This is a genomic window from Pseudomonas sp. D(2018) (assembly GCF_005502555.1).
GTDB classification, from domain to species: Bacteria; Pseudomonadota; Gammaproteobacteria; order Pseudomonadales; family Pseudomonadaceae; genus Metapseudomonas; species Metapseudomonas resinovorans.
In genome coordinates, this window is the sequence record NZ_SCOK01000015.1 from 1 (window position 1) to 57671 (window position 57671).

The window sequence follows — 57671 nt, forward strand, 5'->3', positions numbered from 1 at the left end:
CCCCCGTCCCGCCCGAATCACGTCCGGAGAACTGCCATGCTGACTCTGCTCGGCTTCGCCATGGTCATCTGCTTCATGTACCTGATCATGACCAAACGCCTGTCCGCCCTGATCGCCCTGATCATCGTCCCAATCGCCTTCGCCCTGCTCGGCGGCTTCGCCGCAGGTATCGGCCCGATGATGCTGGAAGGCATCAGCAAGCTCGCGCCCACCGGCGTGATGCTGATGTTCGCCATCCTCTACTTCGCCCTGATGATCGACTCCGGCCTGTTCGACCCGGCCGTGCGCAAGATCCTCAAGCTGGTGAAGGGTGACCCGCTGAAGGTGTCCATGGGCACCGCCGCCCTGGCCCTGATCGTCTCCCTGGACGGTGACGGCGCCACCACTTACATGATCTGCGTCGCCGCCTTGCTGCCGCTGTACAGCCGCCTGGGCATGAGCCCGCTGATCATGGCCGGCCTGATCATCCTCGCTGGCGGCATCATGAACATGACCCCCTGGGGCGGCCCCACCGCCCGCGCGGCCAGCGCCCTGCACGTCGACCCCTCGGACATCTTCGTGCCGATGATCCCGGCCATGGCCGCCGGCGCCATCGCCCTGTTCGGCCTGGCCTGGGCCTACGGCAAGCGCGAACGTGCGCGTCTCGGCGTGCTGCACCTGCCGGACGACCAGCTCAACCATGACGAGATCAGCGTTTCGCAGTACCCGGAAGCCCGCCGGCCCAAGCTGCTCTGGGTGAACGGCGCGCTGACCGCCACCTTGATGGTGACCCTGATCGCCGGCCTGCTGCCGCTGCCCGTGCTGTTCATGATCGCCTTCAGCATCGCCATGATCATCAACTACCCCTGCCTGCAGCAGCAGAAGGAACGGGTCGCGGCCCATGCCGGCAATGTGCTGGCGGTGGTCGGCCTGATCTTCGCGGCGGGCATCTTCACCGGCATCCTGTCCGGCACCGGCATGGTAGAAGCCATGTCCAAGAGCCTGCTGGCGGTCATCCCGCCGTCCATGGGGCCGTACATGGCGGTGATCACCGCGGTGGTGAGCATGCCGTTCACCTTCTTCATGTCCAACGACGCTTTTTATTACGGCGTATTACCGGTTCTGGCCGAGGCGGCGAGCCATTACGGCATCAGCCCGGTAGAGATGGCGCGAGCGTCTATCGTAGGCCAGCCGGTGCATCTGCTGAGTCCGCTGGTACCCTCCACCTACCTGCTGGTGGGCCTGGCCAAGGTCGAGTTCGGCGACCACCAGCGCTTCACATTGAAGTGGGCGGTGATGATTTGTCTGTGTATCCTCCTCGCCGCCTTGTTGCTGGGTGTGTTCCCGCTTTTTGGATCGCACTGACCAGCCGCTGAATGACACCCCCGAGGAAGCCGGAAACTGCCTAAGCTCTTTCCGGCTTCTTCGTGTCCCATCCCTAGCCACACGACACTCATGAGGATCAACGCATCATGGAATGGCTGACCAGCCCGGAAATCTGGGTCGCCTTCTTCACCCTGACCGCCCTGGAGATTGTCCTGGGTATCGACAACATCATCATGATCGCCATCCTCGTGGCCCGCATGCCGCCGCACATGCAGGCACGCACCCGCCTCTTCGGCCTGGCGCTGGCGATGATCACCCGCATCCTGCTGCTGCTCTCCATCACCTGGATCATGCGGCTCACCACCGACCTGTTCCACCTGTTCGGCCAGGGCATCTCCGGCCGTGACCTGATCCTGTTCTTCGGCGGCCTGTTCCTGCTGTGGAAAAGCACCACCGAGATGTACCACAGCCTGGAAGGCGAAGATGAGACCAACGCGGCGCCCTCAGGCGCGGCGCGTAACTTCATCGGCACCATCATCCAGATCGCCATCATCGACATCGTGTTCTCCCTGGACTCGGTCATCACCGCCGTCGGCATGGTGTCCCACGTGCCGGTCATGGTCGCCGCGATCATCGTTGCCGTCCTGGTGATGATGCTGGCCGCCGGTACCATCAGCGACTTCATCGACAAGCACCCGAGCCTGAAGATGCTGGCCCTGGCCTTCCTGGTGGTGGTCGGTACCGTGCTGATCGCCGAATCCTTCGAAGTTCACGTGCCGAAAGGCTACGTCTACTTCGCCATGGCCTTCTCCCTGGCCGTGGAGGCGCTGAACATCCGCATGCGTATCGCACGCGGGCGCAAGGAAGACCCGGTGAAACTGCGCAAGGACATTCCTGGGCAGTAAGCCGAAGCAATGAAGAACGGGGCCATTCGGCCCCGTTTTTCATGGTGAACGGCTTACTTGTAGGGGCGAACTCATTTGCCAAGGGCTGCGCCGCTGCCCCCGCGGTCCAAGGGCAGACCTTCGGCCTGCCTAGCGAATGAATTCAATACCCCTTCAACTCATCCACCTTGAAACCACGGAAGCCGCCGCTGTCCAGCACCACCCGGAGCAGGTGGTCCATGGTCTGCAGGTCGTTGTCGAATCCACCATGGCTGGTGCTGCGGCTGGCCGGGCCGCTGGTGGAAGCGACCACCAGGGTGCTGCCGGGCGGCTGCTGGGCTGGCTGGAACTTCTGCATGCCCAGTAGCGGCATCCGCCGTTGCCGGTCGTCCAGCGCATTGGAGACGAGGTAGAGCAGCGACTTGCGGTAGACCTTGGCAACGTTGTCTTCCTGTTCGGCCTGGTCCGACAGCACGAACAGCGTCTGCTGGCGGATGCCGTGCCCCAGCGCCTTGAGAAAGGTCGTCTGGTAAAGCTCGAGGGTGCAGGCCGGGGCGAACAACACCAGGTTGTCGATGGCCGGACCGTTGAGCGCCTGCCAGGCCTGCCACAGGCGTGCATGCCAGATGGAACCCGCGCTGTGGCCGACCAGATGGACCTTGGGTGCCTGGGTTCCCTGGGCGGCCAGCCAGCCCACCAGGCGCTGCAGCGCCTGCGTTCCCGCCGCACCTTTCTGGAAGGCGCGATCGGCATCCCGTTTCATTTCCTGCCAGAGAGCGAAGCCGGCGGGCTGGACCAGGCTTTCCACCTGGTTGTCCCACCAGGAGCTCACCGAGCCCACGCGCTCGCCTACCAGGGGCAACTTGCCGAGCAGGATGTCGCCCAGTTCGGCCAGCAGGCCGGTCTCCCAGATGAAATGCAGTTCGTGCACGCCGTTGTCGCGGAATGCCGGCCGCCACTTGAACGCGCGCATGGCCGAGCCGTTCACGCTGTTCAGCCCGCCGTGGGCGTAGAGCAGCAGGTGCTGCGGCTTGCTGTGTTGCAGCTCTTCGATGATGGCCTCCACCTGGACCAGGTCGGAGGCGTACTGGCCCAGGCCGTCGAAACGGCCATCGTCGATGTGCAGGTAATGCAGGTAGATCGCTTCCTGGGGCGGTCCCTGCAGCGCCAGGCGTGCAGTGCCGCCGTCGGACACATAGCGGGTGGCGGTGTCGGTGACGCCATGGTTGACCGCAACCCCCAGCTGCGCGACCCAGACGTCCCAGACATTGGCCTCGAAATCGGCGTAGCTCCACAGCGCCACCCCCGCGTATGAGGCCTTGCCCTGGCGGTAACCGCCCCAGTCAGGCCCCCAGGAGTTCTGCACCAGGAAACCGTCACGGTTGTAGCCGATCAGGGCAAAGGCGTGCCCACCACCGATGTCCGGTGAATCCGGCTTCCAGTCGATAACGCCACGCCGGGGCGCGCGCCAACCCTCATGGTTACGCGCCGAGGCGAACAGCACGCCGACGTCACGCAGGGCTGCCTGGACGTCGTTGATCCGCGAGAAGACCCGGAAATAGGCACCCAGGGGGATATCCAGCGCCTCCTGCTGGATCGCGGGGGTCAAGCCGCTGCCACCCCGCCAACTGCCCTCCAGGCAGACACCATGCTTGTGCCAGCCCTTCATGGCGCCTCGGGCGCTGCTGAAGTCGTAGTTCTCCCCCGGCCACTGGTCATAACGCCGGGCCATGGCGAAGAGCATCTGCGGACTGGCGCGGCCGGGCAGCGCACGTCGGCCACGCAAGTAGTTGATCGCTGCGGCCAGGCCGAAACCGGTACAGGCGCCTTCCTCGCCCTGGTCGAGGATGTGCAGTAACGGCCAGTCCGGATAGAGCTCGTCGGGCAGCGGCGCCAGGGACGCGGAGTAGGTGAGGTCGCGGAAATCCATGGAGTCGCGGCGGACGTCCAGTCGCTTGCCTGCAGCCTTTCTGCGGGGTTTCGTCGATTCGGTGCGCTTGGCCATGCTGACCTCCCTGTCCAGGTCGGGGCTGTACAGGCAAGGATTGACCGCATTCGCTGGCCAGGCGGGATTGCAGACGAATGGTGGCCCCGCTGCCGGGGGGAAAATGCACTTCGGCGAGCCGATCTCTCCTGGGTCGAACGGCCAGGGCGGCCGCGTGAATCAACTAACCCATTGATCTGAAAGGGCGCACTGCACCATCAACAACGTTGATGTTCTCTATCTGGAGTGATCACTTCTTAATCAACACCCCATCCGTAAGATTGGCTCCGTACCCAGTTTCCAGCCCCCTTGAGGAGCCCACGATCATGAAAACCCAAGCCTTCGCCGCCCTGTTCATCGCCACTCTGAGCACCTCCGTCTTCGCCCTGCCGTCTGACTCCCAGCCGGTGCTGGGTGAGTCCAGGGAAGCCACCACTATCCAGGTCATCGAGCCGGTGGCTGCTGAAGGCAGCTTTATGGTGCTGGACCGCGTCGCCGAAGGTGGTGCCGACCGCACCGGTGCCAACCGCATTGCCGAAGGTGGCTCGGATCGCACCAATAGCTTCCGCGTAGCTGAAGGCGGCTCCGATCGCACCAACGCCCTGCGCGTCGCCGAAGGTGGCGCCGACCGCCTGCTGCAAGCCCAGCGCGTCAGCTGATCCAACTCGCTGCAAACCCTCAAAGCCCGGCGGATGCCGGGCTTGTTGTTTGTGGGAATCCGTAGTCTGTAGATCCTATGCAAAGGCCGCCCGTACCAACCGACAAGAGCGGTTCCATCCGCGTCGTGATCAGAACAGGCTCAACTGATCCTGCCCGTTGACCGCTGCGGGCGTCGGCGCTTGCGGGTTGTCGACAGGCGCCGCGACGCCAAGGCGCTCCGCCAATCCCGCTGCCCGCTCGGCACGGGTCGATACCGCTTCACTCAGCCGTGCCGGCAGCCCCCAGATTTCCACCTTCTTCTTCGCCCGGGTGATGCCGGTGTAGAAGAGCGCGCGGCTGAGCAGGGGGCTGGGCTGCTCCGGCAAGGCCAGCAGCACCTCGGTGAACTCCGAACCCTGGCTCTTGTGCACGGTCATGGCGAAGGCACTGTCATGGCTCGGAAGCCGGGCTGGAGCAAAGGGCCGGTAGCCCTCATCGCCCTCGAAGAACACCCGCAGGCCGTGGGGCGTAGCGAGGCAGAGGCCGATATCGCCGTTGAACAGACCCAGGGCGTAGTCATTCTGCCGCACCATCACCGCGCGGCCGGGGTACCAGCGCTCGCGCGAAGGCACGCCCAGGCGGCGCTTGATACGCGCCTCCAGTGTTTCGTTGATGCCACTCACGCCCCAGGAGCCTTCGCGCTGTGCGGTGAGCGCACGGAAGCCGTTGAAGGCGGCAAAGGCGGAAGCCGGGTCAGCGGTGCGCACGGCGACGAAGTAGGGCGCATAACCCGTCTCCAGCCGCTCCAACAGGGCCGCCGGAGTAGGGCCGGCATTCCACGCCAGGTCCGGGTGACCGCCGCGCAGCAGCTCGAGCGTGCCACGGGCATCGCCACCGTTGATGCGTCGCGCCAGCTCGCCAATGCCACTGTCGCCGGCGAAACGGTGGCTGTGGGTCAGCAGTACCACGGCGTCCCCGAGGCGCGAGCGGGGGTGTTCCACCGGCACCGGTTGCCCGGTGATCCGCGTCAGGTCGGCGGCCGCAGCCACATCCAAGCCACGCCCTTCGCACAGTTCGGCGAACACCGCACCCGCCTCCACCGCCGCCAACTGGTCCTTGTCACCCAGCAGGATCAACCGCGCATTGGGCGGCAAGGCGTCCAGCAGCTTGGCCATCAGCGCCAGGTCCACCATCGAGGCCTCGTCCACCACCAGCACATCCAGCGGCAGCGGGTTATCCGCGTGATGGCGAACCTTCGGCGTGTCACCACGGCTGCCCAGCAGCCGGTGCAGGGTGCGCGCTTCTTCCGGCAGCGCGGCCTTGATGGCGTCAGCTACCGGCAATTCGGCTTTGGCGTTGCGGATGGCTTCGGCCATGCGCGCGGCGGCCTTGCCGGTAGGCGCGGCCAGGCCGATGGCAAGCCGTTCACCGCCCGGCTGTTCCAGCAGCGCCGCCAGCAGACGGACCACGGTGGTGGTCTTGCCGGTACCGGGGCCACCGGAGATCACGGCCAGGTTGCGCCGTACCGCCTGCGCGGCTGCCAGCCGCTGCCAGTCGGGCTGTTGAGTGTTGCGGGCGAACAGGCGGGCCAGGGACTCGCCCAGTTGCGCCTCGTCCACGCTCGGCCGTGCCGTCGCCCGCTGCAACAGGTTCTGCGCCAATCTCGCCTCGTAGGCGTGGTAACGGCTGAGATAGAGACGTGCACCGTCCAGGGTCAGCGGTGCATAGCCACCGGGGGGCGCCACCAGGGGCGAGGCTTGAAGGGCCGTGAGCCAGGCGGGCAGGGCAGGCGCCTGCAGGCCGGGGCCGCCCTCGACGAACAACGGCTGTCCGGCCCAGCGCGCCAGGGGCAGGCAGACATCGCCGTCACCCAGCGCCTGGCAGCACAGCGCGGCAGCGGCCAGCACGGCGTCCGACGCCTGTGGGTCGAGGCGTTGCAAGCTCTCGGTGAAATGGCGCTCCAGCGGTCCCAGGGACCAATCGGCCAGGCTCATCAGCGGCCCTCCTCGAACAGCAGATCCAGCGCATCCAGCAGGCTGTCGGCAGGACGATGGAAGAACACCCCGGCGTCTGGCATGCCGCGCAGGAAGAGGTACCAGGCGCCGCCCAGCTGCTCGCTGGCGAAGCCGGCCAGGCGCTGGCGCAGGAAGCGTCGCAGCGCCACCAGGTAGATCAGGTATTGCAGGTGATAGTGCTCGGCAGCGATAGCCTGCTCCAGGCGCTCACCACCGTAGTAGCTGGCATCCGGGCCGAGCCAGTTGGATTTGTAGTCGGCGATGTACCAGCGCCCGTCGTGCTCGAAGGTGAGGTCGATGAAGCCCTTCATGAAGCCCTTGAGGGTGTCGAACTCCAGGCGCTCGGCGGCCAGGCGCATCACCTCCGGCAGTCCGTGGACGGGGTCGGCAAGGATCGCCCGCAGGCGGCCGACATCCAGCCCGGCCACCGGGAAGGTGAAGCCCAGCTCTGGCAACCGGCGGTTGGGGGCCAATGCGGACAGGCGCAGGCCCTGGCCGTCCAGGTCGGTATCCAGCACCCGCTGCAGGTGGGCGCTGGCGATCTCCGTCCAGCTGTCCGGCAAGCCGTGGCCCTGCAAGTGTTTCTGCACCAGCGCCGGCAGTTCGCCTTCACCGCGCATCCAATCCTCCAGCATGGCGTGCAGGCAAGTACCGGCGCGGGCGCCCCGGGGGAAGGCGAAGAAGCCGCTTCCCGGTTCGCTGGCCGGCGGCACGACCAGGCCGTCGCGGTCGGGCGCTTCCATGTGCAGGCCAGCGGCCAGGCCGGAGAAGCTGCCCACCCGCCAGGCGCTGGCCAGGGTGCGGTCAAGGGTGGCCAGGCCAGCCGGGGGCAGGGCGCGGGACTCGCCCTGGGCGCTGGCGTCCTCGGCCTGCGGCGCCACCACGGCGATCTGGCCGCCACTGGCCTCGGCCAGGGCCTCCAGCTCAACACGCAGGGCGGCGCCATCGCGAGTAGCCAGGTGCTGGGCGAGGGCACCGAGCACATCGGCCTCATCCAGCTCGCGGCCATGCAGCAGCCAGGCGAGGGCGCAGCTGTGCAAGCCATCTTCCGGCAGCTCGCCGTCCTTCTTCGCCTTGGGCAGGGCCACCGGCCCCCAGTGCAGCCAGAGGCGGTCACGGGCGCGGGTCAGCGCCACGTAGGCCAGGCGCAGGCGCTCGGCGAAGCGCTCACGGCGGGCACCGGCACGGTGTTCGTCGAAATGTTCACCACCCAGATCGAGCAGCGGGGTGCCGTCCTCGGTATGGCAGGTGATGTCCTCGTCGCGGCGCAGCAGCGCACCGTCCCAAAGGTAGGGGCAGAACACCAGCGGATACTCCAGGCCCTTGCTGGTGTGCACGGTGACGATCTGTACCCGCTCGGCATCGCTCTCCAGGCGCAACAGGGCGTCGTCGCCGTGGCTTTCGGCGGCGCGCTGGGCATTGAACCAGGCCAGCAGCGGCTCCAGGCCGGGCCGCTGGAGGCTTTCGGTTTGCAGCAGTTCGGCCAGGTGGAGGAGGTTGGTCAGGCGTCGCTCGCCATCGGGCAGGGCGATCAGGCGCTCAGCCACGCTCTGCTCATCGAGCCAGGCGCGGAAAGCACGCATGAAACCCTGCTGCTGCCAGAGCTGGTGGTAGCGCTCGGCGTTCTCGCGCTCTTCGTCCCAGGCATGCTCGTCGTCCTGGCAGCGCGCCAGTTGCTGGGCATCGCGCCCCAGCAGGCGGGTAGACAGGGCGTAGCGCAGCACCCCTTCGCGGCCGGGCTCGGCATAGGCGGCCAGCACCGCCGCCAGCTCCTCGGCCTCTTCGCTATGCCAGACGCTGTCGCGGCCGCGACGCACGCTGGGTACGCCACGGGCGGCCAGCTCGGCGGCAACGTCCCCAGCCTGGCGATGGCTGGCGACCAGCACGGCGATATCACCGCCCTTGAGCGGCGAACGCAGGCCATCCTCGTCGAAATAAGCCTCGCCACGGGCACTGGCGGCCAGCAGGCCGGCAATGCGCCGGGCGGTGTCAGTGGCCACCGCGCTGCCGGCCTCACCCTTGCCCAGGGGCTCATCGCCCAGCCAGACCAGCTCCAGCGGCGCACCGGTTTCGGGCAGCACCAGCTGCGCACGGGCTTTGCTGCTGGCGCCGACCGGCGGGTAATCCAGGCCGGGCTCGGCGAAGGGCAGGGGACGGTCGAATACCCGGTTGAGGGCCGCGATCAGCTGCGGCGTGGAACGGTGGTTGGTGTCCAGGCTGTATTGCCGCGCGGCTTCCTCGCGGGCCTTGAGATAGGTGGCGAGGTCCGCGCCACGAAAGGCGTAGATGGCCTGCTTGGGATCACCGACGAAGCAGAGGTCGCCCTGCTGCTCGTAGACACGGTGGAAGATCGCGTACTGCACAGGGTCCGTGTCCTGGAACTCGTCGATCAGGGCCACCGGATAGCGCTCGCGCAGGGCCTGGCCCAATGCGTCGCCGGCCGGTCCTCGCAGGGCGTCGTCGAGACGATTGAGCAGGTCGTCGAAGGCCAGCAGACGCTGGGCTGCCTTGCGTGCCGGCAACTCGCGATTGAGGGTGTCCAGCAAGCGCACCTGCAGGTCGATCAGGCGGGCCTCACCGGCGGGAGCGGCTTCCGCCAGTGCGTCGCAGAGCCGTTGCAACGCGGCGCAGACGGCATGCTCCGGCGCATCGAAACCTTTTTTGGTGGCCTTTGCCAGTGCCTCGGTGCCGAGCTTCTCCAGGCCCGTTGGCGCGGCGAACAGAGCGGCCGGATCGGCGAAGTAGGCATCCAGTTCGGTCTGCCAAAGCGCGAACTTGGCGGCGTCGTAGCTGCGCTTGTTGAGGCCGTCGAGTTGGGCGAGCTGGGCAACGCATTCGGCACCCTGGCCCTGCCAGAAGCCCTGTGCATGACTCCAGGCCTCGCTCGCGGCGGACAGATCGCCAACCTCGTGCTCCCGCGGCTCGACACGCAAGTAGGGCTTGCCCAAGTGCGAACGCAGACGCTGGCGCAGCCAGGTCGGGGTAATGCGTTTCTGTGCCAGGAAGCGCGCCCAGGCCGGCTCGGCGTCGGCCAGCTCGCGCCGCCAGAGGTCGGCGAGCAGCGCATCGAGCACTTCGCGGTCGTCGGTGGCCAGCTCGCTGTCGAAATCGCCACCAGCCTCGAACGCGGCGTCCTGCAGGGCGCGCTGGCAGAATCCGTGGATGGTGAAGATGGCCGCCTCGTCGAAACCATGCACCGCCAGCAACAGGCGGCGATGGGCATCTTCGCCGGGATACTGCGCGTACAGCCCGGCCAGCACCGGGTCGGGTGCCGGCGCGCCTTCGTACATGGCCAGCAACGCCGCCAGTCGCGCACGGATGCGCTCGCGCAACTCGGCGGTGGCCGCCGTGGTGTAGGTCACCACCAGGATCTGCCCGACGCCGAGCTTGCGCTCCAGCAACAGGCGCGCGTACAGGGCGGTGAGCGTCCAGGTCTTGCCGGTGCCGGCGCTGGCCTCGATCAGGCTGCAGCCGGTGAAGGGGTCCTTGAGCAGGTCGAGGCTCATACAGCGTCCTCCGGCACGAACGGCTCCCTCTCCCTCTGGGAGAGGGTTGGGGTGAGGGAGATCAACGCCACTGCCGGGTTTCGAGGGGCAGACCTGCAGTCTGCTTGGCGAATGAATTCGCCCCCACAGTTCGATACGTCCCTACAAGAGTGCACGGCGTCATTCCTCATCATCATCTCCCGCCAGCGCATCCAGCGCCGGGCCCAGCAGGGTTTCGGCCAGTTGTTCGAAGCGCTCGCCCAGTGGCTCGCGGTCGCGGAAGGCGAGGGCATACCAGGGGTCGCGGGATTCGCCGGCCGGGCCGAAGTCGATGCCCTCCCAGGCCACGCGGGCCTTGGAGCGGGCGGCCTCGATCGGCTCCTTGCGGCCCGGTTTGCGTAGGCCGTGGGCGAAGCCGTAGCTGGACTTGGTCAGCAGGGGCAGGGGCGTGAGCAGGGCTTCGCGGTAGGCGCGCAGCCAGGGCTCCAACAGTTCGCGGGCGTTGGCCAGGGGGCCGGCCTGCCAGTCGCCAGCGGGAGAAAGCAGCCGGCTGTCGCGGGCGATGCCGGGGGTGGCGGCCAGGTTGAGCAGCAGGTGACGCAGCCAGAAGGGCGCCAGTTCCCACTCACCGAGACGGTTCAGGCGCCAGCCGAACAGACCTTCCGGGGTAACCCCGTCCAGCCAGCCGTGGATGCGCACGCCGGCCAGTTCGATATCCACCAGCAGCGGTTGGGGCACCGCGTCGGGCCGGGCTTCGAACAGGCGCGGCGCGAAGGCGCGTACCGGGCCGCGCAGTTGCCCCCAGAGGGCATGGCCCAGCTCGCCGACGGGTAACCAGCCGGCGGCGCGGGCGATGCGCTTTTCGTCCTGCTCGGACCAACCACGCTCCACAGCGTCCAGGGCAAGCTGGCGCAGCCCACGCCACGCCGGGCCTTCGAGGCTGAAGGGCTCATCGCTGGCCAGGGCCTCTTCGGCCTCGGCAAGACGCAGGCCGAGGCGCTGTTCCAGGAGGAAGCGTGCGGGATGGCGGAAGCACTGGATCAGTTGGGACGGTTCCAGGGTCAACCAGTCGGCGTCCGGCTCCGGCAAGGGCAGGGCGAAGGGCGCGGCAGCTGGCTGGGGGGCTTCCGCCAGGCGCTGGGCCGCACGGAACCAGGGCGCGGCGAAGCCGGCCTGCTGCCCCCCACCGAAGTTGGTCGAGGCGAAGGGCTGCAACGGGTGGGGCACCAGCACCCGCTCGCTGGCCTTGCACTCGCCCGCAATGGCGGTGAGGTCGATGGTTTCCAGGAGTTCGCTGACCAGCACCGACGGCGGCAGATGGGCGTTATCCCGCGGGTCGCGGCCGACGAAGCTGAGGTAGAGGCCGTCGCGCGCCGATTGCAGGGTTTCCAGCAGCAGGTAGCGGTCGTCCAGGCGCCGGGCGCGGTCACCACGTCGGGGTTTGCGCGCAATCAGGTCGAAACCGGCGGCCGGGGTTCGGCGCGGGAAGGCGCCGTCGTCCAGGCCGAGCAGGCAGACCTGACGGAACGGCAGGCTGCGCATGGGCACCATGGTGCAGAAGGTCACGGCGCCGGTGAGGAAGCCCGAGGCGCCGCTGCCCTGGTCCAGGGCCGCCACCAGATGCTGACGCACCAGAGTCAGTTCCAGCGGGCGCTCGATGCCGGCGGCCTCGGCCTGTTCACGCAGGGCGCCACAGGCCTGGGACAGCAGCAGCAAAGTATCGCCCGCCTCGCGCTCGTCGAAGAGTTGGTCGATCAGGCCCTGCAGGGTCTCGGCCCATTCCGCCAGCGGGCGTGGCCGTGCCATATCGTCGGCCAGTGCGCCCAGGCGCTGGACGAAGCCGGCGAGGCGGCCGAGCAGTTGGGCGCGGGCGCCTTCCAGGGCATCCAGCGGCCAGCTGTCGCCGAGCAGGGGGGGCGCGTCGCCGGCCAGTTGCGGTGGCGCGGCGAATCCCAGCAGCAGGCGGTCCAGCCCCTGCCGCCAGCTGAAGGCACCTTCTTCCGGCAGGCCGAGACGCGCCCGGTGCGCACCATCGCGCCCCCAGCGCACACCGGCGTCGCGCAGCCAGTCGCGCAGTAGCGGCAGGTCTTCGTTCTCGATTCCAGCACGGGCGGCCAGGGCCGGTTGTTCCAGCCAGGCCAGCAATTCTTCGGCGGCGAAGCGGCTCTGCGGCAGCTCCAGCAGGGCGAGGAAGGCTTCCACCAGTGGCAACTCGGCGCGCAGGCTGCGGTCGGCCAGGCTGAAGGGGATGCGCGGCACGCCTTCACGCGGGGCGAACACCGCTTCGATGTAGGGGGCGTAGCGCTCGATATCCGGGGTCAGCACCACCACCTGGTCCGGGGTAAGGCTGGGGTCGGCCTTGAAGCGCGCCAGCAACTGGTCATGGAGCACTTCCACCTCGCGCAGGGGCGAATGGCAGAGGTGCACTTCCAGCGACCGATCATCCTCGCGCATGACCATGCGCTCTTCGGGATGACGGGTACGCAGGCGCAGGATGTCGTTCTGCACGGCGCGCAGCAGGCTGCTGTCGCGCAGGTCGTCGTCCTCGGCATAGACGCCGATGTCCTGGCCGCCGAGGGTGAAAAGGGCGTCGAAGAAATCACGTCCCTGCTTGCCGAGGCTGGCCAGCAGCGGATGGCCGACGTCCAGGTACCAGTCGTCGATGCCGGGCTCCGGCAGCCTCGCCAGCTCGCGGATATCGCGGATATCACCCCAGGCCTCGCGGCAGGGGTTGAGGGCGAAGAGGATCACCTCGCAATGCCGCGCCAGGCCTTCCAGTACCCGCATGTGATGCGGTGGCAGGCTGCTGATGCCAAACACCACCAGTCGCTCCGGCAACCCTTCGACCGGCTCAGCGTGCAGCCGGGCCAGCAGATCGCCCAGCAGTCGCGCACGGTGGGGGTGGCCATCGGCAGTGAGTTCACGCCAGAGCAGGGCCTGCCATTCTTCGTCCGCGCCCAACCCCAGCAACTCTCCGCGCTCCCAGGTATCCAGCCAGTCGTCGCGATAAAGCAGGTACTGGTCGAAGACGTCGGCGATGCGCGAGGCCAGGGTCAGCCGGCGGCGTTCGTCGCCGCCGTCCAGGTACTGCGCCAGGCGTGGCGCACGGGTGAGGTTGTGCGGTTCGCACAGCCAATCGTAGAGACGCCAGCCAAGGGTGACCGGATTGAACGCGGACTGCGGCGGCAGCTCGCCAAGCACCAGACGGGTGACATCCCAGACGAAGCGTGCCGGCAACTGGATGTCCAGGTGCATGGCGATGCCCTGCTTGCGCGCCAGTTGCAGGGTCAGCCAGCGCCCCATGCCCTGGCTCGGCACGACTACCCGGGCGGGTGCAAGCGGGTCGTTCTGGGGTTGTGCGAGCAAGGCGCAAGCCAGCTCGCCGAGGCTTTCCAGGTCGTTGGCGTGGTAGAGGTTGAGCATGGGGGCGCCGCTTGCTGAAGGTCGGCACAGGTTAGCAGCCGATCCGGCCGGCGGTCGCCCCCGTCCGCAGGGTTTTCAGAGCTCCGAGGCGGGGCCGCGGAGCTTGGCGCGGATGCGCTGGGGCAACGACCAGACATAGGCGAAGCCGATGCCCGCCGGGTGGTCGAAGCGGTCCGCGCTGTCCTGGGCGGTAAGGCTGTAATCGAACAGTGCGTGGTCGGTTTCCCGCCCCTCCACCGTGATGCTGCCCTTGTACAGGCGCAGGGCAATGGTGCCGGTGACATTCGCCTGGCTGGCGTCGACGAAGGCATCCAGCGCCTGACGCAAGGGCGACCACCACTGGCCGCGATAGGCCAGTTCGGCATATTTCAGCGCCAGCTCGGCCTTGCAGTGCAGGGTGTCGCAGTCGATCGTCAGGTCCTCCAGCTCGCGAAGGGCGACGTGCAGGATGGCCCCGGCCGGACTCTCGTAGAGGGCGCGGTTCTTGATGCCCATCAGGCTGTTTTCCACCATGTCGACGCGCCCCACGCCGTGGCGCCCGCCCAGTTCCGTGAGGCGGCGCACCAGCTCGACGGCGTCCAGGCGCTGACCGTCGAGGCGCACCGGCGTCCCCTGCTCGAAACCGATGGTCAGGCGCGCCGGGAGATCCGGCGCGCACTCGGGGTCAGCGGTCAACTGGTAGGCATTGGCTGGAATCCTGGTACGAAAGTCGTCGATGCTGCCGCACTCTGTGCTGGTGCCCCATAGGCTGCCATCCATGCTGAAGGGGCTGTCTGGCGTGGCGCTGACGGGAATGCCATGTCGCCGGGCATAGGCCAGTTCCTCGTCGCGGGACTTCAGCTCCCATTCGGCGCAGGGCGCCAGCACCTGCAGCGCCGGGTCGTGGGCCACCACGCCGGCATAGAAGCGCACCTGGTCATTGCCCTTGCCAGTGGAGCCATGGGCCACGGCCTCGGCACCTTCGGCATGGGCGATGCGCACCAGCTGACGCGCGATCAGCGGGCGGCCCAGGGGAGCGGCCATGGTGTATCGACGCTCATAGAGGGCGCCGGCCCGCAGCGCCGGAAAGACGAAATCGCGCAGGTACTCCTCCCGCAGGTCTTCGATGAACACCTTGCTGGCGCCACTGGCCAGGGCCTTTTCGCGAATTGCCTGGAAGTCCTCCGGCTGACCGAGATCGGCGCAGAAGGCGATCACCTCCGCCTGGTAGCGCTCCTTCAGCCAACGCAGGGCGACGGAGGTATCCAGACCACCGGAATACGCAAGAACTATCTTCATGGGGTGCTCCTTCCCTGGATGCGGGCCGTGTCGTACCAAGAACCGTTGAAACTCATGGAAGAAACTCATGCTAGACCATGCCATGGACGCCGCCCTGGTCAGGGCCGCCGAGCGTTTCGCAACCCCGCTCTTCACCTATGACCTGGCGCGCATCCGCCGCCAGGCGATGAACCTGCTGGCGGCCCTGCCACCGGGAGCGGCATTGCACTATGCCTTCAAGGCCAACCCGTCCCTGGGGATCTGCCGCACGCTGCAGGAAGCCGGGCTGGGCGCGGACATCAGCTCGGAAGGCGAGCTGGTTACGGCCCTGGCGGCAGGTTTCCCACCGGAGCGACTGCTCTTCACCGGTCCGGCGAAATCCGCGCCGGTGCTCGAACGCCTGGGCGCAGCACGCCCGGCGCTGGTGGTGATCGAATCCCTGGAAGAAGCGCGCCGACTCAACGACCTGGCCCGGCGCCTGGGCTATCGCCAGGACGTCTTGCTGCGCGTGCACCCGCCAGCCGAGGTGCTGGAGGAGGCGGCCCGCGACGGTATCCCGGTGGCGGAGGCGAGCAGCAAGTTCGGCATGGACGACGCCCGGCTGTTCGAGGGGGTGGCCGGCCTGGGCGGGCTGGACGACCTGCACCTGCGCGGCCTGCAATGCTATGTGGCGAGCAATGTGCTGCAGCCCGGGCGCCTACTGCGCCCCGCCAACTGGTTGCTGGGCCGCCTGGAGGCGCTGCGCCGGCAGGGTCACGACCACCTCGACTGCCTGGATATCGGCGGCGGCCTGGGCGTGCCCTACGCCGGGGATGAGCCCGCCTTCGACCTGCCGGGCTTCAGCCGGGGCCTGCGGGAGCTTCTGGCTGACGCGTCGATGCCGGTGCGCCTGCTGCTGGAGGTCGGCCGCTACCTGGTGGCCGAAAGTGGCTGCTACCTGACCCGCGTGCTGGACGTGCGCGAGTCGCGCGGGCGTACCTGGGTGATCGTCGACGGCGGCATCCACAACCTGCTGCGCGGTTACAACGGCAAGGCCAACCGGCTGCTGCGCCTGATGGGCGGGCAAGGGCGCCCGCTGCAGCGCGTCAGCATCGCCGGCTGCCTGCCCACGCCCCAGGACGTGCTGGTGGAGGACCTCGAACTGCCGAGCCCCGTACCGGGGGACCTGCTGGTCCTGCCCAACTGCGGCGCGTACGCCTATCACCACAGCCTGCTGCAGTTCGGCCTGCATCCCGCTCCGGCGGAGGTGGCGCTGGATGAACAGGGCGGCTGGCTGCTGCGACGGCGGGGGCGGGCAGAGGCAGTGTTGGAGGACCAGTACCACGCCCGATGAACAGCATTTGACTTATAGGTCAGCGGTACTAGTTTTCCTTTCCACCACGGAAGAACCAGGGACGGGCGACAGGATGCGCATCGTTTTCTTCGGCTTTCAGCGCTGGGGGACCGAAACCCTCGAGGCGCTCCTCGACAGCGGTCACGATATTCCCCTGGTGGTGACCCACCCACCGAGCCGCAACCCCGCCGACAACCTCTGGGCGGCCTCCGTGGCAGACCTCGCGGAGCGCTGGCGCATTCCGCTTGTCGAATGCCGCTACGCCAACGCCCCGGAGCTGTGCGCGCGCATCGCCGCGCTGCAGCCGGACTTGCTGGTGCTGTCCAACTGGCGCACCTGGTTGTCGCCCAAGGTCTGCGACCTCGCCCGCCACGGCGGGATCAACCTGCATGACGCGCTACTGCCACGCTATGGCGGCTTCGCCCCGATCAACTGGGCCGTCGCCAACGGCGAAACCCAGACCGGGGTCACCGTGCATCGCGTGGAAGACGAACTGGACCTGGGCGCCATCCTGCTGCAGGAAATCGTCCCCATCCACCCACGGGAAACCGCCACCGACATTTTCCAGCGCACCCTGCCGCTGTTCGCCAGCCTGGCCATCGCCGCAGTGGATGCCCTGGCAAAGGGATCCGCCCGCTTCACCGCGCAGGACGCCAGCCAGGCGACCTTCTTCCACAAGCGCGGCGAACGCGAAATGCGCATCAACTGGTCGCTTCCCGTACGGGATATCCACAACCTGATTCGCGCCCAGTCGCCCCCCTATCCCGCCGCTTTCAGCACCTTCGCCGGCGAACGCCTCGAACTGCTCGGAGCCTCGCCAGCGCCGCGGGACTACCGTGGCACGCCCGGCCGCGTGCTGTGCACCGCCGATGGCGTCGTGGTCCTGTGCGGTCCGCCCGGCCCCCAGGGTCTGCTGATCGAAACCGTGGCAACCGAGCAGCACCCGGCCATGCCGGCCAAACAATTCTTCGCCGGTTGCTCCGGCTACTTCGACTAGTCGCAAGAGGCCCACGGCGGAACTCGCCGTCGTGGAAATGGAAGATCGCGCTACACAGGAGGAACCTAAATGGACCAGTACGTCATCGCGCCGAGCATCGGCATTGCCAGGGTCGGCAACAGCCCCGACGCCTTCTATCTCGCCCCCGAATCCATCGGCGGCCGTCCCCTGGCCTGCGACGCCCAGGGCCAGCAACTGTTCGACCAGGGCCAGCCGGTGTATGTCGAGCAGTACAAGGACGCCGAAGGGCGCATCAAGCGCCAGGCCGCGCGTTTTGCCGTGTACGCCGTGGCGGCGGACGGCTCCACCCGCGAAGTCACCCTGGACGACTCGCAAGTGGCCAGCGTGCAATGGACCGTGCACGTCGCGAACAAAAAGGCCGTCTGGTACAACTTCCAGGAACTCCAGGGCAACCTGCTGCTGGGGCCGGACAACAGCTACGAGAAAGTCGGCGTGCCGCTGCGCAATGCCAGCGTTACCGGCGAGCAGGCACGCCAGCAGCTGATCATCGATCCCGGTCCGCGCACCCTGCAGGGCGCCGGCGGCGTGGCCGATTTCTCCAGCGACAGCATCCCGCCGGACTACCGCTTCGGCTCCTTCCCGCCACCGCCGTCCCAGGGACTGCCGATCAAGACACTCGGGGAAATGCGCACCGACCAGCAGGGCCGCCTGCTGGTTCTGGGCGGCTACGGCCACGCCGGCGGCAACCAGTCGATCACCAGCTTCGCCGGCGCCGACGGCTGGCATGACGACATCTCCGACGGGCCGGTGACCTGCACCCTGACGCTGACCAGTGGCCAGGTGCTGAACCTGACGGCCTGGTGCATCGTCGGCTCGCCCAAGTTCGCCCCGGAACTGGAAAACATCGTCACCCTCGACGACCTGGCCTTCGACGTCGCCGTGCGCGACCTCGGCTTGCTACCGGAACTGTTCAGCAACGGCTGCTACAACCCCGACTACGTGGCCAACTACAGCCGCGACATCGAGCCCATCCTGCGACGCCCCGGCACCTACCGCTGGGTCGCGTCGGTACCGTCGCTCAACAGCTTCTCGCCGCCCCCCTTCGATGCCACCGACGCCAGCGAGCGCACGGCCGAACTGCGCCAGGCCTACTTCCGCCTGTTCCGTGATCCGGGCGCGAACGGTTTCACCGACGGCCAGCAGGGCCAACTGTTCGACGCGGACTCGGGCATCCCGATGATGCCGCTCAATTCAGGTTCCAACTCGGTAAGCAACGCAGTGCTGGCCAAGTTCCTCACCCTGACCCGCACCCAGCACTTCCTGCTCGGCCAATGGGCCGCCGGCAAGTTCAGCCTCGATGCACCGGCGCCGTTGCCCGGTGTCACCGCGCTGGACCGCGCCAGTGTCGGCAACTGCGTGGGCGGCCCGCTCTGCCCCGGCATCGAAGTGACCTGGAGCCTGTACAGCCCGGAGCTCTATGAAGCGCCGTTCCGCATCCGCCACCGCCACGACGAGGCCTACTACTACCAGTACGGCCTGGACCCGCAGGAGAACGAGACCGTCCCCGGCCTGGCCTTCCAGGGCTGCGAACCGGGCGACCTGACCAAGCGCATGGCCATTCCGTGGCAGGCCGACTTCTTCCAGTGCACGGTGCAGTACGTCAACTTCACCGACCCGGAAGTGAACAAGGAAAACGGCGTGCCCAAGGCGCCCAGCTACTACGCCTACTGGTGGCCGCCGCAAAGCCCATGGAACGTGCTGCCCGGCGACAGTACGGCGCTCAGCCAGGACCAGTCCGGCATCCCTGCGGCGCTGCAGTCGATCTACAGCCGCGGGATCAACAGCTTCTCGGAGATGATCCAGGCCTGGCATTACCTGGGCTTCATCACCAACCAGGCGACCGGGCCCTACCGCAGCCTGTTCCCCTACTTCGTGGAGACCGAACGCAACAACGAGCGGTTCGTTGCCGCCAGCGTGGCGGTGGCGGGCGCCGGCAACGTCCTGACCGGCGCCGACGCCAACTTCTTCAACACCTGGTACCTGGCGCCCGATCCCGAGCGGCCGAAGGTGGATACACGCCGGGCCATCGCCACGCGGGGGCACCTTGCACGCTGAGGCGCCGAGGACCCTCGACGTGGTGATCGCCGGGGGAGGGCCGGCCGCTTGTGCGGCCGCCCTCACCCTGCGGCGCTACACCGGTCTCTCGGTGATGTTGCTGGAACAATCGGACTACGACAGCGACAAGGTGGGCGAAACCCTGTCCCCCGGCGCACTGCCCTTGCTGGAGTACCTCGGCGTGGCCGAGGCCTTCCGCGCGGCCGGTTTCCGCCCGTCCTATGCCTTCACCGCTGCCTGGGGTGACGACCAGGTACAGGCGCGGGACTTCCTCTTCACCGGCCGTGGCTACGGCTGGCACCTGGATCGACGTCGCTTCGACAAAGGACTGGCCAGCGCGGCCGGGGCCTTCGGCGCCGAACCCGTGCTCAATGCGCGGCTGCGGCAGGTCACGCGTGAGGACGACGGTTGGCGGCTGAAAGCGACAGTGGAGGAACACGAGCTGGCCCTGCGTTGCCGCGTCCTGATCGACGCCACCGGCCGCAGCGCGTGGCTGGCAAGGGCCGTGGGAGCGAAGAAGCAGCGCCATGACCGGCTGGTGGGCATCGCCACCTACCACGACGCGTCAGCGACATCGGTAGAGGCCTGCTCCCTGGTGGAGTCCGTGCCCCAAGGCTGGTGGTACAGCGCACCGGTGCCCGATGGTCGTGTTGTATCGGTGCTGATGACCGACTCCGACCTGCTGCAGGACAACCACGCCAGCCGCACCGCGTTCTGGCAGGCCGCGCTGGAGTTGGCACCGCGGACGCGGGCGCGCATCGGCGGGCTCGACGTACTGGAGCCGCTGCGCGTCTGGCCCGCCCATTCGCAATGGCTGGAACCCTGCTGCGGCGACGGCTGGGTAGCGGCAGGCGATGCGGCGGCGGCCTTCGATCCGCTCTCGTCCATGGGCATTGGCTACGCCCTCAGCACCGGTATCCAGGCCGCACGACTGGCCGCCGCGCACTTCACCAACCCGGCCGGAGCCCCGCTCCAGCGCCAAGCCTACAGCGACGACATACGCCACCACGTGGACGAGTACCTCACCCTCAAGCGCGGCTATTACGGCGCCGAAGGGCGCTTCGCCGGAGAGCCATTCTGGGCGCGGAGGCAGAACGGCTGAAGCCATTGACGCCTGCCGCGCCACCGGCGCTGCGTGGGGGAGCGATTTCAGTTGCGGATGATTTCGCTCCCACAGGGCGCCCTCTTGCGGAAACAACCTCAACTTTTTTCTTCAAGCCATTGATCGGTAACGAGCAGAACGGCTGCGAACAGGCTTTACTTGTCAGCAGATGCCAGAAAAGCCAGGCGAGCCCCGGATAACCGGCAGGACCATGAAGGTCTAAAGATGACAATCGCGTTACACCTCGCCTGACAGCGCCGCTGTTTCCCCGCGCATGGACACAGCGGCCTTCGAGATCGCCAGGAGGGCCACCATGCTGACGCTGCTCAATCTGCTCTCGGCCGTCGCCTTGCTCATCTGGGGCACGCACATCGTGCGTACGGGCATTCTCCGCGTGTATGGCGCCAACCTGCGTCGCCTGCTCAGCCGCAGCGTGCGCCGCCCGCCCCTGGCCTTTGCCGCCGGGATCGGTGTCACCGCCCTGGTACAGAGCAGCAATGCCACCGCGCTGCTGGTCAGCTCCTTCGTCGCCCAGGGGCTGATGCTGCTGGCCCCGGCCCTGGCGATCATGCTCGGTGCGGACGTCGGCACAGCACTGATGGCGCGGGTGCTGACCCTGGACCTGTCGTGGCTGTCGCCGCTGCTGATCTTCTTCGGGGTGATCTTCTTCCTCTCGCGCAAGCAAACGCGCCTGGGCCAACTCGGACGCGTGGCCATCGGCCTCGGGCTGATCATCCTCGCCCTGCAACTGATCATCGCCGCCGCCGAGCCCATCACCACCGCCAAGGGCGTGAAGGTGCTGTTCTCGTCCCTCACCGGTGATGTCCTGCTGGACGCACTGACCGGCGCGCTGTTCGCGATGATCTCCTACTCCAGCCTGGCCGCCGTGCTGCTCACCGCCACACTGGCCGCGTCCAAGGTGATTTCCCTGAAAGTGGCGCTCTGCCTGGTGATCGGTGCGAACCTCGGCAGCGGAGTGCTCGCCCTTCTCAGCAGCAGCCTGCAGAACCCGGCCGGGCGCCGCGTGGCCCTGGGCAGCCTGCTGTTCAAGCTGGCCGGCTGCGTCCTGGTGCTGCCGCTGGTGGGGCCGCTGGCCAACTGGATCGACAGTTGGCCCATCTCCAACGCCGAACTGGTGATCGCCTTCCACCTGCTCTACAACAGTGTGCGATGCGCCCTCTGCCTGCCGCTGGCGGTGCCCATGGCGCGCTTCTGCGACTGGCTGCTGCCGGACCGCCCGCAACCCGACGATGTGGCCAAGCCGCGCCACCTCGACCCCGCAGCCCTGGACACCCCCAGCCTGGCGCTGGCCAACGCCGTGCGCGAAACCCTGCGCATGGGCGATATCGTCGAACAGATGCTGAACAACCTGCTGCACTTGCTGCGCGGCGGCGACCCTCTGCTGGGCAAGGATATCCACAGGCTGGACGACGACATCGACGCGCTTTACACGGCCATCAAACTCTACCTGGCGCGCATGCCCCATGAGGATCTCGGCGAGCGCGACAGCCGACGTTGGGCGGAAATCATCGAGCTGGCCATCAACCTGGAGCAGGCCGGCGACGTCATCGAGCGCATGCTCGACGACGTGCAGAGCAAGAAGAACGCCCAGGGCCACGCGTTCTCCGATGAGGGGCTGGCGGAGATCGTCAATCTCCACGACCAGTTGGTGGAGAACCTGCGCCTGTCTCTCTCGGTTTTTCTCAATGGCGACCAGGAGAACGCCAAGCGCCTGCGTCGGGCCAAGCAGCGCTTCCGCATCCTCGAGCGGCGCTACGCCCATGCGCACGTCTCGCGCCTGCACCAGCAGGTGGTGCAGAGCATCGAGACCAGCGCCCTGCACCTGGGCCTGATCAGCGACATGAAGCGACTCAACTCGCTGTTCTGCGCGATTGCCTACGCGGTGCTGGACAACCCCGACGCGCCAGAGGCAGTGGAAGAGGAGCGCGTAGCGGTCGAGCCCCAGCGCTACTTCGAGCCGGAGATCGGCTCACATCGTTGAGCGGCGCTCTTCCCAGCGCGCCGGCCGCTGGGCAGAATCCGGGGATGACCCCACATGACCCATCCAGTGCCTCGGTCAGCGCCAGTCTGACCCAGGCGATCCTGCATGCTGCGACCCAGCTCGGCCTCAATCGCCAGGAGCTGCTGCGCGCCAGCCAGCTCGATGAGCACCGCCTGGGAGACCCGGACGCGCGGGTCCCCTTCAGTGCCCAGGAGGCACTCTGGGGTGCCATTCACACGCGCCTTCCTCATCCGGAACCGGGTCTGGCCATTGGCCGCGCCCTGGCACCCGGCCAGTTCAGCGTGCTCGGCTACCTGCTGCAGAGCAGCCCGACCCTGGGCGAGGCCCTGGAAGCCGAGCTGCGTTATCAGCGGCTGGTGGGCGAGGGCGGCAGCCTGGCACTGGAGGTGCGGGGCGACGAACTCTGGACCCTGTATCGCCCGCTGCACCCGAAACTACCGGCGACCCGTGCGCGAGTACTGGCACTGATGGCCTTCTGGCTGGAACTGATGCGCCCGCTGCTGGCAGATCTGCGTCTGGTGCGGGCCTGCTTCGTGCATTCGGCGCCGACGGACATCACGCTCTACCAGCAATGCTTCGCCTGCCCGCTGCAGTTCGACGCGGAGGATTACGCCCTGGTGTTGCCCCTGGCCCTGCGCGCGGCACCACTGAAACAGGCCAACCCGCCCCTCCAGGCGGTGTTGCGTCAGCACGCCGAAGCCTTACTCGCGCGCCTGCCCAGCGAAGGGTTGCGGGCGCGGGTGGTGGCCCTGCTGGGGGCGCAACTGGCCCGTGGCGAACCCGATCGCGGCGCGCTGGCCGCCGCACTCGGCGTCAGCGAACGCACCCTGCAACGGCGCCTGGCGGACGAGGGCAGCAGCTACCAGCAACTGCTCAATGACACCCGCTGCCACCTGGCCGAGCGCCATCTTGAGGAAGGCCGCCTGCCCATCGCCGATATCGCCGTGCTGCTGGGCTACTCCGAGCCCAGCGTGTTCTTCCGCGCCTTCCGCCAATGGACCGGGCTGACGCCGGGGGAATACCGGCAGAAGCACAAAGACTGATCACCGGGGCGCTTGGCAACTTCATCTGTAGGAGTCAACCCACCTTGGGCGCAATTCCCCGCGCCTTGAGGAACGCCAGGAACGCCTCGCGGCTGGAATACGTCGGGCGGTAGCCGAACTCTTCCTTCAGGCGGCGGTTGTCCAGTACCGGGCGGTAGCGCAGGAAATCCAGTTGCTCCGGGCCGTACTGGGTCAGGCCGAGCGGCTTGAGCAGGGCCAGGGCGGTGCTCAGCAGGCCGGCAGGGAGGGGGCGGTAGGGCTTGCCGAGGATGCCGGCGATCTCGGCCATGCTCAGCGCACCATCGCCGGCCAGGTTGTAGATACCTTCGGCGCCGCGCTCCAGGCCCTCGCGGATGATCGCCACCACGTCCTGGTCCCAGATGAACACGAAGCGGCTCTCATGGCCCTTGATGCCCAGCACCGAGCGCTTCTGGAACAGTTCGGTGATCTGGTTGTTCACCTGCTCGCCGAGGATGGTGCCGGGGCGCAGCACCAGTTGGCGCAGCTGCGGATGCTGCCTGCGCGCGTCGGCCAGCAGCAGTTCCACCTCACGCTTGTGACGGGCATAGGCGAAAAGGTCATGGCCACGCAGCGGGTGCTGTTCGTCGATCCACTCGGCGTTCTCCGGGTAATAGCCGTAGGCGGCGCCGGAGCTGGTGACGATCAACTGGCCCACGCCATGAGCCACAGCCGCGTCCAGCACGGCGCGGGTGCCGCCGACGTCGATGGCGTGCAGGCGCGCTTCACTCATGCCGCGCGGCGGCGTCACCACCGAAGCCAGGTGCACGATGGCATCGGGCTTCCAGCGCTGAACGCAGGCGCTCACTTCGCGGGGCAGACTGATGTCCAATGACACCGGTTCGATATTGGGCTTGAGCCCCTGCCGAGTCAGCGGGCGGATGTCCGCCGCCACCAGGGTCCAGTCCGGGTGACGCGCGGCCAGGTCGTTCAAGACCTGCTGGCCGATGAAACCGGCGGCGCCGGTGATCAGGACGCGCACGGCATTTCCTCCTGGACACGGGGCGCACGGCGCCGCCAGACAGCCACCAGCGACAGGCCGGACACGATGTGCCAGAGCCCCCAGAAGCCCGCCACCAGGGCCATGTCCAACTGGCCGCCGAACTGGGTCAGGATCAGCCCCAGCGCCAGCCCGGAGTTCTGCATGCCAACCTCGATGGTCAGGGCGCGGCGGTCTGCCTCGGACAGTCCAACCAGGCGCGAGGCGCTCCAGCCCAGCAGCAAGGCGGTGGCGTTGTGGCCGACCACCACCAGCAGCACCAGGCCGGCATTGGCCACCAGCAACTGCCAATTGCCTGCTGCCGCCACGACCAGGAAGCCGCCGAAGGCCAGCAGCGAAAAGCGTTTGAACCAGGGCAGCACGCGAGCGCTCAGGGCCGGGGCGAGGTTGCCCGCGGCCATACCGGCCAACAGCGGCAGCACCAGCAGTACGACCAGGCCGCCGATGATGCCGCCGGCATCGACATCCAGGCTGCTCATCTGGCCCTGGAGGAAGGCGGCGGTGTCCGGGTTGAGGCTGGCGGTGGCGGCGAAGTTCAGCGGCAGGCTGATGATCGCCAGCAGGCTCGAAAGGCTGGTGACGCTCACCGAGAGCGCGGTATTGCCACGCGCCAGATGGGTGATGACGTTGGACAGGTTGCCGCCGGGGCACGCGGCCACCAACAACATGCCCAGCTCCAGGCCGGGGCGCAGATCGAGGAAGAGGGTGACGACGAGGGTCAGCCAGGGCAGCAGCAGGCACTGGCAGAGCAGCCCCACCAGGGCCGGCAGCGGCCGTTTCAGTACCAGGAGGAAATGGGCCAGGCGCAGCTCCAGGGCCACGCCGAACATCAGCGCGGCGAGCACCAGCCCGAGTATCAGTTGCTGACTGCTGTCGTAGTTCATCGAGGAGAATCTCTTGTTGTTCTTCTGTCGCCCACGCAGGCGCAAGGCCAGGGCAGCTTAGCCCTCAACCCTCGCGCCGGCAGTGGCCGACATCGCCAGGCCGAGTGGCCAATCGCGACAGGCACCGGCCGGTTGCCAGGCCACGCACACTGGGCCAGAGTGCCAGCATTCGCCCCGGAGCAGGACGTCCATGTCGATCAGGAAACTGCGCATCAGCGATATCGAAGCCTTGCACCGGCTGTTCGCCGACGTCAGCGCCGAAGGCGAGTTTCTCCTGCGCGCCGAAGCGCCGCCGATCGAGCCTATGCGCGCCATGCTACTGCGCGCGCTGCCGTTGAACCTGCCGCAGTTCGTCGCCGATTCGGAAGGCGAGCTGGTGGGCTCCATCGAGATTTTCCCGGCCAGTTTCTGCCAGCAAGGGGACGACTCGGGCGAGGACTTCGGCTTGCTCGGCATGCAGGTACTCAAGGCCCATCGCGGCCAAGGCCTGGGAGGCTTGCTGATGGAAGCGGCGCTGGAGCAGTGCCGGCAACTGGGCATGCCGCGGGTCGACCTGACAGTGCTGAAGTCCAACCTCCCGGCCATCCGCCTCTACGAGCGCTTCGATTTCCTCTGGGTGGAAGACCTGCCGCCCGTGACCCTACCCAACGGCCGCCCCGACCAACCGCAGAAGATGCGCCTGCGCCTGGTCTGAGCCGCAGGCCGTCAGGCCGGTCGCCGCGCGCCTTCTCAGGGCTGGCGGCGGGCAGTATCCTGCGCGCCTCCGCCCCCAGCCCTGTCGCGACCGATGCTGCTGCCCGCCTTCAAACCCCATGTGCTCAAGCTGATCGAGCTGTTGCAGCGTCACCCACGGCTGATCGCCCTCTATGGCTTCTGCTCGGGCATGGCGAGCTTCTTCCTGGTCGATCGGGGCGCGCGGGTGGCCAAGGTGATCGCCATCCTGCTGCTGGTCAGCTGGATCTGGCTGATGCTGGAGAACCTCTTCCGACGCGGCGTCGAACGGCTCTTCGGCATCGAGTTGCCGCCGCCGCTGATGCGTTTCCTGACCCAATTGATCCACCAGGAAAGCCTGTTCTTCGTACTGCCGTTCTTTGCCATCACCACCAGTTGGAACAGCGGCCAGGCCCTGTTCACCGGCCTGCTGGGGGCGGCAGCGCTTTGCTCGATCACCGACCCGATCTACAACCGCCACCTGGCGCCGCGCCGCTGGCTGTTCCTCGCCTATCACACGCTCACGCTGTTCGCCGTGCTGCTGGCGGCGCTGCCGCTGATCCTCCAGCAGACCACCGCCCAGAGCTACCGCTGGGCGCTGGGCATTGCCGTGGCGCTGTCCTTCGTCAGTCTGTTCGGTGTCATCCGCGTGCAGAGCTGGTGGCGCGGCCTGGGGCTGGTAGGCCTGACGCTGGCCCTGGGTGGGCTGGGCTGGGTGACGCGGAGCTGGGTACCGCCGGCGACCCTCTGGCTCACCGAAGTGGCGGTCACCCCGGATCTGGACAACCACAAGCGCACTCCGGGTGATGGCATCAACGAAGTCAGCGCCGCCGAGCTGCGTAGCAAAGGGCTCTACGCCTATACCGCAATCAATGCGCCGCGCGGGCTGAACGAGCGCATCTATCACGTGTGGCGCTTCAACGGCCGCGAAGTGGACCGCATCGCCCTGGATATCCATGGCGGCCGCGAAGCGGGCTACCGCGCCTGGACCCACAAGCAGAACTTCCCCGGAAATCCCGTGGGCCGCTGGCAGGTGCAGGTGCTGACCGAGGCGGGTCAGATGATCGGCACCTTGCGCTTCCGGGTGACCCCGTCCGAGCTGCCGCCCAAGCCCCACTGATTACTCGGCCGAACGTCTCACACCCCCCGAAGGATCAGCCGAAGAACCAGTAGCAGACGCCGATGGCCGCCAGCACGCCGGCCAGTTCCGCGGCCAGGGCGCAGCCCACGGCGTGGCGCACACGCTGGATACCCACCGAACCGAAGTAGACCGCCAGCACGTAGAAGGTGGTTTCCGTGCTGCCTTGCACTGTGGCCGCCACCAGTGCCGGGAAGCTGTCGACGCCCTGGCTCTGCATGGTCTCGATCAGCATGGCGCGGGCCGCGCTGCCGGAGAACGGTTTGACCAGGGCGGTGGGCAGGGCCTCGACGAAGCGGGTGTCCCAGCCGAACCACTCGACCATCGCGCGAATGCCGTCCAGGCCGAAGTCCAGCGCGCCAGAGGCACGCATCACGCCAATCGCGCAGAGCATGGCCACGAGATAGGGCAGGAGGTTCTTCGCTACATCGAAGCCTTCCTTGGCACCCTCCACGAAGGACTCGTAGACCGGCACGCGCTTCAGCGCGCCCACCAGGAGGAAGATCAGGATGATGCCGAACAAGGTGAGGTTGCCGAGCAAGGAAGACAACGCCGCCAGGGCCGTGGCAGAGAGGCCGGCGAGCAACGCCATGAAACCGCCCAGCAACAGCGCTCCGGGCACCAGGTAAGCCAGCACCACCGGGTCCCACAGCCGCAGGCGTTGCACCAGGGCCACCGAAAGCAGCCCCACCAGGGTGGACGCGCTGGTGGCGAGGAGGATGGGCAGGAACACCAGGGTCGGGTCCTCGGCGCCTTGCTGTGCGCGGTACATGAAGATCGACACCGGCAGCAGGGTCAGGGACGAGGCGTTGAGCACCAGAAAGAGAATCTGCGCGTTGCTCGCCGTGGTCGGACTGGGGTTGAGATCCTGCAAGGCACGCATCGCCTTGAGACCGATGGGCGTGGCGGCGTTGTCCAGCCCCAGGCCATTGGCGGCGAAGTTCAGGGTGATCAGGCCGAGGGCGGGGTGTCCCTTGGGTACTTCAGGCATCAGGCGGTGGAACAGCGGCGCGAGAATGCGCCCGAGCCACTCCACCAGGCCGGCCTTCTCGGCGATGCGCAGGAAGCCCATCCACAGGGTCAGGGTGCCGAACAGCAGGATCATCACTTCGACCGAGAGCTTGGCCATGGCGAACAGGCTTTCCACCATCGCCGCCCAGACACCCGGGTCACCCCCGATCCAGCGCCCCAGCGCGGCCACTGCCGCCACCAGGAAAAACCCCAGCCACAGGCCGTTGAGCATTTGCAGTCCCCCCGAAATCAATGAGGCGGATTCTAGCGGGGCAGCCTGTACCGCGGCGAATTCATTGGCGATGTCTGCGTAACGTGTTGGAGGGTCCGGAGTCCCCTTGTAGGAGCTGGCTTGCCAGCGAATGCGGACAGGTTCGCCAGCCAGGCCGAAAGGCTGCCCCATCACAGCAGCGAACGCCGGCTAACAAAAAGCCCCGACCAGGTCGGGGCTTTCCGTCGATCAGATGAAGGCTCAGTCGATCACCGCACTGCCTTGGCGCTGCGCGTTGCCGTTGCGAACGCTCGGCAGGGAAGCCAGGTAGCGCTCGCCCTTCTCGGCGTCGTACATGCCCTCCCACTTGGCGATCACCAGCACCGCCAGGGCATTGCCGATCACATTCAGGGCGGTGCGGGCCATGTCCATGATGCGGTCGACGCCAGCGATGAAGGCCAGGCCTTCCAGCGGAATACCGACGCTGCCCAGGGTAGCCAGCAGCACCACGAAGGAGACGCCCGGCACGCCGGCGATGCCCTTGGAGGTGACCATCAGGGTCAGCACCAGCAGCAGTTGCTGGCTGATGGACAGGTCAATGCCGTAGAGCTGGGCGATGAAGATGGCGGCGATGCTCTGGTAGAGGGTCGAGCCATCGAGGTTGAAGGAGTAGCCGGTGGGCACCACGAAGCTGCTGATGGCGCGCGGCGCGCCGTAGGCTTCCATCTTCTCGATGATGCGCGGCAGTACGGTTTCCGAGCTGGCGGTGGAGTAGGCCAGCACCAGCTCGTCCTTGAAGATGCGCATCAGCTTGATGATGGAGAAACCGAACAGGCGCGCCACCAGGCCGAGGACCATGAAGGCGAAGAAGGCGATGGCGAAGTAGACCAGCACCACCAGCTTGGCCAGCGGCAGCAGGGAGGCGAAGCCGAAGTTGGCCACGGTCACGGCGATCAGCGCGAACACGCCAATGGGGGCGTAGGCCATGATCATGTGGGTGACCTTGAACATGGTCTCGGACACGCCCTGGAACACCCTGACCAGGGGCTCGCGCGTTTCCGTCGGCAGGCTGGACAGGCCAAGGCCGAACATCACCGAGAAGAAGATGATCGGCAGCATCTCGCCACGGGCCACGGCGGCGAAGATGTTGGACGGGATCAGGTTCAGCAGGGTCGAGATCAGCGCGTGGTCATGCTGCACTTCCTGGGCGGTCTGCTGGTACTTGGAGATATCCACGGTACCCAGCGTGCTCATGTCGATGCCGGTGCCGGGCTGGAAGAAGTTGGCCAGCAGCAGGCCGACCACGATTGCCACCGTGGTGATGATTTCGAAGTAGAGAATGGTCTTCAGGCCGATACGGCCAAGCTTCTTGGCATCGCCGACACCGGCAATGCCGACGATGAGCGAGGCGATGACAATCGGGATCACGATCATCTTGATCAGGCGGATGAAGATGTCACCAGCCGGTTGCAGGACGTTGGCGATCCACCAGGCCTTCTCGGCACTGAAGTGGTTGAGCAGGGCGCCAATGGCGATACCCAGCACCAGCCCGATGAGAATCTGCCATGCGAGGCTCAGTCTGGCCTTGGTCATAGTCGTCACCCTCTGATTTCTTGTGGAAGTAGGGAGCACGGCTTCGTCCGGGATGGCCGGCCGAACCGCAAAGGGGCGCCATGATTCATAGGGTGCTAACGATCGTCTAATGCCGTAACCGTCTACCCCATGCCGAATCGGCATGAGCCAACATGAATGGGACGTTGGTTCCAGCGCTATCCGTATGGCGACTTCGGCATAGGCCTTTTCCTAGGACTGCGGCGGCAAAGTGCATGCACGCCATCTAGGCTGACTGGGGCCGGCCCGATCGGGCCGCCAATCTGTGGCTGAATGGAGAGCGGCGATGAAGAAGGTCCTGGTGCTGTATTACTCGATGTACGGTCATATCGAACGCATGGCGGAATCGGTCGCCGAAGGTGCGCGCAGCGTGCCGGGCGTGGAAGTGACCCTGAAACGGGTGCCGGAAACCATGCCTGAGGACGTGGCCCGCAAAGCCGGCGCCAAGCTGGACCAGGCCGCACCCGTCGCCAGTCCGCAGGAACTGGCTGACTACGACGCCATTCTGTTCGGCACGCCGACCCGCTTCGGCAACATGACTGCACAGATGCGCAACTTCCTCGACCAGACCGGCGGACTCTGGGTGAAGGGGGCGCTGATCGGCAAGGTCGGCAGCGTCTTCACCTCCACCGGCACCGGCGGTGGCTCGGAAACCACCATCACCTCGTTCTGGAACACCCTGGCGCACCACGGAATGCTGATCGCCGGCCTCCCTTACTCGGCGCCGGAACTCGGCGACATCAGCGAATTGCGCGGCGGCTCACCCTATGGCGCGGCCACCGTGGCCGGCGCCGACGGTTCGCGCACGCCAAGCGCCAAGGAGCTGGCCCTGGCGAAATTCCAGGGCGCACACGTGGCGACTATGGTGAGCAGGATGACGTGAAGGGAGGCGAACGAAGCAGTCAATACTGAGGCAGTATTTTTCCGCTGCCCACCGGGAGCTGGAGCATTTCCAGCTCCCGGCAGCAGCTTGCCTGACCCGGCCCGCATGGCTGCGGAGGCACCCCGTCTGCCCCTGGGTCACGCCGCTCCTGATGACGCGGAACAACCCGGCCCCCTGGTCCATCAGCCCGTTACCGGGCATTGATCCCTGAAGCGTTCGAACCTCGTCAGCCGGATCGGCGCCCCATGATGAAGGACACGATGAACAGCACCAGGAAGATAATGAAAAGAATCTTCGCGATGCCCGCGGCGGTCCCGGCGATGCCGCCAAACCCCAGCACGGCGGCAACGATGGCAATGACCAGGAAAGTAAGTGCCCAGCTCAACATGGCCTTTCTCCTTCTGCTTTTGGTGTTGTCAGCGCAGCGGCCGTTGGCGCGACTGCGCAAGGACCACCGGCACGACACAGGGTGTCGGGTCGGCAGGTGTTGCGATTCTGTGGAAAGCGCTGCGCGAATAGACGAAGCGGCACAGCGAGAGGCTCAGGGCGACGAGGAGATTCCACATGACGAAACGCCTCCCAAGAGATTCAGAAAACCCAGCGCGGCTGGATGCCGATATCGGCCTGGATGCGCGAGCTCACCTCGTGCAGCGGGCCGTCCGCGCGAACCGGTGCCGTCGAGCTGCTTGGCTCCGCTGCCGGAATCTGCAATGGCCTGGGCTGGACGCGATCGCGCAAGTGGTGTTCGGCAAGCGTGCCGAGTACCACGAGTGCGATCAGCAGGGCCATGAGCCACTTGGATGAGCACCATGGGAAACCGTTCATCCTCGAATCCTCCCTTGGGACGGATTTTCGACCTCGAGACTTCTCAGCTGCATGGCCCATGCCACTCGTGGCCATTAAAGAAGCATCGACAATTCAATTGGTTACGCCAGCGCTCCAGCCTGGCCTGACGGCACTTTGCACGATCAGGACCTGCTCATCGGGCAAATTGCACGCTTTCAAAAGGCCCGGAACCTCCCTGTTCCAGGCGGAGTGCTCCTGGGGTGCGCAGGGGTCACAAGAGGTAAAAAAGACCCATGCACATTCAGGTACAGGGACTATGGCAAGGCCTGTGCCAGTCCTTCCGATTGGCAAATATCCATATAGATCAAATGGTTAGCCTTTAAGCCAGGACTTCCTACACTTGCATGCTGCAAGAGCTGTAGGAAAAGCGCGTGCAACTTGCACGATATTTCTTGGACTAACTTTCTATGACTCGGAAATGGAGTGAGAGCATGGAACAGGTAACCGAGAACCAGGGACGAATCCTGCTGGTGGATGACGAAGCCGCCATCCTGCGTACCTTCCGCTACTGCCTCGAGGACGAGGGCTACAGCGTCGCCACTGCGGATAGCGCGGCGCAGGTCGAAGCGCTCCTGCAGCGACAAGTGTTCGATCTGTGCTTCCTCGACCTGCGCCTGGGTGAAGACAACGGCCTGGATGTGCTGGCGCAGATGCGCGTACAGGCCCCCTGGATGCGCGTGGTGATCGTCACCGCGCACTCAGCGGTGGATACCGCGGTGGACGCGATGCAGGCCGGAGCCGCTGATTACCTGGTCAAGCCCTGCAGTCCGGATCAGTTGCGCATGGCTGCGGCAAAGCAATTGGAAGTGCGCCAACTCACCGCGCGCCTGGAAGCCCTGGAGGGCGAGATGCGCCGGGTCGGCGACGGCCTGGATTCGCAGAGTCCGGCGATGATGACGGTGCTGGACACCGCCCGGCAGGTGGCCGCTACCGACGCCAACATCCTCATCCTTGGCGAGTCCGGCACCGGCAAGGGCGAACTGGCACGCGCCATCCACGGCTGGAGCAAACGGGCGAAGAAGTCCTTTGTCACCATCAACTGCCCCTCGCTATCGGCGGACCTGATGGAGAGCGAGCTGTTCGGCCACAACCGCGGCGCCTTCACCGGCGCCAGCGAAAGCACCCTGGGCCGGGTCAACCAGGCCGACGGCGGCACCCTGTTCCTCGACGAGATCGGCGACTTCCCGCTGAGCCTGCAGCCCAAGCTGCTGCGCTTCATCCAGGACAAGGAGTACGAGCGGGTAGGCGACCCGGTGACGCGCCGCGCCGATGTGCGCATCCTCGCCGCGACCAATCTCGACCTGGACGAGATGTCCCGCGATGGCCGCTTCCGTGAGGACCTGCTCTACCGCATCAACGTGATCGCCCTGCGCTTGCCGCCATTGCGGGAGCGCCACGAGGACACCCTCGACCTTGCCGAACGCTTCCTGGCTCGCTTCGTCAGCGAGTACGGACGCCCCGCACGCGCCTTCAGCGAAGAAGCGCTGGCAGCAATGCTGGGTTATCGCTGGCCGGGCAACGTGCGCGAACTGCGCAATGTGGTCGAACGCGCCAGCATCATCTGCAACCAGGAACAGGTGGAAGTCAGCCACCTGGGCCTGGGCGACTCCCCCATCGCCAACGCACCACGGGTAGGCGGCCCGCTGAGCCTGGAAGAACTGGAGCGCGCACATATCGCCGGTGTCCTGGCCAACTGCGAGACCCTTGACCAGGCCGCCCGCACACTCGGCATCGATGCCTCGACCCTGTACCGCAAGCGCAAGCTCTACGGCCTCTGAACGGGCCGCCACCATGCGACTGCGTACCAGGCTGTTCCTGAGCATCTCCGCGCTGATCACCGTGGCCCTGGTGGGCGTCTTGCTGGGGCTGGTCAGCGTGATGCAGATGGCCGGTTCCCAGGAACGCCTGATCAATCAGGCCTTCTCCACCATCGATATCAGCCTGCGCATGCGCCAGCACCTGGGCGACCAGATGGTCAATCTGATGGGCAAGGACCTCGATTCGCCGGCCCTGCAAGCCTCGCAGCAGAAGTTTCTCGCCGCGCTGGAAGAGGGCCTGAGTTCGACGACGGATGCGCAGACCCGCGAGCACTTCCAGCGGATCGCCGCGTCCTACCAGGTGTTCCTCGATGTGATGCGCCAGCCCGCCAGCCTGCGCTGGAGCCTGCTGGACGACGATGATTTCAGCCACGCGCTGGACATCCTGCGCACCAGCATGGTGGAACTGCAGCGCCATTCGCTGTCGGTCGTGGGAGACGCGGAAGGTGCGGCGCGCGACCGCGCCTTGCTGATCGCCAGCCTGCTGGGACTGCTCGGGGTGGCGGTGCTGCTGATCGGTTTCGTCACCGCCCAGGGAATCGCCCGGCGCTTCGGTGCGCCCATCGACGCACTGGCCAAGGCGGCCGACCAGATAGGACGCGGGGACTTCCGGGTCACCCTGCCGCTTTCGCCGGTAAACGAGGTGGCGGCGCTGGTCCGCCGCTTCGGCCTGATGGCCGAGGCTCTGCGCCAGTTCAAGGAAACCAATATCGAGAAACTGCTGGCTGAACAGCAGCGTTTGAAAGCGGTGCTCGACAGCATTGACGACGGCCTGCTGATCGTCGATCGCCAGGGGCGCATCCAGCACGCCAATCCGGTGGCCCAGCGGCAGCTGTCCTGGGCGGAAGCGCCGCTCGGCCAGACGCTGTCGCAGGCCCTCGGCCGACCGGATCTGGACGAGTTGGCGCAACGCGTCTTGCGCGGAGAACCCCTGGAGGACGAGCCTGAAGACCTGGTGATCGAAGCCGATGGTGAGCAACGTCTGCTCAGTTGGCGGCTGACGCCAGTGCTGCTGGACGAGGGGCGCCTGCTGGGCGGGGTGATGGTGTTGCGCGACGTCACCGAAGAGCGCGCCTTCGAACGGGTACGCAACGAGTTTGTGCTGCGTGCCTCCCACGAACTGCGCACGCCGGTGACCGGCATGCAGATGGCCTTCGGGCTGCTCAATGAGCGCCTGCGCTTCGATTCGGAAAGTCGCGAGGCCGACCTGCAGAGGACGGTAGACGAAGAGATGCAGCGACTGGTGCGGCTGATCAACGACCTGCTGGATTTCTCCCGTTACCAGAGCGGTGTGCAGGCCCTGGAGCGTGAGCCCTGCGACCTGGAGGAGCTGCTCGCCACCCTGCGCCAGCGCTACAGCGCCCATGCCGACGAGCGTGGCATCGAGATCGAGCTGGAACTGCACCCACCGCTGCCACGGGTAAAGCTGGACCGCCTGCAGATCGAACGCGTGCTGGACAACCTGGTGGGTAATGCCATGCGCCACAGTTCGGAAGGCGGGCACATTCGTCTGCAGGCCCGTCGCCACGGCGAACGGGTGCTGTTGAGCGTGGCGGACGACGGCGAGGGCGTGCCTTACAGCCAGCAGGCGCGGATCTTCGAGCCCTTCGTGCAGGTCGGCCACCGCAAGGGTGGCGCCGGCCTCGGTCTGGCCCTGTGCAAGGAGATCGTGCAACTGCATGGCGGCCGTATCGGTCTCTACTCACGACCGGGGCAGGGCGCACAGTTCTATATGACGTTGCCGGTGTAGGCGCCCCTACAGCGGCATTCTGTTGAGCACCAGCAGCAGGGCTGCGGTTTCGGCGTCGGGCTGGCCGTCGTAGAGACGCTGGCGGTACTTCATCTGGAACGCGGCGATGACGTTGCGGGTTTCCTTGTCCAGCACGCCGGTCTGCGGGGTGGTGTAGCCCTGGCGGGCGAGCTGCTGCTGGAACCAGCCGACGGTGGGCAGGGCAACGGCGAAGCGCGCCTGCTCGCGGGCTACTGCGCGCGCGTCAGGCCAGGGCACCAGGCCGGCGTCGGCGAGGCGTTTCCAGGGGAACAGCGGACCCGGGTCGACCTTGCGCTGGGGCGCGATGTCGCTGTGCCCGATGATGCTACCCAACGGCAGGTTGTGACGCTGGACGATGTCCTTGAGCAGCAGGATGAGGGCCTCGATCTGCTCTTCACTATAGGGTTGGTAGACCCGTCCGGCAGGGGTATCGCGGTAACCGTCGTTGACCAGTTCAATCCCGAGGGTACTGGCGTTCAGCCAGGTTCGACCCTGCCATTCGCTCTCCCCGGCGTGCCAGGCGCGGCGGCTCTCATCCACCAGGCGATAGATCCTGGCCGGCTGATCGCCGATCAGGTAATGGCTGCTGACACCGTCGCGGGTCAGCAGGCGCAGGGAGTTCTCCATGTTGGTGGAGGTGTAGTGCAGTACCACGTACTGCACGCGACTGCTCTGGCTTACGGAACGCTGGCTGTCGTCGATGCGCAGGCCGCCGGCGCAACCACCGAGCAGGAGCAGGACAAGACTTAGAACGAAGGTCTTCATGGGTTCAGGTGCAGGATGCTTTGCAGGTTATCGAGCAACATGTCGACGCTGAGCATGATCAGCAGCATGCCGGTCAGGCGCTCGACGGCCATCAGGCCGCGGTCGCCGAGGAAGCGCTGCAGGAAGGCGGCCTGCAGCAGGATCACAGCGGTGCAGGCCCAGGCCAGCAGCACCGCGACGTAGAGTTCCCAGAGCGCCCCCTCGTGGGTGTTGCGCAGGGTCATCAGGACGGCGAGAGCCGAAGGGCCGGCCACCGCCGGGGTGGCCAAGGGCACCAGCATCGGCTCGCCGCCGGGCAGATCGCCGAGCACACCCTCCGGACGCGGGAAGATCAGGCGCAGGGCAATGATGAACAGGATGATGCCGCCCGCGATGGCGATGGATTCGCGGGACAGACCGAGGCCGCTGAGGATCTTGTCGCCGAAGGTGAGGAACAAGAGGAGCAGCACCAGGGCGAACAACAACTCCCGCAGTGCTATGCGCAGACGTCGTTCGGGGGCTACGCCTTTGAGGGCGGCAATGAAGATGGCGATGTTGCCGAACGGGTCGGTGACCAGAAAGATCAGGACGGCAATGCCTAGGATGTCCATGGGGGCTCCCCTTTACCAATGGGCAGAAGTGTAATGGCCGGAGGCGCCGGCGTCTGCGCGCAGGCTCGCGCACCGCGCGGCGAACCTGTTGCGAAATCTTCCCCAGGCACGCCGAAGGGAAAATGGGGGCGCGGATTATAGCGCGAGGCCAGCATAGTAATCGGACATGGGGCCTACCGGCCGGGATGAACGGCGCCATGACTTTTCCGGCTGCAGGTAATGTTGTAGGTAAGGGACACTCCAGCCGAGGAAGACTGCCATGCGCCGCGCGCTGCTCTGGTTGAAGCAGGATCTCAGACTCGACGACCACCCGGCGCTACAAGCGGCGCTCCAGGCTGACCGCCTGTTGCCCGTGTACGTCCTGGACCCTGCCTTGCTTCGCCCCTCACCGTTCGGCCCACGACGGCTCGGCGTGCACCGCGCGCGCTTTCTGCTGGAAAGCCTGGCAGCCCTGGATTCGGGCCTGCGCCAGCACGGTTCGCGGTTGCTGGTGGTGCATGGCCGCGCCGAGCTTGTGATTCCCACGCTGGTGGATCACCTGGGCCTGGACGAAGTGCTGACCCTGGATGAAATCGCGCCCTACGAGCGCAATGAAATGCGCCGCGTGCGCCATGCTCTGGGCGTACCGCTCATCGAGCTGCCGGGAAACAACCTGCTGCGCGAAGAGGAGCTACCCCGGCCGCTGAACGAACTGCCGTCGGTCTTCAACCAGTTCCGCGACCTGATGGAGGAGCGCCTGCACGTCTTCCAGCCGCGCCCGGCACCGACCCACCTGCCGCCACTGCCCAGCGGCGCTGCAAGCCTGATGGCGCCCCTGCCGACCTTGTCGCGGCTGGGCCTGGGCGAGCCCCAGGGAGTACCGACCACTGCCTTCCCTTTTTCCGGCGGCGAACCCGCGGCTCTGGCGAGACTGCGCGATTACCTCTGGGAAACCCAGAGCGTGCAACGGCACCAGGAATCCCGCAACGGCATGATCGGCAGCGAGTATTCCTCCAAGCTGTCCCCCTGGCTGGCCAACGGCTGCCTGTCACCGCGCCGGGTGGCGGCCGAGTTGCATCGGCTGGAGGCGCAACGCGGCCGCAACGAGTCGACCCAGCAGCTGTGGATGGAACTGCTCTGGCGCGAGTTCTTCCGCTGGACACTGTTGCGTTACGGCAGCGCCCTGTTCCGTGCAGACGGCCTGAAGGCCACCGCACGGGCGCCGGCCAATCTCGATGAGCGCTACCTGCGCTGGTGCAACGGACGTACGGGCATGCCACTGGTGGACGCCAACTTGCGTGAGCTGGTGATGACCGGCTGGATGTCGAGCCGTGGCCGTCAGGTGGTGGCCGCATACCTGGTCAACGATTTGCAGCAGGACTGGCGCTATGGCGCGGCCTGGTTCGAAGAACACCTGCTGGACTACGACCCAGCGAGCAACTGGGGGAACTGGGCCTACCTCGCCGGAGTGGCCAGCGATCCGCGTCGCGCACGGGCCTTCAACGCCCTGCGCCAGGCCCGCCAGCATGACCCGGATGCCACCTACGTCAGCCTCTGGCTACCGGAGTTGCGAGGCTTGCCGGTAGAGCATCGGCACACGCCCTTCATGCTCAGCGAGCCGCAATTCGCCGGCCTGGACTACCCACGCCTGGAGCATATTCCGGAAAACTGGAAGCCCTATATCTCGAGTGCTGCCTGAGTACCCGAACCCGCTCAGCCTGGTTCTGGCAGCCCTTGCGGATCGGGTTCGTTGTGTCCGGCTGACGGCTTCGCGAGCGCCAGTTCGATGCGGTTGCGACCCTGACGCTTGGCGCGGTAGAGCGCCTGGTCGGCACGCTGGAATGCGGCGTCGCTGGGCTCACCCGCGAACAGTGCAGTGAGACCGGCGGAAAGGGTGATCGACACCCGCTCGCCCTTGAAGTGAAAAGGACAGACTTCGATGGCCAGGCGCAGGTTGTCTAGCAATTGCCGGCCACCTTCCATGGGCGTCGAGGGCAACAGCAAGACGAACTCTTCACCGCCGAAGCGGGCGATGAAGTCGGTCTTGCGCAGGCGCCGGCTGAGTTCGCCGGCAATGATCTTCAATACCTTGTCGCCGGCCAGGTGGCCGAAGCCGTCATTGATCCGTTTGAAGTGATCGATGTCGATCACCGCCAGCAGCAGGTCACCGCCATAGCGCTGCTGCCGGGCCAGCTCGATTTCCAGCCGCTCGTTCCAGGCCGCACGGTTGGGCAGGCCGGTGAGGGGGTCTTGCAGGGCCTTCTGGCGCTGGACTTCGAGGTTGTCGTGGAAGGTCTTGGCTTCTTCTTCCATGGTCGCCACCCGCGTCATCAGCGCCTGCAGACGTTCACCCACTTCGTGCTCGCGGGTCGTACGCTGTTGCTGGTAGCGGTTCATGGTGTCGAGCAGACCGTCCAGGCGCTGCTCCAGGCTCTGTTTCAGGTGGTCGAGGTCAGTGGCGTCCTGCACGCTGGCCTGCAGGCCGCTGACCTGCTCGCGCAGCTGGTCGTCCAGGGCGCGGGCATTGCCCAACGACTCGGCATAGCCTTCCTGGGCCGCGCTGAGGTGCTCGAGGAACAGCACCAGGCGCTGGTTGAGCTGCTTGAGGTAGCCGGCGAACTCACGATGACCGCTGTCGGTTACGGCCAGCACCAGCACGCCGAGGTCGTCCAGCACCGGTACCAGCTCGTACCAGTTGAGACCGCCTTCCAGGCGCTGGCGCAGCGCCACGGCCTGGGGCTGGTGATGCTCGGGCAGGTCCAGCTCGTCGAGCAGTGAGCGCAGGCTGTCGGCTACATGGGGGGCGATGGCGCTGTATCCCGGCTCCGGCGGGGCGGGCAAGGCATATTCGGGGTCGCCTTCGCCGGTGAGGATGGCGGCGGCCAATGGCAGGCTGTCCAGTACGCTGCTCCGTACAGGAGCAGCCGGGACCACCCGCGGCTGTAAGGCTTCGACAGGAGCAGGCGACTGCGGCGGGGGAGCCGGCGGGGTGTCGTCGCGCGCGGCTGTAAGTTCGGCTTCGCGGGGTACCACGGACGGCGTGGCGGGCACCGGGGTGGCTTCGGCCGGCATCTCGTCCCGACCGCTGCCGAACAGGCGCTGCAGCAGCCCCGGCTTGACGACTGTCGCGTGGTCGCTGGACAACGCCTGCAGAGCCTGGCCCTGGAGTACGCCCAGCTCAGCCAGCAGTGCCGGCATTTCGCGCGAATGGCGCGCGCGTTCGTCGATCCTTTTCGCGAACTGCTTGAGGCTCTTGCGCACCTCCCGCGGCAAGTCGAGTGCAAGCATGCGGTCGGCAATGCCAGTGAGGGCGCTGACGTTCTGTTCGATTCGCTGCTGACGGCGCTGCTCGGAGTCCAGCACGGCCTTTTCCAGTCGCGGGATCAGGGCCGAGAGGCCGGCGTCCATCTGATCGCTACGGATAATTTCGCGCAGCTCTTGCATGCACAGGTCGACCGCCTTGTCGGAACCCTCGGCCGCCAGGGAACTGCGCACCAGGCCGCGACGCAGCAAGTCGAGGCGGGCGTCCCAGCGCTTCTCGATCTTCTCCTGCTGCTCGAGGTTTTCCAGGTATTTGGCTTTCCAACGCTGGGCGTCGTCGCTCATGCAGGGATTCCGCGCTTGGGTTCGCTGAGGGTAAGAGGCAGATCGGCCCGCAGTTCGTCGGGCAGGCGTATGTCCACCGCCACCGGCAGGTGGTCGGAGATCGGCTGGCTGAGTACTGCCACTCGCTCCAGGGTCAGGCTGGGGCTGAGCAGGATGTGGTCGAGGCAGCGTTGCGGGCGCCAGCTGGGGAAGGTCGCTTCGACCTGCGGGGCCAGGAGGCCGAGGTCGCGTAGGGGCGAGAACTCCAGCAGGTCGTTGGCGTGGGTGTTCATGTCGCCCATCAGCACCAGGTGGCGGTATCCGCTCACCAGCTCGCGGATGTAGGCCAGTTGGCGGGTGCGGGTTCGGGCGCCGAGGGACAGGTGCATCATCACCACGGCGAGCGCATCGCGCCCCTTGCCGAAGCGCATCAGGATCGCGCCACGGCCGGGCGGCCCCGGCAGCGGGTGGTCTTCCAGCAGGTTGGGTTGCAGGCGACTGAGCAGGCCATTGCTGTGCTGGGCGATGCGCCCGAGATTGCGGTTGAGCTGCTGGTACCAGTAGGGGAAGTCGCCAAGCTGGGCGAGGTGCTCGACCTGGTTGATGTAACCGGAGCGGATGCTGCCTCCGTCAGCCTCCTGCAGGGCGACCAGGTCGTAGTCGCCGAGCAGGGCGCCGATGCGCTGGAGGTTCCCCGCGCGCCCGTTGTGCGGCAGCAGGTGCTGCCAGCCACGGGTCAGGTAGTGATGGTATCGCTCGGTGCTGATACCGACCTGGATGTTGAAACTGAGCAAACGCAAGCGGCCATCAGCAGGCAGCTTGCCTTTGTCACTATGGGGGTTCACCCGTGCATCGCACGAGCTCGCCGCCCGTTCACCCACCCAGCGTCTGAGCATCGGGCGAATGCGCCGCTTACTTCGCGGCGCGCTCCTTCTCGATCAGGTGTTCGGCGACCTTGAGGGTCTGCTCCGGACCACCCGAGGAGCTGATGTCGAAACGGTACTTGCCGTTGACCACCAGGGTCGGCACGCCAGTGATCTGGTAGGCCATGGCCAGCTTCTTGGCCTTTTCCATCTGGCTCTTCACGCCAAAGGAGTTGTAAGCCTTGAGGAAGGCGTCCTTGTCCACACCTTGAGCGGCGAGGAACTCGGCCATTTCATCCGGGGTGGCCAATTTCTTGCCTTCCTTGTGGATGGCTTCGAACACGGCTTTGTGCACCTGATGTTCGACCTTCATGCTTTCGAGGGCGATGAACAGCTGGCCGTGGACGTTCCACAGGCCGCCGAACATGGCAGGAATACGAACGAAGTTGACGTCTTCCGGCAGCTTCTCGGCCCAGGGGTTGAGCGTCGGTTCGAACTGGTAGCAGTGCGGGCAGCCGTACCAGAACAGCTCCACCACTTCGATCTTGCCCGGAACGGATACCGGAACCGGGCTGCTCAGCTCGACATACTGCTTGCCGGCCTCGATGTCGTCAGCCTGGACGGCGCTCATGCCCAGCAGGCTGGCACCGGCAAGAACGGCGGAAAGGATCAGGTTACGCATGCTTCACTCCTTGAGGGGTAATGGGACCGCAGGGGCGATGATTCGACCTGCGGCAATGCGGCGGGTTCCGGCCATTGTAACGGGCCTGGGAACGAAAAAGGGTGGCCTAAGCCACCCTCTTTCCGGTTCCAGACATCGACCCTTAGTGTAGGCCCTGGATGTAGCTGGACACCGCCTCGATGTCCTTGTTGCTGAGCTTGGCCGCGATGCCGCGCATGATCATGCTGTCGCCATCGTTGGTGCGGTTGCCTTCGCGGAAATCGGTCAGCTGCTTGGCCACGTACTGGGCATGCTGGCCACCCAGATGCGGGAAGCCGGCGGCCGCGTTGCCGGAGCCGTCAGGAGCGTGGCAGCCGGTGCAGGCGGGCATGCCCTGTTCGAGCTTGCCGCCGCGGAACAGCGCTTCGCCACGAGCGACCACTTTCGGATCGGCGGCGCCAACGCTGCCTTTCTGGCTGGCGAAGTAGGCGGCGATGTCAGCCAGATCCTGATCGCTGAGGTTGTTCAGCAGACCGGTCATTTCCAGCACGGTGCGGTTACCGGCCTTGATGTCCTTCATCTGCTTGATCAGGTAGCGCTCGCCCTGGCCAGCCAGTTTCGGGAAGTTCGGGGCGGCACTGTTGCCATCCGGGCCATGGCAGGCACCGCAGACAGCGGCTTTGGCCTGGCCAGCCTTGGCGTCACCAGCGGCGTGGGCCATGCCGGTGATGCCAAGGGTCAACAGCAGACTCACGATTACTTTGTTCATCAGCTAATCCAACTACGGCTAAAGGGTAAAGGTGTTATGCGCCGGGCTACTTTATTGGCTCATCCACTGGATGACGGCCTTGTAGTCCTCGGCACTGCAATCCATGCACAGGCCTTTCGGCGGCATGGCGTTCAAACCATTGGTGACGCTCTGCACCAGAGTGTCCATGCCCTTGGCCATGCGCGGTTCCCAGGCAGCCTTGTCGCCTTTCTTCGGCGCCATCGGCAGCTGACCACTATGACAGGCGGCGCAGGCCCGGTTGAAAACCGCTTCCGGATCCTGAGCTGCTTGCGCGGCGAAGGACAGCGCCGCAAGGCTAGCGACGAGCAGTATTTTCTTCATGATCAACCTCATCGGAGGGCATTGCCGCGCATTCTGTCGTGCGTCGGTCGCTGCCGTGGACACCAGACCCTGGGGGATAAAGCGCACACTAAATCCGCGGCATTATATACTGGCGATGCATAAACGGAAACGAAACCGCCCTCTGCGACACCGCGTCGCACCCCTTGGATTCCCCATGTCATTGAAGAACCCCATCCTCGGTCTGTGCCAACAGGCCCGCTTTCTCATCAGTGCCGCCAAGGTCGACCAGTGCCCGCCGGATAACGGCCTGGAAGTGGCTTTTGCGGGCCGTTCCAACGCCGGCAAATCGAGTGCGCTGAACACCTTGACCCACGCCAGCCTGGCGCGCACCTCGAAAACACCGGGACGCACCCAGCTGCTGAACTTTTTCTCCCTGGACGAAGACCGTCGCCTGGTGGACCTGCCGGGCTACGGTTATGCGAAGGTGCCGATTCCCCTCAAGCAGCACTGGCAGCATCACCTGGAGGCCTATCTCAGCAGCCGCGAAAGCCTCGCCGGCCTGATCCTGCTGATGGACATCCGTCACCCGCTGACGGACTTCGACCGCCTCATGCTGGACTGGTCCAGCGCCGGCAACATGCCGATGCACATCCTCCTGACCAAAGCCGACAAGCTGGCCTTCGGTGCGGCGAAGAACGCGCTGCTCAAGGTGCGTCAGGAAATCCGCAAGGGTTGGGGCGACGGTGTGTCCATCCAGCTCTTCTCGGCGCCCAAGCGCCAGGGCATCGAAGAAGCCCATGCCGTGCTCGCGCACTGGCTGCAGCTGGACCTGGAAGAAGGCGAGGCCGAAGCCTGAATCGCAGGCAAAAAAAACCCCGGACTTCGTATGGGGAGGGGGAAGTTCGGGGTTTAAGTCTGAACCGCTAGGGCGGGGTTCAGATATCTGCCAACACTAAACACAGCAAAAGGAGCATCGAAAGGCTTCACCAGCCATTCAGTTGTGTGACTCCCCCGTCTCGCAGAAAGTTCAGACTGATTATCAAAACAGTTTGCTATGAAAATAATCCTGTTTATTCGATCAGGAACTAAGCATCTGTTTCATGCCTGAAACAGATGCTCGCCCCGAGGACGCACTCAGTGCGCCTCGTCCCAGTTGTCACCCACGCCCACTTCCACGACCAGCGGCACGTCCAGCTCGGCGGCACCGCTCATGAGCGAACGAATCCGTTCGCTCACCTGCGCCACCAGGTCCTCCCGCACTTCCAGCACCAGTTCGTCGTGAACCTGGAGGATGACGCGGGCATCCAGACCGCTTTCCTGAAGCCAGTCGTCCACAGCGACCATGGCGCGTTTCATGATGTCCGCCGCGGTGCCTTGCATCGGTGCGTTGATCGCAGTGCGCTCGGCACCTTTGCGCATGGCCTGGTTCTTCGAGTGGATTTCCGGCAGATACAGGCGACGACCGAACAGGGTCTCGACGAAGCCCTGCTGCGCGGCCTGCTCACGGGTGCGTTCCATATAGGCCAGCACGCCGGGGTAGCGGGCGAAATAGCGATCGATGTAGGCCTGGGCCTCTTTGCGGTCGACGCCGATCTGCTTGGCCAGGCCGAAGGCGCTCATTCCGTAGATCAGGCCGAAGTTGATCGCCTTGGCACTGCGACGCTGGTTGTTGCTGACTTCGTCCAGCGGCACGCCGAAGACCTCGGAGGCGGTGGCGCGGTGAACGTCGCGATCGTGGCGGAAAGCATCCAGCAGGCCTTCATCCTTGGCCAGGTGAGCCATGATGCGCAGCTCGATCTGCGAGTAGTCCGCCGCCAGCAGCTTGTAGCCCTTGGGCGCGACGAAGGCCTGGCGGATGCGACGCCCCTCGGCGGTGCGGATCGGGATGTTCTGCAGGTTCGGGTCGGTCGACGACAACCTCCCGGTGGCTGCTACCGCCTGATGGTAGGACGTGTGGATGCGCCCCGTGCGCGGGTTGATCTGCTCCGGCAGCTTATCGGTGTAGGTGCTCTTGAGCTTGCTCAGGGAGCGGTACTGCATGATCACCTTGGGCAGTTCGTAATCCTGCTCGGCGAGGTCCGCAAGCACGTTCTCGGCGGTGGACGGTTGGCCGGTCGCGGTCTTGGCCAGCACCGGCAGACCGAGCTTCTCGTAGAGAATGGCACCGAGCTGCTTGGGCGAGCCGAGGTTGAATTCCTGCCCGGCCAGGTCATAGGCCTGGCGTTCCAACGCCACCATCTTTTCACCCAGTTCCAGGCTCTGCTGGCCCAACAGCTTGCCGTCGACATAGGCGCCATTGCGCTCGATGCGCGCAAGCACCGGCACCAGCGGCATCTCGATCTCCTTCAGTACCTTGGCCAGGGACGGGATGGCTTCCAGCTTCTGCCAGAGCGTCTGGTGCAGGCGCAGGGTGACGTCGGCATCTTCGGCCGCGTAAGGGCCAGCCTGTTCGAGGGCGATCTGGTCGAAGGTCAGCTGTTTGGCGCCCTTGCCCGCAATGTCCTCGAAACGGATGGTGCTGTGGCCCAGGTACTTGAGGGCCAGGCTGTCCATATCGTGGCGGGTGGCCGTAGCGTCCAGCACGTAGGACTCGAGCATGGTATCGAAGGCGATGCCCTGCACGATGATGGGCGTTGAAGCGTTGGCCAGGACGTTCATGTCGTACTTGGCGTGCTGGCCGACCTTGGCCTTGCCCAGGTCTTCCAGCAGCGGCTTGAGGGCCTTGAGAACGGCGTCGCGGTCCAGCTGCGCCGGCACGCCCATGTAGCTGTGGGCGAGCGGAACATAGGCGGCTTCCCCTGCCTCGACGGCGAAGGACACACCTACTACCTGCGCCTGCTGGGCGTCGATGCTGGTGGTCTCGGTGTCGAAAGCAAAGAGCGGCGCGGCTTCAAGCTTCTTCATCCAGGCGTCGAACTGCGCTTGCTCCAGCACGATCTCGTAGCGCTTCTCGGCCTCGGCCACCGGCGCTTCTTCCAGCGCGAGCTGCTCGCCACTGGACTTGGCCTGGCGTTGCAGATCATCCAGCCAGGTCTTGAATTCCAGGATGCGATAGAGCTCGGCGAGGGATTCGCGGTCCGGCTCGCCGGGGTGCAGGGAGTCGATTTCGACGTTCAATTCTACGTCGCACTTGATGGTGGCCAGTTTGTAGGACAGGTAGGCCATGTCCTTGTGCTCTTCGAGCTTGGCCGGCAGGCCCTTGGCGCCACGAATCGGCAAGGCGGGCACCTTGTCCAGGCTGGCGTAGAGCACGTCGAGCCCCCCGCCCACACCAGTGAGCAGGCCGAGGGCGGTCTTCTCGCCGACGCCGGGCACGCCCGGAATGTTGTCGACCTTGTCGCCCATCAGCGCCAGGTAATCGATGATGAGTTCAGGACCGACACCGAATTTCTCCTTCACGCCATCCACGTCCAGCGTGCTACCGGTCATGGTATTGACCAGCGTAATGTGCCCGTCGACCAGTTGCGCCATGTCCTTGTCACCGGTGGAGATCACCACCGGGCGGCCGTCCGCGGCGCTCTGCCGGGCCAGGGTGCCGATCACGTCGTCGGCTTCCACGCCTTCCACGCAGAGCAGCGGCAGGCCGAGGGCACGGACGCTGGCGTGCAGCGGCTCAACCTGCACCCGCAACTCGTCCGGCATCGAGGGACGATTGGCCTTGTACTCGGCGAACATCTCATCGCGGAAGGTGCCGCCCTTGGCGTCGAAGACCACCGCGAAGGGGCTGTCCGGATACTGCCGACGCAGGCTCTTGAGCATGTTCAGCACACCTTTGACCGCACCCGTGGGCAAGCCGGCGGAGGTGGTCAGCGGCGGCAGGGCATGGAAGGCGCGGTACAGATAGGAGGATCCGTCCACCAGGACGAGGGGAGCTTGGCTCATGCGTGAAATCAACCTTTATTCACCGGACCCGAAGTAGAATGGACCGATCATTGACGAGAAGGGACAAGGTTACCATGCGCGCACTGAACCGCCTTTTGCTGGCCGGCCTGCTGGCCGTCGCTCCAGTCGCCTCGTACGCCGCCGACGAGCCATCCGGGGAACCGGACGTCACCATCCGCCAGGAAGGCGACAAGACCATCCAGGAATACCGCGTCAACGGTTTCCTCTACGCCATCAAGGTGACTCCGAAGGGCGGCAAGCCGTACTTCCTGGTTCGTGCCGATGGCGAAAGCAACTTCGTCCGCTCGGACAACCCCGACATGCTTATCCCCGCGTGGGAAATCTTCAGCTGGTAGCGCACACGCAACCCCGTAACAAGGTAGTCCAATGTCCGTATTCACTCCGCTCGAACGTCCGGAACTGGAAGCTTTCCTCGCCCCTTACGGGCTGGGTCGGCTGAAGGACTTCCAGGGCATTGCCGAAGGCTCCGAGAACAGCAACTTCTTCGTCAGCCTGGAACAGGGTGAATACGTGCTCACGCTGGTTGAGCGCGGGCCGAGCCACGACCTGCCGTTCTTCATCGAACTGCTCGACGTGCTTCACGACGCGAACCTGCCGGTACCCTTCGCCCTGCGTACCGAAAGCGGTGAAGCCCTGCGTGAGCTGGCAGGCAAGCCGGCGTTGTTGCAACCGCGCCTACCGGGTAAGCATGTGCACCAGCCCAATGCCCATCACTGCGCGGAAGTCGGCAGCCTGTTGGCGCGCCTGCACCTGGCCACCCGCGAGCGGGTGCTGGAGCGCAAGAGCGATCGCGGACTGGACTGGATGCTCAATGAAGGCCCGTCGCTGGCATTGCAACTGGACGAGCACGCGCTGCCGCTGCTGCGCGATGCGCTGAAGGAAATTGCCGAGGTGAAGCAGCGCTTCCTCGCCCTGCCACGCGCCAACCTGCACGCCGACCTGTTCAAGGACAACGCGCTGTTCGACGGCACCCACCTGTCCGGGGTTATCGACTTCTACAACGCATGCGCAGGTCCCATGCTCTATGACCTTGCCATCTGCCTGAACGATTGGTGCTCGGACGCCGACGGTCGCCTCGACGCCCCCCGCGCCCGCGCCCTGCTCGGTGCCTATGCCGCACTGCGGCCGTTCACCGCCGCCGAAGCCGAACTCTGGCCGACCGCACTGCGCATTGCCTGCGTGCGCTTCTGGCTGTCCCGCCTGATCGCCGCCAACACCTTCGCCGGGCAGGACGTGCTGATCCACGATCCCAATGTGTTCCAGATGCGGCTGGCGCACCGGCAGAAGGTCGAGCTGCCGCTGCCGTTTGCGCTCTAACGCCGGGCCGGATCCGCGTTTCGTAGGGGCGAATTCATTCGCCCCAACAAGGTTCCAGGCTCACCCACACTTCGAGTGCCCACAGTTGAGGCAGGTCGCGCAGCCGTCCATCTGCACCACCGCCTGCGTGCTGCATTTGCCGCAGAGTTGGGCGCCGGGCGGGAAACCCTCGCCCGGCTCGGCGGTGGAGGTGCCCAGGCTGGCTTCGTAGGCGGCACGCTTTTCGGCGAGGTAGAGCTTGTGCTCCTCGTCCAGCTTCTGGCCTTCCATCAGGCCGATGGCCACCAGGTGGCGCTCCAGCACGGCACCGATCTCGGCCACCAGCGACGGCATGTAGACGCCTCCACGCTTGAGGTAGCCTCCACGCGGATCGAACACGGCCTTCAGTTCTTCCACCAGGAAGGTGCAATCGCCGCCCTTGCGGAACACCGCCGACATGATGCGGGTGAGTGCGACTATCCACTGGAAGTGCTCCATCCCCTTGGAGTTGATGAAGATCTCGAAGGGCCGGCGCTGCTCGAAGGCGGTGCCCGGGTTGAGCACGATGTCATTGATGGTCACGTAGAGCGCGTGCTCGAACAGCGGCGACTTGATCTTGTAGGTGGCGCCGACCAAGGTCTCCGGGCGCTGCAGGGTCTCGTCCATCTGCACCACGGCTGCCGCTTCCTCGGCCGCCTTGCGGGCCTTTTCCTGGTCCAGGTCCACCAGGCTGAAGCCCTTGATCTTCTTCTCGATCTTGATGGTCATGGCGGCCTCCGACCGTTCAGTACTTGCCGTAATAGCCTTCCTTCAACGCCTCGAAGAGATTGGCGGCGGTATGCACTTCGCCGTCGTACTCCACTTCCTCGTTACCGCGCAGCTCCACCTGGGTGCCGTCCTCCAGCTCGAAGCGGTAGACGGTCCTTTCCAGGTCCGCATCCTTCACCAGCACGCCCTGGAAGGCGGCCGGATTGAAGCGGAAGGTGGTGCAGCCCTTGAGACCCTGGCGCCAGGCCTGGAGGTAGATGTCCTTGAACTCTTCGAAGGGAAAATCCGTGGGCACGTTGGCAGTCTTGGAAATGGAGGAGTCGATCCACTTCTGCGCCGCCGCCTGCATCTCTACGTGCTCGGCTGGGCTGATGTCGTCGGCGCTGACGAAGTAGTCCGGCAGGCGCTGTGCCGAATGCTCGGCATCGGGCCGCGCCTGGCTGTTGACCAGTGCGCGGTATGCCAGCAGCTCGTAGCTGCGCACCTCGATCTTCTCCTTGGTCTTGCGCCCGGGGCGGATCAGGTTGCGTGAATACTGATGGGCATAGCTCGGCTCGATGCCGTTGGAGGCGTTGTTCGCCAGGCTCAGGCTGATGGTCCCGGTGGGCGCGATAGAGCTGTGGTGGGTGAAGCGCGCGCCCACCTCCGCCAGCTCGGCCACCAGCTCTGGCGCATGCTCGGCGATGCGCTGCATATAGCGGGAATAGCGGGCATGAAGGATGCGGCCGGGCACCCTGTCTCCGACCCGGTAGCCGTCGTCCACCATCTCCGGACGTTTGCGCAACATGGCGGCGGTCACGTCATAGTCCCGGGCCAGGACGGGGGCCGGGCCTTTCTCCCGGGCCAGCTCCAGGGCGACCTGCCAACCGGCCAGGGCCATCTCCCGCGCAACCTCTTCGGTGAACACACAGGCCTCGGTGCTGCCATAGCGCAACCTGAGCAGCGCCAGGGCAGAGCCCAGGCCGAGGAAGCCCATGCCATGACGACGTTTGCCAAGGATCTCTTCGCGCTGTTGCTCAAGCGGCAAGCCATTGATCTCCACCACGTTGTCGAGCATCCGGGTGAACACCCGCACCACGGCGCGGAAACGCTCCCAGTCGAAATGGGCGTCTTCACTGAAGGGCTCCTCGACGAAAGCCGTGAGATTGATCGAGCCGAGCAGGCAGGAGCCATAGGGTGGGAGGGGCTGTTCGCCGCAATTGTGCGCATGCAAGCCATTGCCATCGAAGGCATTGATACCGGGAACACTTGCGTCGAAGACCGGCTCCTCTGTGCACTCGTCCAAGGCCTCCACCGTGGCGATGAAGCGCTGACGATTGGGGGCACGCTGGTAGCCGGCGAGGGCGGTTTCAAGCCGTTGCGCCTTGTTCCGGTCGGCAAAGCCGATCAGCTCGGCATAGCGCACCAGGGATTCGCCGCTGATCACCAACTCGTGCTGAGCCTGGGTGTGATAGAGCGCCTGACCGCCGCGACCATCGGGTAAATAACGCTCTCCGACTGGCCGTCGCTCGCGGTAGAGGGTAGAGACGACGCCCAGGCGAAGCAGGATGCGCTGTACGGTCTGCAGGCGCGCCAGATCGGACTGCGCCAAGCGGAGGGATACGCCCTTTTCCTGCATCCCCTGGACGGAACCGTCGGCATCGAAAAAGCCTCGCAGGAAGCCACGGCAAGCGTCGCTGGAAAGGCGCTCCAGGTTCGGGGTGAGGCACCTGTCCCCGGGCTTCATGCCCAGGGAATAAGCAAGGTCCCGCAGGGCCGCGGACTTCATCCGCCACTCGCCACGCCCGCTTACGGCCACCCACCCGGAAAAGTCCGCCCTGTGACCCAACCGACGGATACAGCGTAGCGCTTCGTCCATCAGTGAACGGTCGATGCCGCAGTCGTTTTCCGCAGCGGCCAACGGCCAGGCGGAGAGAATCGCCGCATCCGCCTTGAGGGTGCCGTCCCCCACCAACAGCCCCAGAAGGTAGCCCTCGTCCTGCCCGAGATCCCCTGGCCAGACGGCGTTGGCGCGGTGATCGGCAAGCAATACCTGGTCGCCGGGTCGCAACTCGCTGGCGGCGCACCACTGGGTTTCCAGGCGCCAGCGAGTGGTTGCGGTGACCCTGCGCACGCGGTGATCGGCGGTCAGGCGCAGTTGATATCCCTCGCGAGTACGCAGGGCCAACACGGGTCGAATACCGGTCTGGAAGAAACCCTGAGCAGTGGACGGATAGTCGACACCGTCGACCCGTGCACAGAAGGGCTTGCCCAGCAATTCACGCACCTGGCGCGGTCCCTCCGCGGTATGCACCCAGGTATCCGCGGTGACACAAGGATTGGTCGCGCGGATCGCCTCGCACCACCAGTTGTTGTTCAGCTCGTTGACCCGGTCGATGAGGATGAAGCCTGGCTCCGCGAAATCGTAGGTGGAGACCATGATCATGTCCCACAGGTGCCGGGCCTGGACGCGACCGTAGACCTTGCAGGCCACGAGACCGTCCTCGCGGGTGAAGTAGCCGTCGTGCACCGGCCAGTCGCGCCAGATCACCTGGGCAGAGTCGCCGAAGTCCAGCTCATCACGCTCCTTGGGGTGTACCGGGTAGAGCAGGGGCCATTCAGTGTCGTTCTCCACCGCGTGCATGAACGCGTCGCTGACCAGCAGGCTGAGGTTGAACTGGCGCAGGCGGCCATCCTCGCGCTTGGCGCGAATGAACTCGCGCACGTCCGGGTGGCAGACGTCGAAGGTACCCATCTGCGCGCCGCGGCGGCCGCCAGCGGAGCTCACGGTGAAGCACATCTTGTCGTAGATATCCATGAAGGACAGCGGCCCGCTGGTCTGCGCGCCAGACCCGGAAACGTACGCGCCACGCGGGCGCAAGGTGCTGAACTCGTAGCCGATGCCGCAGCCGGCCTTGAGGGTCAACCCGGCTTCGTGGACCTTGCCGAGGATGTCGTCCATGGAGTCGCGGATGGTGCCGGAAACCGTGCAGTTGATAGTCGAGGTGGCGGGCTTGATGTCCTGGGCGCCGGCATTGGAGATGATTCTTCCGGCAGGAATGGCACCGTTGCGCAGGGCCCAGAGGAAGCGTTCGTACCAATGCTCGCGAGCCGCGGTGTCGGCCTCCACCTCGGACAGCGCACGAGCCACGCGCTGCCAGGTGGCGTCCGGGGTGAGATCGATAGGTGTACCGTCCTTGTGCTTGAGGCGGTACTTGCTGTCCCAGATATCCTCCGACGCCGCCTGCAAGGCGATGCCATGGCTGCCCTGAACCTGCTTGGGCGCTCCCGTCCTGGCCATCCGCTGCCCTCCTTCAATGAAGAGTCCAGACTAGTCTGACCACGAATGCCGGCCGCTGATTCGCATCAAAGCGGCCCGCGGCCCCTCTTTCACCTTAGCAGGCACTGCCGACCACCCACGCAAGGTGGGCTGCAGCCCACCCTTGGAGCGGTTACAGCGCTTCCAGGCAGCCGGCGAGGCCATCGCCGAGGTTCTGCAACAGGGTCTCGTAACCATTGGCCGCGACCGGTGCATTCATGCCCAGGGCATCCAGCTCGGCCAAGCGCACTTGCAGGCCGACGGTCAGGGTGTCGGCGAGGCGCGGGCGCACCGGCGGTTCGCTGAACACGCAGCTCGGACCGGCTTTCTGCAGGCGTTCACGCATGGCGGCGATATGGCGGGCGCCGGGCTGCACTTCACTGGCCACGCTAAAGACGCCGGCATGGCGCAGGCCATAGGCTGCCTCGAAGTAGTCGAAGGCTTCGTGGAAGACGAAGAACGGCTTACTGGAAACCTTGGCCATGCGTGCCTTGAGGCGGGCGTCGAGCTGGTCGAGGCGGCCTTCGAATGCTTTCAGGTTGGCCTGGTAGCGGGCGGTGTTGGCCGGATCGGCAGCGGCAAGATCGGCGGCCATGCGCGCGGCGATCACCCGGGCATTGGCCGGCAGCAACCAGAGGTGCGCGTCCAGGGAGCCCGGACGGTGGTCATGGTCGTGCTCGTGTTCATCGTGGCCCTCCTCTTCATGCTTGTCGTGAGGGGCTTCGAAGTGGCGGAGTTGCATGCCAGGAAGCTCCTGCAGCACCACGTTGGGCTTGTCGCGCCCCTGCAGCACTCGAGGCAGGAAGCCTTCCAGGTCCGGGCCAACCCAGTAGAACAGATCCGCCTCGCGTACCCGACGTACGTCGGATGGGCGCAAGGCGTACTGGTGCGGCGAGGCGCCGGGGGGCAACAGCACGTCGGGCTGGCCGGCGCCGTCCTGCACGGCGGCAGCGATCAGTTGCAGCGGTTTGATGCTGGTCAGCAGGCGCACGTCGGCCTGGGCCGACAGGGCGCAAGCGCTGAGGAACAGGGAGACGAATAGACGGAACACGGCACAGACTCGGCGGCAAAAGAGTAATAGAATAACGTCTCTTTCCCCAAACGTCGCCGCCACCATGCTCAAGCCGATCAGCGTGAAAGCTCCCCTGGCCTGCCGCCCCCACGACCACTCCCATTGCGTGTCCAATGCCCTGGCCGAAGCCGATGCCATCTGCAGCCGCGAGGGCCTGCGCCTGACCACCCTGCGCAAACGCGTGCTGGAACTGGTCTGGCAGAGCCACAAGCCACTAGGTGCCTACGACATCCTCGGCGTGCTGGCTGAAGAAGACGGTCGCCGCGCGGCGCCGCCCACCGTTTACCGTGCCCTGGACTTCCTGCTGGAGAATGGCCTGGTACACCGCATCGCTTCGCTCAACGCCTTCGTCGGCTGCAACCATCCGGGTGATGCCCACCAGGGCCAGTTCCTCATCTGCCGCAACTGCCAGACCGCCATCGAGCTGGAGCAATCCAGCATCAGCCAGGCCATCGTCGACAGCGCCAAGTCCGTCGGCTTCGTCGTCGAAGGCCAGACCGTGGAGGTTGTCGGTCTCTGCGCCAGCTGCCAGGTGGCCGCATGAGCGATGTGCTAATCCGCCTGGACAAAGTCGGCGTCGACTTCGCCGGCCAGCCGGTGCTGCAGGACGTTCACCTGGCGGTGAAGGCAGGGGAGATCGTCACCCTGATCGGCCCCAACGGCGCCGGCAAGACCACGCTGGTACGCACCGTGCTCGGCCTGCTCAAGCCCGACAGCGGCGAGGTATGGCGCAAGCCGCGCCTGCATATCGGCTACATGCCGCAGAAGCTCCAGGTGGACGCGACGCTGCCTCTGACCGTACTGCGCTTCCTGCGCCTGGTGCCGGGCGTGGACCGCACGAAGGTGCTCGCGGCCCTGGACGAAGTCGGCGCCACCCAGGTCATCGACAGCCCGCTGCAAACCATCTCCGGCGGCGAGCTACAGCGCGTACTGCTGGCCCGCGCGCTGCTGCGCGAGCCTGAACTGCTGGTGCTGGACGAGCCGGTGCAAGGCGTCGACGTCGCCGGCCAGGCCGAGCTCTACCGCCTGATCACCCGCCTGCGCGACCGCCACGGCTGTGGCGTGCTGATGGTCTCCCACGACCTGCACCTGGTGATGAGCACCACCGACCAGGTGGTCTGCCTGAACCGCCACGTCTGCTGCTCCGGCCACCCGGAACAGGTCAGCTTCGATCCGGCCTTCGTCGAGCTGTTCGGCCAGGATGCCAAGAGCCTGGCCGTCTACCACCACCATCACGACCATGCCCACGACCTGCATGGCGAAGTGGTGAAGACGCCCTTCCCCAGCGGCACCCGTTTCACTCCCGTCCACAAGCACGGCCCCGACTGCAACCATGGCTGATTTCCTGCTCAACGCCCTGCTCGCCGGCCTCGCCCTGGCCCTGGTGGCCGGCCCCCTCGGTTCCTTCGTGGTCTGGCGGCGCATGGCCTATTTCGGCGACACCTTGTCCCACGCTGCGCTGCTCGGTGTGGCCCTCGGCCTGATGCTGGACGTCAGCCCGACCCTGGCCGTAACCGTCGGCTGTGTGCTGCTTGCCCTGTTGCTGGTGACCCTGCAACAGCGCCAGCCGCTGGCCTCAGACACACTGCTGGGCATCCTCGCTCACAGCACACTGTCACTCGGCCTGGTGGTGCTGAGCTTCATGAGCGAAGTGCGCATCGACCTGATGGCCTACCTGTTCGGCGACTTGCTGGCAGTGAGCCGCACCGACCTCTACTGGATCCTCGGCGGCAGTGCCCTGGTGCTGCTGGTGCTGATCCCCATGTGGAGGCCGTTGCTGGCGATCACCGTGCACGAGGAGCTGGCGCGGGTCGAGGGCCTGCCGGTGGCGGCGATCCGTCTTGCCCTGATGCTGCTGATCGCCATCGTCATCGCCGTGGCCATGAAGATCGTCGGCGTACTGCTGATCACATCATTGCTGATCATTCCGGCAGCGGCGGCCCAACGCCACGCCCGCAGCCCTGAACAGATGGCCCTGGGTGCCAGCCTGCTGGGCCTGGTGGCCGTATGCGCGGGCCTCGCGCTGTCCTGGTTCAAGGACACGCCGGCCGGCCCGTCCATCGTGGTTTCTGCCGCCAGCCTGTTCCTGTTCAGCTTTGCCCTGCCGCGGCGCGCCTGAGGTCGGCAAGCACCAGGGACGCGGCCTTCTCCGCGATCATCAACGTCGGTGAGCAGGTGTTGCCGGAGACGATCTCCGGCATCACCGAGGCATCGGCGATGCGCAATCCCGGCACCCCGTGCACCTTCAGCTCGGCGTCTACCACGGCCTCACGCCCCTGACCCATGCGGCAGGTGCCTACCGGGTGGAAGATGGTGGTGCCGATCTGGCCCGCCGCCTCATACAGCTCCTTTTCGCTTTGCAGCGCCGAACCTGGCAGGTACTCTTCCGGCCGATAGCGCGCCAGGGCCGGTGCGGCTGCAATGCGCCGGGTCAGGCGGATGGCGTCGGCGGCCACGCGCAGATCCTCGACGTGACTCAGGTAGTTGGGCTGGATCAGCGGCGGAGCCTTGGAATCCACGGAGCGGATATCCACTCGACCGCGACTCCGTGGACGCAGGTTGCACACCGAAGCGGTGAAGGCGGGGAAGGGGTGCAGCGGCTCACCGAAGCGCTCCAGGGACAACGGCTGCACGTGGTACTCGAGGTTCGCCCGCGCCTGCTCCGGACCTGAGCGAACGAAGGCACCCAACTGGCTCGGCGCCATGGCCAGCGGCCCGCTGCGGCTGGCCAGATAATGCAGCCCCATGCCCAGCTTGCCCCACAGGCTGCCCGCCATCTGGTTCAGGGTCGGCACACCGGACACCTTGAAGATCAGCCGAAGCTGCAAGTGGTCCTGCAGGTTGCCACCCACTCCGGCCAGTTCATGTCGCACACCGACTCCGAGGCGCTCCAGCAATGGCCTGGGGCCGATCCCTGAACGTTGCAGCAGCATGGGCGAACCGACCGCTCCGGCACAGAGAATCACCTCTCGCCTCACGCGAAACTCCTGCTGCAGACCCTCCCAGCGTCCCGACACACCCACCGCGCGGCCTTGCTCCAGCAGCAGGCGATGCACCTCGACGCCCGTCCGAACCGTCAGGTTCGGTCGCTGCAGGACTGGTCGCAGGAAAGCCTTGGATGCGTTCCAGCGCACGCCGCTGCGTTGGTTGACCTGGAAATAGCCACAGCCCTGGTTGTCGCCGGTGTTGAAGTCTTCCACCGGGGCGATGCCGCATTCACCGGCGGCCTGGCGGAACGCATCGAGGATTTCCCACGACAGCCGCTGGCGCTCCACTCGCCATTCGCCGGTGTCATTGTGGAACTCACTGGCGCCGGCGAAGTGGTTCTCGCTCTTGCGGAACAATGGCAGCACGTCGTCCCAGCTCCAGCCCGGATTGCCCAGCTCGGCCCAGCGGTCGTAGTCGGCTGCCTGGCCGCGCATGTAGATCATCCCGTTGATCGAGGAACTGCCGCCCAGCACCCGACCACGCGGGTAGCCCAGGCTGCGGCCGTGCAGGCCGGGCTCTGCCTCAGTGCGAAAGCACCAGTCCGTGCGCGGGTTGCCGATGCAATAGAGGTAGCCGACCGGGATATGAATCCAGGGATAGCTGTCGCGACCGCCAGCCTCCAGCAGCAATACGCGCACGCTTGGATCGGCCGAGAGCCGATTGGCCAACAGGCAACCGGCCGGGCCGGCGCCGACGATGAGGTAGTCGAACTCCTGGTGGACTGGGTACATGGCACTCCTCGCCGTTCCTGTCGTTATGGCCAGCCATCTTGCAGCAACTCCGGGCCGGACAGGAGCCGCGAAAGGTCCGCAAGGCCGGTCAGATGCCTCCAGAAATGCCATCCTCGCGGCCGATTTGCCCCTACTTTTTGTCCTGAACAGTGCCGCCGTGTAGAATCGCGCGTTTTTTGAGCAATCAGAGACCCGCCGGAATGAAGCTGTTCGCCACTCGTTGCCTGCCCGTTGTCGCCTTTTCCCTGCTGTTGGCTGCCTGCCAGACCGTCCAGCAAGTGGCCGACGTACCAACGGACGAACTGGTTAGCAGCTTCCGCCAACTTGACCAGGACCTGTCCGAAGGCAAGCTCACCGAGGCCGAAGGCCGCCTCAAGGGCCTGGAAAGCACCGCCGCTGGCGATACTCGCCTTGAGCAATACCAGCGTCAGCTTGCCGAAGCCTGGCTGAAGCGCGGCCAGGCCGCACTGCAGCAAGGCGACCTGGACACTGCCGCCAAGGCGCTCAGCCATGCCCGCAGCCTGCTGCCCCAGGCCCCCGCCTTGGCCACCGGCCTGGACGGTGCCCTCGACAAGGCCCGTGAAGCGGCCGAAGCCCGTGCCGAGCAAACCCGTCGCGCCGCCGAGGCCGCAA

Annotated in this window: 46 protein-coding genes (1 of these 46 running past the window's edge); 22 read left to right on the forward strand and 24 right to left on the reverse strand. The window is 66.0% G+C overall.

Annotation, left to right across the window (positions count from 1 at the left end):
- Positions 1-36 precede the first annotated feature (36 nt).
- The gene (locus FFS60_RS11945; RefSeq protein WP_028627116.1) at positions 37-1344 is read left to right on the forward strand and encodes a CitMHS family transporter; all 1308 of its coding nucleotides are present in this window, start codon (positions 37-39) and stop codon (positions 1342-1344) included.
- A gap of 107 nt (positions 1345-1451) precedes the next feature.
- Positions 1452-2210 (forward strand): TerC family protein, encoded by a 759-nt coding sequence (locus FFS60_RS11950; protein ID WP_028627115.1) that lies wholly within the window; start codon positions 1452-1454, stop codon positions 2208-2210.
- 142 nt (positions 2211-2352) lie between these two features.
- On the opposite strand, the gene FFS60_RS11955 is transcribed toward FFS60_RS11950, so the two are convergent.
- A complete protein-coding gene (locus FFS60_RS11955; protein WP_137822081.1) occupies positions 2353-4194 on the reverse strand; it encodes a C1 family peptidase in 1842 nt (613 codons plus the stop codon).
- Between the two features lie 305 nt (positions 4195-4499).
- Between FFS60_RS11955 and FFS60_RS11960 the strand changes: the two genes are divergently transcribed.
- Positions 4500-4832, forward strand: coding sequence for a hypothetical protein (locus FFS60_RS11960; protein WP_137822082.1), 333 nt, complete (start codon positions 4500-4502; stop codon positions 4830-4832).
- Positions 4833-4961: 129 nt separating this feature from the next.
- Here FFS60_RS11960 and recD read toward each other — a convergent pair whose 3' ends face one another.
- From recD to FFS60_RS11980, 4 genes are all read right to left on the reverse strand, one after another.
- Positions 4962-6806, reverse strand: coding sequence for an exodeoxyribonuclease V subunit alpha (gene recD / locus FFS60_RS11965; RefSeq protein ID WP_137822083.1), 1845 nt, complete (start codon positions 6804-6806; stop codon positions 4962-4964).
- On the reverse strand, positions 6806-10333 hold the full coding sequence (gene recB, locus FFS60_RS11970; RefSeq protein ID WP_137822084.1) for an exodeoxyribonuclease V subunit beta: 3528 nt from the start codon (positions 10331-10333) through the stop codon (positions 6806-6808). The genes recD and recB overlap by 1 nt, the downstream gene beginning before the upstream one ends.
- A gap of 159 nt (positions 10334-10492) precedes the next feature.
- The gene (gene recC, locus FFS60_RS11975) at positions 10493-13735 is read right to left on the reverse strand and encodes an exodeoxyribonuclease V subunit gamma (protein ID WP_137822085.1); all 3243 of its coding nucleotides are present in this window, start codon (positions 13733-13735) and stop codon (positions 10493-10495) included.
- Positions 13736-13810: 75 nt separating this feature from the next.
- Complete coding sequence (locus FFS60_RS11980) at positions 13811-15013, reverse strand: argininosuccinate synthase (RefSeq protein WP_137822086.1); 1203 nt, start codon at positions 15011-15013, stop codon at positions 13811-13813.
- 67 nt (positions 15014-15080) lie between these two features.
- Between FFS60_RS11980 and FFS60_RS11985 the strand changes: the two genes are divergently transcribed.
- The 6 genes from FFS60_RS11985 to FFS60_RS12010 all read left to right on the forward strand — a co-directional run bounded on the left by FFS60_RS11985 (position 15081) and on the right by FFS60_RS12010 (position 23566).
- A complete protein-coding gene (locus FFS60_RS11985) occupies positions 15081-16325 on the forward strand; it encodes a hypothetical protein (RefSeq protein ID WP_137822087.1) in 1245 nt (414 codons plus the stop codon).
- A gap of 73 nt (positions 16326-16398) precedes the next feature.
- On the forward strand, positions 16399-17322 hold the full coding sequence (locus FFS60_RS11990; protein ID WP_171016516.1) for a methionyl-tRNA formyltransferase: 924 nt from the start codon (positions 16399-16401) through the stop codon (positions 17320-17322).
- A 69-nt stretch (positions 17323-17391) separates the two neighbouring features.
- Complete coding sequence (gene lodA / locus FFS60_RS11995; RefSeq protein ID WP_137822089.1) at positions 17392-19398, forward strand: CTQ-dependent lysine 6-oxidase LodA; 2007 nt, start codon at positions 17392-17394, stop codon at positions 19396-19398.
- Positions 19388-20500: a tryptophan 7-halogenase gene (locus FFS60_RS12000; RefSeq protein ID WP_171016517.1), complete on the forward strand. Its 1113-nt coding sequence runs from the start codon at positions 19388-19390 to the stop codon at positions 20498-20500. The genes lodA and FFS60_RS12000 overlap by 11 nt, the downstream gene beginning before the upstream one ends.
- A gap of 313 nt (positions 20501-20813) precedes the next feature.
- On the forward strand, positions 20814-22502 hold the full coding sequence (locus tag FFS60_RS12005) for a Na/Pi cotransporter family protein (RefSeq protein ID WP_137822091.1): 1689 nt from the start codon (positions 20814-20816) through the stop codon (positions 22500-22502).
- A 44-nt stretch (positions 22503-22546) separates the two neighbouring features.
- The gene (locus FFS60_RS12010; protein WP_028627106.1) at positions 22547-23566 is read left to right on the forward strand and encodes an AraC family transcriptional regulator; all 1020 of its coding nucleotides are present in this window, start codon (positions 22547-22549) and stop codon (positions 23564-23566) included.
- Between the two features lie 34 nt (positions 23567-23600).
- Here the strand turns inward: FFS60_RS12010 and FFS60_RS12015 are convergent, their stop codons facing one another.
- Positions 23601-24566 (reverse strand): SDR family oxidoreductase, encoded by a 966-nt coding sequence (locus tag FFS60_RS12015; protein WP_137822092.1) that lies wholly within the window; start codon positions 24564-24566, stop codon positions 23601-23603.
- Entirely contained in the window at positions 24554-25468 is a 915-nt protein-coding gene (locus tag FFS60_RS12020) for a bile acid:sodium symporter family protein (RefSeq protein ID WP_137822093.1), read from the reverse strand. Before FFS60_RS12020 ends, FFS60_RS12015 begins: the two co-directional genes overlap by 13 nt.
- A 190-nt stretch (positions 25469-25658) precedes the next feature.
- On the opposite strand from FFS60_RS12020, the gene FFS60_RS12025 reads away from it, so the two are divergent.
- Both FFS60_RS12025 and FFS60_RS12030 read left to right on the forward strand, forming a co-directional pair.
- Complete coding sequence (locus FFS60_RS12025; protein WP_137822094.1) at positions 25659-26162, forward strand: GNAT family N-acetyltransferase; 504 nt, start codon at positions 25659-25661, stop codon at positions 26160-26162.
- Positions 26163-26255: 93 nt separating this feature from the next.
- The gene (locus tag FFS60_RS12030) at positions 26256-27299 is read left to right on the forward strand and encodes a DUF5924 family protein (RefSeq protein WP_028627102.1); all 1044 of its coding nucleotides are present in this window, start codon (positions 26256-26258) and stop codon (positions 27297-27299) included.
- Between the two features lie 34 nt (positions 27300-27333).
- Here FFS60_RS12030 and FFS60_RS12035 read toward each other — a convergent pair whose 3' ends face one another.
- Together FFS60_RS12035 and gltP are read right to left on the reverse strand one after the other, a co-directional pair.
- On the reverse strand, positions 27334-28560 hold the full coding sequence (locus FFS60_RS12035; RefSeq protein WP_028627101.1) for a nucleoside recognition domain-containing protein: 1227 nt from the start codon (positions 28558-28560) through the stop codon (positions 27334-27336).
- 240 nt (positions 28561-28800) lie between these two features.
- Positions 28801-30132 (reverse strand): glutamate/aspartate:proton symporter GltP, encoded by a 1332-nt coding sequence (gene gltP, locus FFS60_RS12040; RefSeq protein WP_137822095.1) that lies wholly within the window; start codon positions 30130-30132, stop codon positions 28801-28803.
- A gap of 304 nt (positions 30133-30436) precedes the next feature.
- On the opposite strand from gltP, the gene wrbA reads away from it, so the two are divergent.
- A complete protein-coding gene (gene wrbA / locus FFS60_RS12045; protein ID WP_028627099.1) occupies positions 30437-31033 on the forward strand; it encodes an NAD(P)H:quinone oxidoreductase in 597 nt (198 codons plus the stop codon).
- 226 nt (positions 31034-31259) lie between these two features.
- On the opposite strand, the gene FFS60_RS12050 is transcribed toward wrbA, so the two are convergent.
- The 3 genes from FFS60_RS12050 to FFS60_RS12055 are packed head-to-tail and all read right to left on the reverse strand — an operon-like array spanning position 31260 to position 31858.
- Positions 31260-31421, reverse strand: a complete 162-nt coding sequence (locus FFS60_RS12050; RefSeq protein ID WP_028627098.1) for a DUF1328 domain-containing protein — start codon at positions 31419-31421, stop codon at positions 31260-31262.
- 28 nt (positions 31422-31449) lie between these two features.
- Entirely contained in the window at positions 31450-31599 is a 150-nt protein-coding gene (locus tag FFS60_RS28680) for a hypothetical protein (RefSeq protein ID WP_171016518.1), read from the reverse strand.
- 22 nt (positions 31600-31621) lie between these two features.
- Positions 31622-31858 carry a hypothetical protein gene (locus FFS60_RS12055; protein WP_137822096.1) on the reverse strand — a complete coding sequence of 79 codons (237 nt, stop codon included), beginning with the start codon at positions 31856-31858 and terminating at the stop codon, positions 31622-31624.
- Between the two features lie 452 nt (positions 31859-32310).
- Here FFS60_RS12055 and algB point away from each other — a divergent pair, with 452 nt between their 5' ends.
- Both algB and FFS60_RS12065 read left to right on the forward strand, forming a co-directional pair.
- Positions 32311-33657 (forward strand): sigma-54-dependent response regulator transcription factor AlgB, encoded by a 1347-nt coding sequence (gene algB, locus FFS60_RS12060; RefSeq protein ID WP_137822097.1) that lies wholly within the window; start codon positions 32311-32313, stop codon positions 33655-33657.
- Between the two features lie 13 nt (positions 33658-33670).
- Positions 33671-35446: a KinB sensor domain-containing domain gene (locus FFS60_RS12065; RefSeq protein ID WP_137822098.1), complete on the forward strand. Its 1776-nt coding sequence runs from the start codon at positions 33671-33673 to the stop codon at positions 35444-35446.
- A gap of 6 nt (positions 35447-35452) precedes the next feature.
- Here the strand turns inward: FFS60_RS12065 and FFS60_RS12070 are convergent, their stop codons facing one another.
- Positions 35453-36232 carry an N-acetylmuramoyl-L-alanine amidase gene (locus FFS60_RS12070; RefSeq protein ID WP_137822099.1) on the reverse strand — a complete coding sequence of 260 codons (780 nt, stop codon included), beginning with the start codon at positions 36230-36232 and terminating at the stop codon, positions 35453-35455.
- Positions 36229-36822 (reverse strand): MarC family protein, encoded by a 594-nt coding sequence (locus FFS60_RS12075; protein ID WP_137822100.1) that lies wholly within the window; start codon positions 36820-36822, stop codon positions 36229-36231. Before FFS60_RS12075 ends, FFS60_RS12070 begins: the two co-directional genes overlap by 4 nt.
- Before the next feature lie 259 nt (positions 36823-37081).
- On the opposite strand from FFS60_RS12075, the gene FFS60_RS12080 reads away from it, so the two are divergent.
- Positions 37082-38500 carry a DASH family cryptochrome gene (locus FFS60_RS12080; RefSeq protein ID WP_137822101.1) on the forward strand — a complete coding sequence of 473 codons (1419 nt, stop codon included), beginning with the start codon at positions 37082-37084 and terminating at the stop codon, positions 38498-38500.
- 14 nt (positions 38501-38514) lie between these two features.
- On the opposite strand, the gene FFS60_RS12085 is transcribed toward FFS60_RS12080, so the two are convergent.
- The 5 genes from FFS60_RS12085 to FFS60_RS12105 all read right to left on the reverse strand — a co-directional run bounded on the left by FFS60_RS12085 (position 38515) and on the right by FFS60_RS12105 (position 43021).
- Positions 38515-40407, reverse strand: coding sequence for a GGDEF domain-containing protein (locus FFS60_RS12085; protein ID WP_137822102.1), 1893 nt, complete (start codon positions 40405-40407; stop codon positions 38515-38517).
- Complete coding sequence (locus FFS60_RS12090; protein WP_028627090.1) at positions 40404-41282, reverse strand: endonuclease/exonuclease/phosphatase family protein; 879 nt, start codon at positions 41280-41282, stop codon at positions 40404-40406. The genes FFS60_RS12085 and FFS60_RS12090 overlap by 4 nt, the downstream gene beginning before the upstream one ends.
- A 16-nt stretch (positions 41283-41298) precedes the next feature.
- Complete coding sequence (locus FFS60_RS12095; RefSeq protein WP_028627089.1) at positions 41299-41931, reverse strand: thiol:disulfide interchange protein DsbA/DsbL; 633 nt, start codon at positions 41929-41931, stop codon at positions 41299-41301.
- Between the two features lie 142 nt (positions 41932-42073).
- Entirely contained in the window at positions 42074-42679 is a 606-nt protein-coding gene (locus FFS60_RS12100; protein ID WP_028627088.1) for a cytochrome c, read from the reverse strand.
- Between the two features lie 51 nt (positions 42680-42730).
- Complete coding sequence (locus tag FFS60_RS12105) at positions 42731-43021, reverse strand: cytochrome c5 family protein (RefSeq protein WP_028627087.1); 291 nt, start codon at positions 43019-43021, stop codon at positions 42731-42733.
- Between the two features lie 175 nt (positions 43022-43196).
- Here FFS60_RS12105 and yihA point away from each other — a divergent pair, with 175 nt between their 5' ends.
- Positions 43197-43838, forward strand: coding sequence for a ribosome biogenesis GTP-binding protein YihA/YsxC (gene yihA / locus FFS60_RS12110; RefSeq protein ID WP_028627086.1), 642 nt, complete (start codon positions 43197-43199; stop codon positions 43836-43838).
- Between the two features lie 278 nt (positions 43839-44116).
- On the opposite strand, the gene polA is transcribed toward yihA, so the two are convergent.
- Positions 44117-46864 (reverse strand): DNA polymerase I, encoded by a 2748-nt coding sequence (polA, locus tag FFS60_RS12115; RefSeq protein ID WP_137822103.1) that lies wholly within the window; start codon positions 46862-46864, stop codon positions 44117-44119.
- A gap of 74 nt (positions 46865-46938) precedes the next feature.
- Between polA and FFS60_RS12120 the strand changes: the two genes are divergently transcribed.
- On the forward strand, positions 46939-47220 hold the full coding sequence (locus FFS60_RS12120) for a DUF2782 domain-containing protein (RefSeq protein WP_028627085.1): 282 nt from the start codon (positions 46939-46941) through the stop codon (positions 47218-47220).
- A 31-nt stretch (positions 47221-47251) separates the two neighbouring features.
- On the forward strand, positions 47252-48202 hold the full coding sequence (locus FFS60_RS12125; protein ID WP_028627084.1) for a homoserine kinase: 951 nt from the start codon (positions 47252-47254) through the stop codon (positions 48200-48202).
- 60 nt (positions 48203-48262) lie between these two features.
- Here FFS60_RS12125 and FFS60_RS12130 read toward each other — a convergent pair whose 3' ends face one another.
- The 3 genes from FFS60_RS12130 to FFS60_RS12140 all read right to left on the reverse strand — a co-directional run bounded on the left by FFS60_RS12130 (position 48263) and on the right by FFS60_RS12140 (position 53298).
- Complete coding sequence (locus tag FFS60_RS12130) at positions 48263-48949, reverse strand: NrdJb (protein WP_028627083.1); 687 nt, start codon at positions 48947-48949, stop codon at positions 48263-48265.
- A 16-nt stretch (positions 48950-48965) separates the two neighbouring features.
- A complete protein-coding gene (locus FFS60_RS12135) occupies positions 48966-52229 on the reverse strand; it encodes an LAGLIDADG family homing endonuclease (protein ID WP_137822104.1) in 3264 nt (1087 codons plus the stop codon).
- Positions 52230-52380: 151 nt separating this feature from the next.
- Complete coding sequence (locus FFS60_RS12140; protein ID WP_137822105.1) at positions 52381-53298, reverse strand: metal ABC transporter solute-binding protein, Zn/Mn family; 918 nt, start codon at positions 53296-53298, stop codon at positions 52381-52383.
- A 64-nt stretch (positions 53299-53362) separates the two neighbouring features.
- Here FFS60_RS12140 and FFS60_RS12145 point away from each other — a divergent pair, with 64 nt between their 5' ends.
- Genes FFS60_RS12145 through znuB form a run of 3 tightly spaced genes read left to right on the forward strand, consistent with a single transcriptional unit; the run spans position 53363 to position 55438 of the window.
- Positions 53363-53863, forward strand: a complete 501-nt coding sequence (locus FFS60_RS12145) for a Fur family transcriptional regulator (RefSeq protein WP_028627080.1) — start codon at positions 53363-53365, stop codon at positions 53861-53863.
- Positions 53860-54660, forward strand: coding sequence for a zinc ABC transporter ATP-binding protein ZnuC (znuC, locus tag FFS60_RS12150; RefSeq protein WP_028627079.1), 801 nt, complete (start codon positions 53860-53862; stop codon positions 54658-54660). The genes FFS60_RS12145 and znuC overlap by 4 nt, the downstream gene beginning before the upstream one ends.
- Positions 54653-55438, forward strand: coding sequence for a zinc ABC transporter permease subunit ZnuB (gene znuB, locus FFS60_RS12155; RefSeq protein WP_028627078.1), 786 nt, complete (start codon positions 54653-54655; stop codon positions 55436-55438). Before znuC ends, znuB begins: the two co-directional genes overlap by 8 nt.
- Here the strand turns inward: znuB and FFS60_RS12160 are convergent.
- Positions 55410-57038 (reverse strand): GMC family oxidoreductase, encoded by a 1629-nt coding sequence (locus tag FFS60_RS12160; RefSeq protein WP_137822106.1) that lies wholly within the window; start codon positions 57036-57038, stop codon positions 55410-55412. The two genes, znuB and FFS60_RS12160, sit on opposite strands and share 29 nt — an antisense overlap.
- Positions 57039-57238: 200 nt before the next feature.
- Here FFS60_RS12160 and FFS60_RS12165 point away from each other — a divergent pair, with 200 nt between their 5' ends.
- Positions 57239-57671: the 5' portion of a PA5502 family lipoprotein gene (locus FFS60_RS12165; protein ID WP_137822107.1), read on the forward strand. 413 nt of this gene lie beyond the right edge of the window; only the first 433 of its 846 coding nucleotides appear in the window; it begins with the start codon at positions 57239-57241; its stop codon lies beyond the right edge, outside the window.

Excerpts from the sequence above, each read along its gene's own strand:
- FFS60_RS11945 (WP_028627116.1), top strand. The coding sequence starts at position 37 with ATGCTGACTCTGCTCGGCTTCGCCATGGTCATCTGCTTCATGTACCTG.
- FFS60_RS12075 (WP_137822100.1), bottom strand. The coding sequence starts at position 36,822 with ATGGACATCCTAGGCATTGCCGTCCTGATCTTTCTGGTCACCGACCCG.
- znuC (WP_028627079.1), top strand. The coding sequence starts at position 53,860 with ATGAGCGATGTGCTAATCCGCCTGGACAAAGTCGGCGTCGACTTCGCC.
- FFS60_RS12030 (WP_028627102.1), top strand. The coding sequence starts at position 26,256 with ATGCTGCTGCCCGCCTTCAAACCCCATGTGCTCAAGCTGATCGAGCTG.
- gltP (WP_137822095.1), bottom strand. The coding sequence starts at position 30,132 with ATGACCAAGGCCAGACTGAGCCTCGCATGGCAGATTCTCATCGGGCTG.
- FFS60_RS12120 (WP_028627085.1), top strand. The coding sequence starts at position 46,939 with ATGCGCGCACTGAACCGCCTTTTGCTGGCCGGCCTGCTGGCCGTCGCT.
- FFS60_RS12025 (WP_137822094.1), top strand. The coding sequence starts at position 25,659 with ATGTCGATCAGGAAACTGCGCATCAGCGATATCGAAGCCTTGCACCGG.
- FFS60_RS11985 (WP_137822087.1), top strand. The coding sequence starts at position 15,081 with ATGCTAGACCATGCCATGGACGCCGCCCTGGTCAGGGCCGCCGAGCGT.
- polA (WP_137822103.1), bottom strand. The coding sequence starts at position 46,864 with ATGAGCCAAGCTCCCCTCGTCCTGGTGGACGGATCCTCCTATCTGTAC.
- recB (WP_137822084.1), bottom strand. The coding sequence starts at position 10,333 with ATGAGCCTCGACCTGCTCAAGGACCCCTTCACCGGCTGCAGCCTGATC.
- FFS60_RS12095 (WP_028627089.1), bottom strand. The coding sequence starts at position 41,931 with ATGCGTAACCTGATCCTTTCCGCCGTTCTTGCCGGTGCCAGCCTGCTG.
- FFS60_RS12050 (WP_028627098.1), bottom strand. The coding sequence starts at position 31,421 with ATGTTGAGCTGGGCACTTACTTTCCTGGTCATTGCCATCGTTGCCGCC.
- FFS60_RS12125 (WP_028627084.1), top strand. The coding sequence starts at position 47,252 with ATGTCCGTATTCACTCCGCTCGAACGTCCGGAACTGGAAGCTTTCCTC.
- FFS60_RS11950 (WP_028627115.1), top strand. The coding sequence starts at position 1,452 with ATGGAATGGCTGACCAGCCCGGAAATCTGGGTCGCCTTCTTCACCCTG.
- FFS60_RS12005 (WP_137822091.1), top strand. The coding sequence starts at position 20,814 with ATGCTGACGCTGCTCAATCTGCTCTCGGCCGTCGCCTTGCTCATCTGG.
- FFS60_RS12080 (WP_137822101.1), top strand. The coding sequence starts at position 37,082 with ATGCGCCGCGCGCTGCTCTGGTTGAAGCAGGATCTCAGACTCGACGAC.
- FFS60_RS12100 (WP_028627088.1), bottom strand. The coding sequence starts at position 42,679 with ATGAACAAAGTAATCGTGAGTCTGCTGTTGACCCTTGGCATCACCGGC.
- FFS60_RS12160 (WP_137822106.1), bottom strand. The coding sequence starts at position 57,038 with ATGTACCCAGTCCACCAGGAGTTCGACTACCTCATCGTCGGCGCCGGC.
- FFS60_RS12035 (WP_028627101.1), bottom strand. The coding sequence starts at position 28,560 with ATGCTCAACGGCCTGTGGCTGGGGTTTTTCCTGGTGGCGGCAGTGGCC.
- wrbA (WP_028627099.1), top strand. The coding sequence starts at position 30,437 with ATGAAGAAGGTCCTGGTGCTGTATTACTCGATGTACGGTCATATCGAA.
- FFS60_RS12070 (WP_137822099.1), bottom strand. The coding sequence starts at position 36,232 with ATGAAGACCTTCGTTCTAAGTCTTGTCCTGCTCCTGCTCGGTGGTTGC.
- recC (WP_137822085.1), bottom strand. The coding sequence starts at position 13,735 with ATGCTCAACCTCTACCACGCCAACGACCTGGAAAGCCTCGGCGAGCTG.
- FFS60_RS12065 (WP_137822098.1), top strand. The coding sequence starts at position 33,671 with ATGCGACTGCGTACCAGGCTGTTCCTGAGCATCTCCGCGCTGATCACC.
- FFS60_RS11960 (WP_137822082.1), top strand. The coding sequence starts at position 4,500 with ATGAAAACCCAAGCCTTCGCCGCCCTGTTCATCGCCACTCTGAGCACC.
- lodA (WP_137822089.1), top strand. The coding sequence starts at position 17,392 with ATGGACCAGTACGTCATCGCGCCGAGCATCGGCATTGCCAGGGTCGGC.
- algB (WP_137822097.1), top strand. The coding sequence starts at position 32,311 with ATGGAACAGGTAACCGAGAACCAGGGACGAATCCTGCTGGTGGATGAC.
- FFS60_RS11990 (WP_171016516.1), top strand. The coding sequence starts at position 16,399 with ATGCGCATCGTTTTCTTCGGCTTTCAGCGCTGGGGGACCGAAACCCTC.
- FFS60_RS12145 (WP_028627080.1), top strand. The coding sequence starts at position 53,363 with ATGCTCAAGCCGATCAGCGTGAAAGCTCCCCTGGCCTGCCGCCCCCAC.
- FFS60_RS12020 (WP_137822093.1), bottom strand. The coding sequence starts at position 25,468 with ATGAACTACGACAGCAGTCAGCAACTGATACTCGGGCTGGTGCTCGCC.
- FFS60_RS12010 (WP_028627106.1), top strand. The coding sequence starts at position 22,547 with ATGACCCCACATGACCCATCCAGTGCCTCGGTCAGCGCCAGTCTGACC.
- FFS60_RS11955 (WP_137822081.1), bottom strand. The coding sequence starts at position 4,194 with ATGGCCAAGCGCACCGAATCGACGAAACCCCGCAGAAAGGCTGCAGGC.
- FFS60_RS28680 (WP_171016518.1), bottom strand. The coding sequence starts at position 31,599 with ATGTGGAATCTCCTCGTCGCCCTGAGCCTCTCGCTGTGCCGCTTCGTC.
- yihA (WP_028627086.1), top strand. The coding sequence starts at position 43,197 with ATGTCATTGAAGAACCCCATCCTCGGTCTGTGCCAACAGGCCCGCTTT.
- recD (WP_137822083.1), bottom strand. The coding sequence starts at position 6,806 with ATGAGCCTGGCCGATTGGTCCCTGGGACCGCTGGAGCGCCATTTCACC.
- FFS60_RS12105 (WP_028627087.1), bottom strand. The coding sequence starts at position 43,021 with ATGAAGAAAATACTGCTCGTCGCTAGCCTTGCGGCGCTGTCCTTCGCC.
- FFS60_RS12055 (WP_137822096.1), bottom strand. The coding sequence starts at position 31,858 with ATGAACGGTTTCCCATGGTGCTCATCCAAGTGGCTCATGGCCCTGCTG.
- FFS60_RS12090 (WP_028627090.1), bottom strand. The coding sequence starts at position 41,282 with ATGCTCAGACGCTGGGTGGGTGAACGGGCGGCGAGCTCGTGCGATGCA.
- znuB (WP_028627078.1), top strand. The coding sequence starts at position 54,653 with ATGGCTGATTTCCTGCTCAACGCCCTGCTCGCCGGCCTCGCCCTGGCC.
- FFS60_RS12135 (WP_137822104.1), bottom strand. The coding sequence starts at position 52,229 with ATGGCCAGGACGGGAGCGCCCAAGCAGGTTCAGGGCAGCCATGGCATC.
- FFS60_RS11980 (WP_137822086.1), bottom strand. The coding sequence starts at position 15,013 with ATGAAGATAGTTCTTGCGTATTCCGGTGGTCTGGATACCTCCGTCGCC.
- FFS60_RS12085 (WP_137822102.1), bottom strand. The coding sequence starts at position 40,407 with ATGAGCGACGACGCCCAGCGTTGGAAAGCCAAATACCTGGAAAACCTC.
- FFS60_RS12130 (WP_028627083.1), bottom strand. The coding sequence starts at position 48,949 with ATGACCATCAAGATCGAGAAGAAGATCAAGGGCTTCAGCCTGGTGGAC.